This window comes from Winslowiella iniecta (assembly GCF_001267535.1).
In the GTDB taxonomy this organism is placed as follows: Bacteria; Pseudomonadota; Gammaproteobacteria; order Enterobacterales; family Enterobacteriaceae; genus Erwinia; species Erwinia iniecta.
In genome coordinates, this window is the sequence record NZ_JRXE01000011.1 from 28,785 (window position 1) to 86,455 (window position 57,671).

The 57,671-nt window shown below is 49.6% G+C and carries 52 protein-coding genes (1 of these 52 only partly in view); 24 read left to right on the forward strand and 28 right to left on the reverse strand.

Translation table 11 applies throughout. The features are described 5' to 3' along the window. The first annotated feature begins 42 nt into the window (after positions 1–42). Positions 43–1,437, forward strand: coding sequence for a glycoside hydrolase family 1 protein (locus NG42_RS09260; RefSeq protein WP_052899023.1), 1,395 nt, complete (start codon positions 43–45; stop codon positions 1,435–1,437). 75 nt (positions 1,438–1,512) lie between these two features. Then, complete coding sequence (locus NG42_RS09265; protein ID WP_082203864.1) at positions 1,513–2,502, forward strand: nucleoside hydrolase; 990 nt, start codon at positions 1,513–1,515, stop codon at positions 2,500–2,502. 38 nt (positions 2,503–2,540) lie between these two features. On the opposite strand, the gene licT is transcribed toward NG42_RS09265, so the two are convergent. Both licT and NG42_RS09275 read right to left on the reverse strand, forming a co-directional pair. Further along, complete coding sequence (licT, locus tag NG42_RS09270) at positions 2,541–3,404, reverse strand: BglG family transcription antiterminator LicT (protein ID WP_052899024.1); 864 nt, start codon at positions 3,402–3,404, stop codon at positions 2,541–2,543. A 472-nt stretch (positions 3,405–3,876) separates the two neighbouring features. After that, the gene (locus NG42_RS09275) at positions 3,877–5,496 is read right to left on the reverse strand and encodes a peptide ABC transporter substrate-binding protein (RefSeq protein ID WP_052899025.1); all 1,620 of its coding nucleotides are present in this window, start codon (positions 5,494–5,496) and stop codon (positions 3,877–3,879) included. A 159-nt stretch (positions 5,497–5,655) separates the two neighbouring features. Between NG42_RS09275 and mpaA the strand changes: the two genes are divergently transcribed. Next, a complete protein-coding gene (gene mpaA / locus NG42_RS09280) occupies positions 5,656–6,363 on the forward strand; it encodes a murein tripeptide amidase MpaA (RefSeq protein WP_052899026.1) in 708 nt (235 codons plus the stop codon). On the opposite strand, the gene ycjG is transcribed toward mpaA, so the two are convergent. After that, positions 6,347–7,324: an L-Ala-D/L-Glu epimerase gene (gene ycjG, locus NG42_RS09285; RefSeq protein ID WP_052899117.1), complete on the reverse strand. Its 978-nt coding sequence runs from the start codon at positions 7,322–7,324 to the stop codon at positions 6,347–6,349. The genes mpaA and ycjG overlap by 17 nt on opposite strands. Positions 7,325–7,535: 211 nt before the next feature. Between ycjG and tpx the strand changes: the two genes are divergently transcribed. After that, positions 7,536–8,039, forward strand: coding sequence for a thiol peroxidase (tpx, locus tag NG42_RS09290; RefSeq protein ID WP_052899027.1), 504 nt, complete (start codon positions 7,536–7,538; stop codon positions 8,037–8,039). 171 nt (positions 8,040–8,210) lie between these two features. On the opposite strand, the gene tyrR is transcribed toward tpx, so the two are convergent. The 8 genes from tyrR to pspA form a co-directional block, all read right to left on the reverse strand. Continuing rightward, entirely contained in the window at positions 8,211–9,770 is a 1,560-nt protein-coding gene (tyrR, locus tag NG42_RS09295) for a transcriptional regulator TyrR (RefSeq protein WP_052899028.1), read from the reverse strand. A 229-nt stretch (positions 9,771–9,999) separates the two neighbouring features. Then, complete coding sequence (locus NG42_RS09300; RefSeq protein ID WP_052899029.1) at positions 10,000–11,064, reverse strand: YcjF family protein; 1,065 nt, start codon at positions 11,062–11,064, stop codon at positions 10,000–10,002. Then, entirely contained in the window at positions 11,061–12,458 is a 1,398-nt protein-coding gene (locus tag NG42_RS09305) for a YcjX family GTP-binding protein (RefSeq protein ID WP_052899030.1), read from the reverse strand. The genes NG42_RS09300 and NG42_RS09305 overlap by 4 nt, the downstream gene beginning before the upstream one ends. Positions 12,459–12,510: 52 nt before the next feature. Then, a complete protein-coding gene (locus NG42_RS09310) occupies positions 12,511–12,996 on the reverse strand; it encodes a GNAT family N-acetyltransferase (protein WP_052899031.1) in 486 nt (161 codons plus the stop codon). A gap of 48 nt (positions 12,997–13,044) precedes the next feature. Further along, complete coding sequence (gene pspD, locus NG42_RS09315; protein ID WP_052899032.1) at positions 13,045–13,269, reverse strand: phage shock protein PspD; 225 nt, start codon at positions 13,267–13,269, stop codon at positions 13,045–13,047. A 57-nt stretch (positions 13,270–13,326) separates the two neighbouring features. Then, positions 13,327–13,689, reverse strand: a complete 363-nt coding sequence (pspC, locus tag NG42_RS09320) for an envelope stress response membrane protein PspC (protein WP_052899033.1) — start codon at positions 13,687–13,689, stop codon at positions 13,327–13,329. Continuing rightward, the gene (gene pspB / locus NG42_RS09325) at positions 13,686–13,913 is read right to left on the reverse strand and encodes an envelope stress response membrane protein PspB (RefSeq protein WP_052899034.1); all 228 of its coding nucleotides are present in this window, start codon (positions 13,911–13,913) and stop codon (positions 13,686–13,688) included. The genes pspC and pspB overlap by 4 nt, the downstream gene beginning before the upstream one ends. A gap of 81 nt (positions 13,914–13,994) precedes the next feature. Further along, a complete protein-coding gene (gene pspA, locus NG42_RS09330; protein ID WP_052899035.1) occupies positions 13,995–14,660 on the reverse strand; it encodes a phage shock protein PspA in 666 nt (221 codons plus the stop codon). 176 nt (positions 14,661–14,836) lie between these two features. On the opposite strand from pspA, the gene pspF reads away from it, so the two are divergent. Continuing rightward, positions 14,837–15,835 (forward strand): phage shock protein operon transcriptional activator, encoded by a 999-nt coding sequence (gene pspF / locus NG42_RS09335; RefSeq protein WP_052899036.1) that lies wholly within the window; start codon positions 14,837–14,839, stop codon positions 15,833–15,835. Between the two features lie 19 nt (positions 15,836–15,854). On the opposite strand, the gene NG42_RS09340 is transcribed toward pspF, so the two are convergent. Further along, positions 15,855–16,898, reverse strand: coding sequence for an acyltransferase family protein (locus tag NG42_RS09340; protein ID WP_052899118.1), 1,044 nt, complete (start codon positions 16,896–16,898; stop codon positions 15,855–15,857). A gap of 587 nt (positions 16,899–17,485) precedes the next feature. Here NG42_RS09340 and sapA point away from each other — a divergent pair. The 15 genes from sapA (at position 17,486) to NG42_RS09415 (ending at position 36,845) form a co-directional block, all read left to right on the forward strand. Next, on the forward strand, positions 17,486–19,114 hold the full coding sequence (sapA, locus tag NG42_RS09345; protein WP_052899119.1) for an ABC transporter substrate-binding protein SapA: 1,629 nt from the start codon (positions 17,486–17,488) through the stop codon (positions 19,112–19,114). Further along, on the forward strand, positions 19,111–20,076 hold the full coding sequence (sapB, locus tag NG42_RS09350; RefSeq protein WP_052899037.1) for a putrescine export ABC transporter permease SapB: 966 nt from the start codon (positions 19,111–19,113) through the stop codon (positions 20,074–20,076). Before sapA ends, sapB begins: the two co-directional genes overlap by 4 nt. Positions 20,077–21,371: 1,295 nt before the next feature. Continuing rightward, a complete protein-coding gene (locus tag NG42_RS09355) occupies positions 21,372–21,971 on the forward strand; it encodes an XdhC family protein (RefSeq protein ID WP_053115638.1) in 600 nt (199 codons plus the stop codon). Continuing rightward, positions 21,971–22,525, forward strand: a complete 555-nt coding sequence (locus NG42_RS09360) for a nucleotidyltransferase family protein (RefSeq protein WP_052899038.1) — start codon at positions 21,971–21,973, stop codon at positions 22,523–22,525. The genes NG42_RS09355 and NG42_RS09360 overlap by 1 nt, the downstream gene beginning before the upstream one ends. A gap of 1,030 nt (positions 22,526–23,555) precedes the next feature. Further along, positions 23,556–24,488 carry a fatty acid desaturase family protein gene (locus NG42_RS09365; protein ID WP_052899039.1) on the forward strand — a complete coding sequence of 311 codons (933 nt, stop codon included), beginning with the start codon at positions 23,556–23,558 and terminating at the stop codon, positions 24,486–24,488. Then, entirely contained in the window at positions 24,478–25,065 is a 588-nt protein-coding gene (locus NG42_RS09370; RefSeq protein ID WP_052899040.1) for a pyridoxamine 5'-phosphate oxidase family protein, read from the forward strand. Before NG42_RS09365 ends, NG42_RS09370 begins: the two co-directional genes overlap by 11 nt. 4 nt (positions 25,066–25,069) lie before the next feature. After that, positions 25,070–25,993: an iron-containing redox enzyme family protein gene (locus NG42_RS09375; protein ID WP_053115637.1), complete on the forward strand. Its 924-nt coding sequence runs from the start codon at positions 25,070–25,072 to the stop codon at positions 25,991–25,993. A 1-nt stretch (position 25,994) separates the two neighbouring features. After that, positions 25,995–26,720 (forward strand): 2OG-Fe dioxygenase family protein, encoded by a 726-nt coding sequence (locus NG42_RS09380; protein ID WP_052899041.1) that lies wholly within the window; start codon positions 25,995–25,997, stop codon positions 26,718–26,720. 19 nt (positions 26,721–26,739) lie between these two features. Continuing rightward, a complete protein-coding gene (locus NG42_RS09385; protein WP_052899042.1) occupies positions 26,740–27,201 on the forward strand; it encodes a GNAT family N-acetyltransferase in 462 nt (153 codons plus the stop codon). Between the two features lie 13 nt (positions 27,202–27,214). After that, a complete protein-coding gene (locus tag NG42_RS09390; protein WP_052899043.1) occupies positions 27,215–28,060 on the forward strand; it encodes a ThiF family adenylyltransferase in 846 nt (281 codons plus the stop codon). A 48-nt stretch (positions 28,061–28,108) separates the two neighbouring features. Next, the gene (gene argC, locus NG42_RS09395; protein ID WP_052899044.1) at positions 28,109–29,047 is read left to right on the forward strand and encodes an N-acetyl-gamma-glutamyl-phosphate reductase; all 939 of its coding nucleotides are present in this window, start codon (positions 28,109–28,111) and stop codon (positions 29,045–29,047) included. A 95-nt stretch (positions 29,048–29,142) separates the two neighbouring features. Further along, positions 29,143–30,495 (forward strand): condensation domain-containing protein, encoded by a 1,353-nt coding sequence (locus NG42_RS09400; RefSeq protein WP_052899045.1) that lies wholly within the window; start codon positions 29,143–29,145, stop codon positions 30,493–30,495. 120 nt (positions 30,496–30,615) lie between these two features. Beyond that, a complete protein-coding gene (locus NG42_RS09405; RefSeq protein ID WP_052899046.1) occupies positions 30,616–35,145 on the forward strand; it encodes a non-ribosomal peptide synthetase in 4,530 nt (1,509 codons plus the stop codon). Positions 35,146–35,188: 43 nt separating this feature from the next. After that, positions 35,189–35,425, forward strand: a complete 237-nt coding sequence (locus tag NG42_RS09410; protein WP_052899047.1) for an acyl carrier protein — start codon at positions 35,189–35,191, stop codon at positions 35,423–35,425. Positions 35,426–35,687: 262 nt separating this feature from the next. Then, on the forward strand, positions 35,688–36,845 hold the full coding sequence (locus NG42_RS09415) for an MFS transporter (RefSeq protein WP_156322009.1): 1,158 nt from the start codon (positions 35,688–35,690) through the stop codon (positions 36,843–36,845). A 158-nt stretch (positions 36,846–37,003) separates the two neighbouring features. Here NG42_RS09415 and NG42_RS09420 read toward each other — a convergent pair whose 3' ends face one another. From NG42_RS09420 to NG42_RS09445, 6 genes are all read right to left on the reverse strand, one after another. Next, the gene (locus NG42_RS09420) at positions 37,004–38,401 is read right to left on the reverse strand and encodes a purine-cytosine permease family protein (protein ID WP_052899049.1); all 1,398 of its coding nucleotides are present in this window, start codon (positions 38,399–38,401) and stop codon (positions 37,004–37,006) included. 198 nt (positions 38,402–38,599) lie between these two features. Further along, the gene (locus NG42_RS09425; RefSeq protein WP_052899050.1) at positions 38,600–40,066 is read right to left on the reverse strand and encodes an aldehyde dehydrogenase; all 1,467 of its coding nucleotides are present in this window, start codon (positions 40,064–40,066) and stop codon (positions 38,600–38,602) included. Between the two features lie 11 nt (positions 40,067–40,077). Continuing rightward, positions 40,078–41,109: an LLM class flavin-dependent oxidoreductase gene (locus tag NG42_RS09430; RefSeq protein WP_052899051.1), complete on the reverse strand. Its 1,032-nt coding sequence runs from the start codon at positions 41,107–41,109 to the stop codon at positions 40,078–40,080. After that, on the reverse strand, positions 41,106–42,053 hold the full coding sequence (locus NG42_RS22640) for a flavin reductase family protein (protein ID WP_052899052.1): 948 nt from the start codon (positions 42,051–42,053) through the stop codon (positions 41,106–41,108). Before NG42_RS22640 ends, NG42_RS09430 begins: the two co-directional genes overlap by 4 nt. 3 nt (positions 42,054–42,056) lie before the next feature. Further along, positions 42,057–42,884 (reverse strand): alpha/beta fold hydrolase, encoded by an 828-nt coding sequence (locus NG42_RS22645; protein WP_052899053.1) that lies wholly within the window; start codon positions 42,882–42,884, stop codon positions 42,057–42,059. Beyond that, entirely contained in the window at positions 42,856–43,458 is a 603-nt protein-coding gene (locus tag NG42_RS09445) for an amino acid synthesis family protein (protein WP_052899054.1), read from the reverse strand. The genes NG42_RS22645 and NG42_RS09445 overlap by 29 nt, the downstream gene beginning before the upstream one ends. Positions 43,459–43,983: 525 nt before the next feature. Here NG42_RS09445 and NG42_RS09450 point away from each other — a divergent pair. Then, positions 43,984–44,661: a GntR family transcriptional regulator gene (locus NG42_RS09450; RefSeq protein ID WP_052899055.1), complete on the forward strand. Its 678-nt coding sequence runs from the start codon at positions 43,984–43,986 to the stop codon at positions 44,659–44,661. Positions 44,662–44,663: 2 nt separating this feature from the next. Beyond that, on the forward strand, positions 44,664–44,954 hold the full coding sequence (locus NG42_RS09455; protein ID WP_052899056.1) for a DUF1330 domain-containing protein: 291 nt from the start codon (positions 44,664–44,666) through the stop codon (positions 44,952–44,954). A gap of 83 nt (positions 44,955–45,037) precedes the next feature. On the opposite strand, the gene NG42_RS09460 is transcribed toward NG42_RS09455, so the two are convergent. Further along, positions 45,038–46,294 carry an NAD(P)/FAD-dependent oxidoreductase gene (locus NG42_RS09460; protein ID WP_052899057.1) on the reverse strand — a complete coding sequence of 419 codons (1,257 nt, stop codon included), beginning with the start codon at positions 46,292–46,294 and terminating at the stop codon, positions 45,038–45,040. Between the two features lie 146 nt (positions 46,295–46,440). Continuing rightward, positions 46,441–47,358, reverse strand: coding sequence for a LysR family transcriptional regulator (locus tag NG42_RS09465; protein WP_053115635.1), 918 nt, complete (start codon positions 47,356–47,358; stop codon positions 46,441–46,443). A 225-nt stretch (positions 47,359–47,583) separates the two neighbouring features. Between NG42_RS09465 and NG42_RS09470 the strand changes: the two genes are divergently transcribed. Then, positions 47,584–47,961 (forward strand): RidA family protein, encoded by a 378-nt coding sequence (locus tag NG42_RS09470; protein WP_052899058.1) that lies wholly within the window; start codon positions 47,584–47,586, stop codon positions 47,959–47,961. Positions 47,962–48,075: 114 nt separating this feature from the next. Beyond that, the gene (locus NG42_RS09475; RefSeq protein ID WP_052899059.1) at positions 48,076–48,747 is read left to right on the forward strand and encodes an RraA family protein; all 672 of its coding nucleotides are present in this window, start codon (positions 48,076–48,078) and stop codon (positions 48,745–48,747) included. 223 nt (positions 48,748–48,970) lie between these two features. Here the strand turns inward: NG42_RS09475 and NG42_RS09480 are convergent, their stop codons facing one another. From NG42_RS09480 to NG42_RS09515, 8 genes are all read right to left on the reverse strand, one after another. Beyond that, positions 48,971–50,062, reverse strand: a complete 1,092-nt coding sequence (locus NG42_RS09480; RefSeq protein WP_053115634.1) for an alanine racemase — start codon at positions 50,060–50,062, stop codon at positions 48,971–48,973. 76 nt (positions 50,063–50,138) lie between these two features. Beyond that, positions 50,139–51,401 carry a cation:dicarboxylate symporter family transporter gene (locus tag NG42_RS09485; protein WP_052899060.1) on the reverse strand — a complete coding sequence of 421 codons (1,263 nt, stop codon included), beginning with the start codon at positions 51,399–51,401 and terminating at the stop codon, positions 50,139–50,141. A gap of 478 nt (positions 51,402–51,879) precedes the next feature. Then, entirely contained in the window at positions 51,880–52,770 is an 891-nt protein-coding gene (locus tag NG42_RS09490; RefSeq protein ID WP_052899061.1) for a LysR family transcriptional regulator, read from the reverse strand. Between the two features lie 285 nt (positions 52,771–53,055). Beyond that, complete coding sequence (dctA, locus tag NG42_RS09495) at positions 53,056–54,423, reverse strand: C4-dicarboxylate transporter DctA (RefSeq protein ID WP_082203866.1); 1,368 nt, start codon at positions 54,421–54,423, stop codon at positions 53,056–53,058. A gap of 69 nt (positions 54,424–54,492) precedes the next feature. Then, positions 54,493–55,434 carry a D-2-hydroxyacid dehydrogenase gene (locus NG42_RS09500; protein WP_052899062.1) on the reverse strand — a complete coding sequence of 314 codons (942 nt, stop codon included), beginning with the start codon at positions 55,432–55,434 and terminating at the stop codon, positions 54,493–54,495. Positions 55,435–55,449: 15 nt separating this feature from the next. Beyond that, entirely contained in the window at positions 55,450–55,833 is a 384-nt protein-coding gene (locus tag NG42_RS09505; RefSeq protein ID WP_052899063.1) for a VOC family protein, read from the reverse strand. Then, entirely contained in the window at positions 55,830–56,813 is a 984-nt protein-coding gene (locus NG42_RS09510) for a hydroxymethylglutaryl-CoA lyase (RefSeq protein WP_052899064.1), read from the reverse strand. Before NG42_RS09510 ends, NG42_RS09505 begins: the two co-directional genes overlap by 4 nt. Continuing rightward, positions 56,813–57,671: the 3' portion of a CaiB/BaiF CoA transferase family protein gene (locus tag NG42_RS09515; RefSeq protein ID WP_052899065.1), read on the reverse strand. The gene runs 329 nt beyond the window's last position; 859 of the gene's 1,188 nt are visible here — the last part of the coding sequence; the start codon falls outside the window, past its right edge; the stop codon is at positions 56,813–56,815. The genes NG42_RS09510 and NG42_RS09515 overlap by 1 nt, the downstream gene beginning before the upstream one ends.

Below are 57,671 nucleotides of genomic sequence, written 5' to 3' on the forward strand. Positions count from 1 at the left end.
CGCCGCTGCTGACTCTGATTAAATAACTCAGGAGAACTCACCATGACCACAGCTTTCCCACAACATTTTCTTTGGGGTGGCGCTGTAGCCGCCAATCAGGTTGAAGGCGCATGGCAGGAAGACGGCAAAGGCGTGTCGACCTCCGATTTGCAGCCACATGGCATTTTTGGAGAACGCGTCGAGCGTCAGGCCGGTGACTGTGGCATCAAGGATGTGGCGATTGATTTCTATCACCGCTATCCGGAAGATATCAAACTGTTCGCGGAAATGGGGTTTACCGTGCTGCGCACCTCCATTGCCTGGACGCGAATTTTCCCGCAGGGCGACGAAACTCAGCCGAATGAAGCCGGGCTGGCATTTTACGACCGCCTGTTTGATGAGATGGCGAAATACAATATTACGCCGCTGGTGACCCTCTCCCACTATGAAATGCCATTTGGTCTGGTGAAGAACCATGGCGGCTGGGGCAACCGTAAAACCATCGATTTCTTTGAGAATTATGCCCGCACGGTATTTACCCGCTATAAAGACAAAGTGAAGCACTGGCTGACGTTTAATGAGATCAATATGTCGCTGCATGCGCCATTTACCGGCGTCGGCCTGCCGGAAGAGAGCGACAAACAGGCGATTTATCAGGCGATTCATCATCAGCTGGTCGCCAGTGCGCGCGCGGTTAAAGCCTGCCATGAGATCGTGCCGGACGGAAAAGTCGGTAATATGCTGCTCGGCGCGATGCTCTATCCGTTAACTTGCCGCCCGGCTGACGTAATGGAGAGCCTGCAACAGAACCATGACTGGCTGTTCTTTGGCGATGTGCAGGTACGCGGCTATTACCCAGGCTATATGAACCGCTTCTTTAAGCAGCACGGCATCAGCATTACCATTGAGGAGCAGGACAAACGCGACCTGCAACACACCGTCGATTTTATCTCCTTCAGCTACTATATGACCGGCTGCGTCACCACCGATGAAGAGCTGAATCAGAAATCACGCGGTAACATCCTTGATATGGTGCCGAACCCGCACCTCGCCAGTTCAGAATGGGGCTGGCAGATTGACCCTGAAGGCCTGCGCTACCTGCTGAATGTGCTGTGGGAGCGCTATCAGAAACCGCTGTTTATCGTCGAGAACGGCCTCGGCGCGCGCGACCGCGTCGAAGCGGATGGATCGATTAACGATGATTACCGCATCGCCTATCTTAACGATCACCTGGTGCAGGTGCGTGAGGCGATTGAAGACGGCGTCGACGTCTGGGGCTATACCTGCTGGGGGCCAATCGACCTGGTCAGCGCCTCGAAAGCCGAGTTCTCCAAACGCTACGGCTTTATTCATGTCGACCGCGATGATAACGGCAACGGCACGCTGGTTCGCACCCGCAAGAAGAGTTTCTTCTGGTACCAGCAAGTGATCAGCAGCCGCGGTGCTTCGCTGAAGTAATCTCCTCGGCTCACCCGTCTTCCGGCGTTCAGACTGGCCGGGAGCCGGGTGTCCGGCTGATATAAGGGAAGTGAAATGTTTAAACCTCTGATTTATCTGACCAGTGCCCTGCTGCTGGTCAGCCATTTTGCGATTGCCACGCCGGGCAAAGCGCTGCCGTTCACCCCCGATCATGCTAAACAGCTGCGGGTGATGATCAGCAGTGATGCGAAAAATGAAGCGGATGACGATTTTGCCATCGCGCATGCACTGTTAACCCCCACCTTTGAGGTGCGTGGGCTGATCGCCAGCCATTACAGCCGTACCGCGGCGATGCTCGGAAATACACTGCCGACCATGGAGGAGAGCTACAAGGAGTTAGCGCGGCTGAAAAAGGTGATGGGCGACAGCCCGACACCGCTCTATCGCGGTGCGCGGCAACCGCTGGGAGCAGCCGACCAGCCGTTAAGTGAAGGCGCTAAAGCGATTATTACTGAGGCGCAGCGTGATGATAAACGTCCGCTGTATGTGCTGATTCTGGGCCCCGCCACCGATATTGCACTGGCGTTACAAGCCGCTCCGGATATTGCTGATAAGCTGACGGTGGTCTGGATTGGGGGGAATCCTTATCCACAAGGCGGCTGGGAGTATAATCTGTTTAACGACCCGCAGGCAGGCAATGTTCTGTTTCAGTCTGCGGTGCCACTCTGGCAGGTGCCACACAATGTGTATATGTCGATGCGGGTATCGCTGGCAGAACTTGCCGTTAAGGTGAAGCCGCAGGGCGAAACCGGTCACTATTTATGGCAGCAGATGATCGATTTTAATCGCCGGGCATCCGCAACCATTAAAGATATCCCGTGGCCGAAAAGTGAAGTCTGGGTGCTGGGCGATAACCCGGCGGTGGGCTTGCTGCTGGATGACCATCAATACCATTATCAGGAAATCAGCGCGCCGACGGTTAATGAAGATCTGACTTACGGTAAAGGCACCCAGCCGCGTAAAGTGCGGGTTTATCAGAGCATTGATGCTCATTTCGTGCTGGAAGATTTCTTTGCCAAACTGCAACTGGCTTACGGTCAGTAAGCGGTCAGAGCTGCCGTCGGCCGACGGCAGCCTGTTATTCAGGCTTCGTTATCACTTTCTTTAATCGCCAGCGTCTCCTTTCTTACCCGCTCAATATGGATAGTCAGAAACATCCGCTCTTCGCTGCCCAGCGCATAGGCATATTTTTTCATCACATGTCGGTCAATCTTCTGCACGCACTGATATGACTGCGGATAACGGTCGCGCACCACATCATGCAGTGATTCATCTTCACTGTAGACGCCACGTTTACCCAGCATTCGCTGCGAGAAAAATTTCAGGTGGGTAACAAAGCGGTTATAGCTAAGCGAATCGGTCTGATAGTCCAGTTGCAACTGGTATTTAACGATATGCAGAACTTCCTGCATAAAATGGGTGATATGCATCACTTCCGGCATTTCGCTGTTAAGCTGGGCATTGACCAGATGCAACGCGATAAAACCGGCCTCGTCTTCCGGCAGTGTCACCGATAAACGCTTTTCAATTATTGCCAGCGCCTCCAGCCCAAGTGCGTACTCACGCGGATAAAGGCTTCGTATTTCCCACTGCAACACATTGCGCATCGGCAAATTCTGCCGCTGGCGCTCGAGGGCAAAGTTGATATGATCGGTCAGCGCAATCGCCACACTGTCATGCAGACGGGTATTCAGGCGCTCTTTCGCCAGCGCGATAATACATTCACTGGCAATCACCACTTCCAACGGAATTTCAGACAACAGTTCGCTTAACCTGCCGGTCAGTTCGTGGCTTTGCAGAGCAAAAATCTTTTCGATTAAGCTACTGTCCAGCGCATCGCCGGCGCGTTTTTTAAATGCCAGACCCCGCCCCATCACCACCTGCTCATGGCCCTGTTCGTCATGCACGATGACCACATTATTATTGAGTATTTTTGCTATTATCATTTCCCGGCCTGAAAACAAAAAAACCTGACCGCCAGAGAGGTAGTACTCTCCAGTCAGTCAGGTTTTGCCTGCACAATGGCAGTAACAATCCAGTCCATCACCTTAATTCATTCTGTTGTGGCCTCAAGTCCCTTCCGATGGAACTGTGAACTGGCTCGCGAATTGCCAGCTCGTCGAAAGGCCACTCTCTCGCCGTTAGTTGCAGGTCTGACTGCTACCCTCGACAAAAGTTTGTGTCACGGTAAACCCGTCATCACCCGCTTGCGGTAACATGATACGGGCCAGGCGTCTGGTTTCATCACCCTGTGCGGCAATATTAAGCGGAGTTCGCCACCATAAGTGTATTGGCACAGGAAGCCAATCCCGCGCCAGCTGACGGCATCCCACATGCAAAAGATATCCATCTCAGCAACGCAGACAAATAAAAAAGCATCACGAAAATCATGATGCTTTTGCTGTCGCGAGGTGATGATCAGTGCGGTAAAATATACATCTCGCGGCTGTAGGCAACATCTTCCGGATTGGTAATCGGATATCCTTTTACATACGGCTTAATCAGGCGGCCATTGGTGTACTGATAAATCGGCGCAATCGGTGCCTGATCGGCCAGGATCTGCTCGGCCTGATTGTAATCATCATTACGCGCCGCATCGTTATTTTCATTGCTGGCTTTTTCCAGCACGCTGTCGTAACTGGCATCCTTAAAGCGCGCAATATTACCGCTATGGCTGGAAGTCAGCAGACTCAGGAAGCTGGAAGGCTCATTATAATCCCCGACCCACGAAGCGCGGATAACATCGAAATTACCGGTGTTACGGCTATCGATATAGGTCTTCCACTCCTGATTTTGCAGCTTCACGTTTACGCCGAGATTCTTCTTCCACATCGACGCCACCGCAATGGCAATTTTCTGGTGATTCTCTGAGGTGTTATACAACAAGGTCAGATTCAGCGGTTTTGCCGGACCGTAACCGGCCGAAGCCAGTAACGCTTTGGCCTGCGCATTCAGCTCTTCCTGTGAGTGCTGTTGCAGAATGCTGGCTTTCGGTTTGAAACCAGCAGTCACGTCCGGCGTAAAATGCCAGGCCGGTTTTTCACCGGTGCCCAACACTTTTTCGGCGATAATCTGGCGATCAATGCTCCAGGATAAGGCTTTTCGCACCCGCACGTCGGCGGTTGGCCCTTTCTCAGTATTAAACGCGTAATAATAGGTACCCAGCTGATCGGGGGTATATACCTCATTAGGTATCTGTTTTTTCAGCAGCTGATAGAGGTTTTTCGGGAAGGACTCGGTGATATCAATATCCCCGGCGCGGTAACGTTTGGTGGCGCTGGACTCTTCGTTAATCGGCACAAAAGTCACTTTGGTCAGCACCGAGTGGGCGTTATCCCAGTAGTTATCGTTGCGCACCAGCACAATTTTTTCGTTAACCACCCGCTGCTGCAGTTTGTAAGCGCCGTTGCCGACCAGGTTGCCCACTTTAGTCCAGTCATTGCCGAGCTTTTCAATCACCTTTTGCGGTGTCGGATAGAGACTGAAATTGGCGGTCAGACTGACAAAGTAAGGCACCGGTTTATCCAGCGTGACCTGCAAACGATAATCATCCAGCGCGGTGACGCCGAGCTTATCCGCTGCCATCTCTCCTTTACTGATAGCGCCCGCATTCTGGATCCCCGCCAGTTCAGCAAACCAGGCAAAAGAAGAGGTATTCGCGGGATCGACCAGCCGACGCCAGCTGTATACAAAATCGTGGGCCGTGACAGGGTCACCATTGGACCAGCGCGCATCTTTGCGCAGGGTAAAGGTCCAGGTTTTGTTATCGTTGCTTTGCCAGCTCTTCGCGACGCCCGGCACGATTTTGCCCTGAGCATCCTGATTGGTCAGCCCTTCAAACAGATCGCGAATCACCTGAATTTCCGGCAACCCGACCGCTTTTACCGGATCGAGCGAAGCAGGTTCATCCTTAATATGACGGACGATTTCCTGTTTTTTTGCCAGTTGCGTGCCGGGCGGAACCGTGGCAGCCAGTGCCGAAGAACATGCGCTGGCGATCAGCAGCGCGCCCAAAGTAAAGCGGAACGGTTTGATCATAACGTACCCTTAACCAGTCACAGTAAAAGTTGAAAGAGTGATTCGCGGCCGAAGATTCTGACTGGCACTTTAGCGCAAATTGTTGATCGATAAATAGCTATTTTCTCTGCCGCCATTTTACGCTAGCTTTATTGAGATCACCTTCACAGGAGCGACACCATGTCCTTGTTACACCCGCGAGCGCAACGCGGCACGCTGGATGCCGAAATGAAAATTTATGGCAGCTCGGTGCTGGGCGCACCGCTGTTATGGTTCCCGGCACCGGCTGCCGATGATGACAGCGGGCTGATTCTGGCAGGCACTCACGGCGATGAAACCGCAGCGGTGGTGACGCTCTCCTGCGCCATGCGCACGTTACAGGAGCCGCATCGTCGGCACCATGTGGTGCTGGCGGTCAATCCCGATGGCTGTCAGCTTGGCCTGCGCGCCAATTCCCGTGGCGTTGACCTGAACCGTAATTTCCCGGCCGCCAACTGGCAGCCCGGCGAGACGGTCTACCGCTGGAACAGCGCAGCCGATCACCGTGATGTGCGGCTGTCCACCGGCGATAAACCGGCCTCCGAGCCGGAAACCGCGGCGCTGTGTCAGTTAATTCATCATTTGCAGCCGCAGTGGATTGTGACGTTCCACGAACCCTTAGCCTGCATTGAAGATCCGCACAGCAGCGCGCTGGGGCACTGGCTGGCGAAAAAAATGGCGCTGCCGCTGGTGACCAGCGTCGGTTACGCCACGCCCGGCTCGTTCGGTAGCTGGTGCGCCGACCTCAGCCTGGCGTGCATCACGGCTGAACTGCCGCCGGTTTCCGCCGATGAATCGACCGAGAAATATTTACAGGCGATGATCGATCTGCTTAGCTGGCAGCCGTAAGGTCAATACGGCCGCTGGAAAAGCGCAAAGCCGGTTCAACATCTGCCGCCAGCCAGGTCGGCCCGTCGAGATCGACAAAGCGCGCCAGCGGTGCCAGCGGTAACGCCGCGTTGATGGCTCTTGAGGTACAAAGCATACAGCCGAGCATAATAGTAAAGCCCGCCGCGCTGGCTTCCGCCGCCAGCGCCAGCGCTTCGGTCAGGCCACCGGTTTTATCCAGCTTAATATTAACCATCTCATAACGATTAACCAGCGCACTCAGGCTGTCGCGGGTATGGCAACTTTCGTCGGCACAAATTGGTAACGGATGGATAAAGTTCTCCAGTGCCGCATCATCGTGCGCGGGAAGCGGTTGCTCCAGCATCGCCACACCAATATCGGCCAGTAACTGGCAGCGCGCCGCCAGCCCTTCACTTTTCCAGGACTCGTTGGCATCAACGATCAGTAACGCTTGCGGTACCGCGCTGCGAATCGCCATCAGTCGTTCAGTCAGCAGATGATCGTCAAGTTTGATTTTCAGCAGCCGCGCACCATTTTCCCACAGCGCCAGCGCGCTGGCGGCCATGGCTTCCGGGCCGTCAATGCTGACGGTCTGCGCCATCATCACCTCATCAGGCATCATGGTGGCGGTCAGTTGCCACAACGACTGGCCGTCACGCCGCGCCTGCCAGTCCCACATCGCGCTGTCGATGGCATTGCGCGCCGCCCCAGCGGGCAACAGGGTTTGTAACTCCGCGCGCGTTATGCCCCGCTCAAGCTGCGGTAACAGCGCGCTGATTTGCGCCAGTACTGAGGCTTCGCTTTCACCGTAGCGCGGATAAGGAGTACATTCTCCGACGCCTTTGATGCCTTCTTGTTCCAGCTCAACCACCACCACGCCCGCTTCGCTACGCGCACCACGCGCAATCACAAAGGGCGAGTGCAGCGGCCAGGCTTCCGGATAAACTTTTACCGCTCTCATCCACGCTTCCTTTTTCCAGGTAATACTCAGGTTGTAGCGCATCGCGCACTTCACCGCTATTCGCTCAGGCAAAAATTTACACCTGTGCCAGTCTTAGGGTTCAGCCGGTGTCACCGATATGTCATCTGTTGCCTGAATAATTTCTCTCTGTTTATTCAGCCAGATGTCCTACACTGGCCGACCAGTCAAACACATGTCAAAAGGAATCAATATGTCTCAGACAGTTCATTTTCAGGGCAACCCGGTCGCAGTTGCTGGTCAGATCCCAACGCCTGGTCAGGCAGCTCAGCCGTTCACCCTGGTCGCGAAAAATCTTTCTGACGCTTCACTGGCCGATTACGCGGGCAAGCGCAAAGTACTGAACATCTTCCCGAGCATTGATACCGGCGTTTGCGCGGCATCGGTACGCAAATTTAATCAGCTGGCGGGCGAGCTGGATAACACCGTGGTGCTGTGTATCTCCGCCGATCTGCCGTTTGCGCAGTCGCGCTTCTGCGGCTCTGACGGCCTGACCAACGTGGTGACGCTGTCAACGCTGCGCGGTGGCGAGTTTAAACAGAATTACGGTGTGGAAATTGTTGACGGTCCACTACAGGGTCTGACGGCCCGCGCGGTGGTGGTACTGGACGATAAAGATCAGGTGCTGTATAGCGAGCTGGTCAAAGAAATCACCACTGAACCGAATTATGATGCGGCTCTGGCGGCACTGAAATAATCGAAATAAGGGTACGCCGGCGTTTTTGCCGCCCGTATCGAGAGCTGGCATCCGTTTTCTCGTAGGGGCGACGTTCTCGCCGCCCGTGCTGAACATCTGCACCCGCATGCCATCAGGACGGGAGCCGAAAACGGCTCCTCTACATTTCCCGGAATACCGCCAGGGTCTGGATTACGACTCTTTCTTCTGCCCCAGGCCATATTCGCGCAGTTTATTGGCGATTGCGGTATGGGAAACCCCAAGGCGCTTAGCCAGTTTGCGCGTGCTCGGATAGGAGAGATACAGGCGCGTCAGCACCGAACGTTCAAAGCGGCTGGTGATCTCATCCAGCGAGCCTTCAATCGCATCATCCCCTGGCAAAACGTCCATGGCAAACTCCGGCAGCACAATATCCTGTGGACGTAGCTCATAGCCTTCCAGCTGGGTCAGCGCACGATACAGCGAATTTTTCAGCTGACGCACATTGCCCGGCCAGTTGTAGCGGGTTAAGAACGCATTCAGCTGTGGCGACAGCCGTGGCCGCGCCATACCCTGTTCGTCGGCAAAACGTGCAACAAACAGTTCGGTCAACGGCAGAATATCCTGTGGACGATCGCGCAATGGCGGCAGATTAATGGTCAGTACATTCAGCCGGTAGAACAGATCTTCACGGAACTCGCCGCGATTCACCATTTCGGTCAGATTCTTCTGCGTCGCGCAAATGACCCGCACATCCACATGCACTTCATGCTCTTCCCCTACCCGGCGGAAAGTACCGTCATTCAGGAAGCGCAACAGCTTAGTCTGCATACGCGGTGACATTTCACCAATTTCATCCAGCAGCACCGAGCCGCCGTTAGCCTGTTCGAAGAAGCCTTTTTTACCTTCCAGCGCATTGGGATAGGCTCCGGCTGCATGGCCGAACAGTTCACTTTCTGCCACATCATCCGGCAGTGATGCGCAGTTCAACGCCAGGAAAGGTTTTTTACCGCGTGTACTGCGCAGATGGCAGGCGCGCGCCAGCATATCCTTACCGGTGCCGGTATCGCCGACAATCAGCAGCGGCGCATCAAGCATCGCCAGCTTGCGAGCCTGCTCCACCACCTGACGCATTTTCGGGTTGACCGCCACGATATGGTCAAATTCAGAATCATCATTGACCGCCAGATTCTGCAACTGTTGCCCCATCCGTGCCGTCGATTTCAGCATGATTACCGCGCCCACCAGACTGGTTTGCGCCTCGTCATCACCGGCGGTATAGATTGGCCGCGCTTCCATCAGAAAATCGCGCCCCTGAATGACCACGTGCTGGGCGTGCGCCTCAACGCGCTCACTCTCCAGCCAGCGGCTAAAATTAAACCCGGAAATTAATGCGCTGACGTTGTGATTACGCATTTTCTGTTCATCGAGTTCAAACAGCGCCTGCGCCGCCGGATTCGCCAGTTCGACCTTACTTTTCAGGTCGACGGAGAAAACCGGCTCCGGCAGAGCCACCAGCAGCGCACTCAGGGCGCGATGTTCGCGTTCAGACGGCATAAAGGCCACGGTACGAACGTCGGTGACGCCGGGGATGCGACGAATCTCCGCCATCAGATTACTGAATTGCTCAAAGGCAATGGAGGAGAAGTTGAGATAGATACGGCCGATAGCGGCGATTTCGATACCGCGAAGATCGATGCTGCGTTCGACCAGTAAATCAAGCAGTTCACGAGTCAGACCAATTCGGTCCTGGCAAAAGACTTCCAAACGCATTGGGTTGGCCTTGTTCAAAATAGAAAAAAAGCGGTTACTGAAATAATACGCCAGGATGTGTCAGGTCAGAAGCGTTCTGTCATGAAAAGTTGACAGCTTGTGACATCCGGCCAAAAGAGAGTAGCTGAAAAGGTATCGATAATCATGCCTGAATGGATTTTTTTAGCGGGATATAGCAAAAACCGAGCATCAATTAGTGAATAGTGGCGAACTGTTCGCCACTAGCGGTCTACTTCTCTGATTTGTTGGTGCTGTTTTGCAGCGACTCTTTCAGCTGACTAATCAGCTCACGGCGGAAATCGCCCAGGCGCGGTTTATCTTCCTCCAGCCACGGCAGCGGGCGGCAGAGCTCCATCGCTTTAATGCCCAGCCGCGCAGTCAGTAAACCGGCGCCGATACCTTGCGCGGCGCGAGCCGAAAGGCGTGCGGCAATATCCTGTGACACCCAGTCCATGCCTACTTCCCGCACCAGTTCGGAGGCACCGGCAAACGCAATATTCAGCAATACCAGACGAAACAGACGGATACGGCTAAAGTAGCCAAGCTCAATGCCATACAGCGCGGCAATGCGGTTTACCAGCCGCAAGTTACGCCAGGCGATAAATGCCATATCCACCAGCGCCAGTGGGCTGACCGCAATCATCAGCGTTGATTCTGCGGCGGAACGGCTGATTTCGCGGCGTGCCTGACGATCCAGTACCGGTTGCACCAGCTGCGCATACAACGCAACGATCTCACGGTCATTATGAGTTTCATGCAACGAGGCCTGCCAGCGCTGAAGTGCCGGGTGCCCCTGATCCAGACCCGCCTGACGCGCCAGCTTTTCGCAAAACGCGCGACCCTTGCCCATGCCGTGACTGTTTAGCAGTTCCCGACCAATGTCGCGCTCTTCCGCGCGCTGGCGCAATTTGTACAGTCGTCGCCATTCGGTCGCCAGCGAACCCACACCGGCCACAACGATCAGCCCAGCGGCCACACCGCCGCCGAGCGCCGCCCAGTCCTGAGCCAGCCAGGCGTTATGGATCCACTGCACGCCCTGCGCCACCACGCTGACGCCAAACAGGCCCAGTCCGGCGGTCACCATTTTGCGCCACAGGCTGCGCTTCGGCCTTAGCGCGGCTTCCACCGCCCGTTCACCGGCGCTCTCTTCCAGCGGCCCGGCCTGATCATCCGGCAAGGCAATAAATTGTGCATCCTCCTGCGGTTCAAACGCCACCGCCGGTTTAATCAGCGGCGCCGGTTCCGCTTCCAGCGGTTTAGCGAAATCAATGCGCGGCTTAAGCGGTGCGTTCATCGCAGTTTATCTCCCAGTAAAAATTCCAGTGCCGCATCCATACGGATATGCGGCAGTGGCCGATCGACATCAAGATTTTGCGGCCGGAACTGTTCAAAGTGAAAACCCTGCTGCTGCCAGAAATTGTGTCCCGGCAGGCGTGGCGGCACTTCACCTGGATAAAAGGTTAACGCGGCATCATCCTGCAAGCGATGACCGCGCAGCGCCGGGATTTTCTCGCCGTTATGATCGACCAGGCCACTCTGCGTGGCCTGCACCGAAGCCAGCCCGACACAATCCATACTGATGCCTTCAAAGGCGGCATTTTGCCATGCATCCTGCACCAGCTGCTGTAACAGTGACACCAGGTTAGCGTGCTGATCGGCAGTAACATGATCCGATTTGGTGGCGGCAAACAGCAGTTTATCAATCACCGGTGAAAACATGCGGCGAAACAGCGTGCGCTGGCCGTAATGGAAACTCTGCATCAGTTGGGTTAGCGCCAGGCGCATATCGTTAAAGGCTTGTGGACCGCTGTTCAGCGGTTGCAGGCAGTCGACCAACACAATCTGGCGGTCAAAACGCAGGAAATAGTTTTTATAGAAGTCTTTTACCACATGATTGCAGTAATAATTAAAGCGTGCGCGCAACGTACCAATATTGCTGTGTTTATCGGCCTGCGCTAACTTTGATTCACCGGCAGCATCCACATCCGGCCACGGGAAAAACTGCAGTGCGGGCGCACCGGCCATATCGCCGGGCAAGACAAAACGCCCCGGCTGAATAAAGTGCAGCCCTTGCTGTTTGCAGTGCAGCAGATAGTCGGTCCACGCCTGCGCAATTTCTGCCAGACGGTTTTCATCGGCGGGAGCCAGCGGATCCAGTCCGGCGCACAGCTCACGCCACGGCTTCGCCCATTCGGCACGATCGCCCTGTAACAAGCCAGTCATCTGACGCGACCAGCTCAGATAATCCTGCGCCAGCATTGGCAGATCGAGTAACCATTCGCCCGGATAATCGACGATTTCGAGATAAAGCGTTGAGGTCTCTTTAAAGTGACGCAGCAGCGAATCGCGCGATCGATAACGCAGCGCCAGTCGCATCTCGCTGACGCCGCGGGTTGGCGTGGGCCAGGCGGGCGGCGTGGCGTACAGCTGCGATAAACCTTCATCGTAAGTAAAACGCTGAATGCCCATATCGCGTTGCGGCACCCGCTTCACGCCCAACAGCCGCTCTTCACGCACCGCTGAAAACATCGGCAGCCGTGCTCCGGCGTGCACATTCAGTAACTGGTTAACCATCGAAGTAATGAAAGCCGTTTTACCACTACGGCTGAGGCCGGTGACGGCAAGACGCAAATGGCGATCCACACCACGATTCACCAGCGACATCAATTCATTTTGCAGTCGTTTCATTGGGAAAGTTGACGCCTTAACAGAGTGATTATTTGCCGATTCAAGGGGCTTTTCAGGCCGTCATCACCACAAAACGCTGCTGTTCCAGCGTAAATTCGGCGACAACCGGCATGCCCAGTCGTTGATGGGCACGAATAGATCGCGGATTGTTTTCATTGATAAACAGTAAACCCTCGCGTCCATTCATGGCGGTCTTGAGTTCTTTTACCAGCGCAGAGAGCAGCTGCTTGCCGCGCTGGCTGGCATCAATGCAAACCGGGCCATAAATCCAGGCATCAGGCTGGCCCGGATAAGCCTGTAACATCGCGCGCACAGGCGCGGCGGAGACCGCGTCCCGACTGGCACTGAACAGTACCGCCACCACCTGACCTTCAACGATCGCCACTACGGTGGGTGAGGTGCGTTGCAGCCAGCCGCTGACCTTTGCTGTCGAATAGCTGCCATAAAGCGCCCCGCCTTTTGCGGCAGAGTTGGCGACCAGTAGTTGGGTGATCTGATCGACGTCATCAGTGGTGGCAAAGCGGATTGTCGCAGACATCATAGCCTCCTGATAATAGAATAGCATGACGAGGGGCGGCTGTTTGAATCAGCTTTTGTTCCAGCGGGCAGTGACACCGCGTAGCACCCGCTTTAACAACGGCTCCAGCGCCAGTGCCAGCAGAATTTTTAACGGCCGACGGGCGACCGATTTCACCGCCCAGCCCGCAACGCCTGCCGGGCCATAGTTCAGTGCATTAATAATGATAAATTTGCCAGCCGATTTCAACGCGGGCGCGGCGTTACGGCGTGCAGTCTGTTGCCAGTTGCGCATCAGGGATTCTCCCGGTAAAAAAATGTCGGGCCAGACAGCAGCCCGCGTTAGCAGAAATCACAGCTGGCTGAAGCGGCTACGCACGCTAAAGGTTTCTGAAGTCACATAACGTTCAACATCGCGTAACTGTGCTTCACCCGCCTGTAACTCACTGCTGAGGTCGTTAAGCAGTTGATGTGCCGTGACCGGCTGTTGTTCGCTATCTGCGCCATACGGCATCGGATCGAGCACCCAGCCGAGAATAAAGTAGGCGATGACGGTAAACATAAACAGGCCGAAAAACAGCGACAGCACCGCAATAATCCGCACTAATCGCACCGGAATATTGAGATACTGGGCAAGACCGGCGCATACGCCTTTAATCTTTCCTTGCTGCGGAATGCGCCACAGTTTATTGCCTCTGACGAATGATCCTGTCATGGCTGCCTCCAGTGCGGATGCTCAGCATCAAGAATCTCTTCCAGCGCCTGAATACGCTCGCGCATCCTTTTGGCATCCTGGGTTAACTGCTGCAGACGCTGCATCTCATTTTGTGATAGCTCAGCGCCGCTGTTCTGACGATTGCTGTAGTGCAGCCATAACCAAATAGGTGCGACAAACAGCACAAAAATTGTCAGCGGTATGGCAAGAAATAACGCGCTCATTCACTCTCCTTGATGTTATCTGGCCGTCAAGCGGGACGGTGATGACCGGGCGGACAGCGCAGCGGCTGCCCGCGGGCGAAGTTACTCGCTACGGTTCATTTTGGCTTTTAACGCATTCAGTTGCTCACTGATTTCATCATTGGCTTTCAGTTCAGCAAATTCCTGATCCAGCGTTTTCTTTTTGCCAAAGCTGACGCTCTCAGCTTCCGCTTCCATATGGTCAATACGACGTTCAAAGGATTCAAAACGTGCCATCGCTTCATCGATTTTTCCGCTGTCGAGCTGACGGCGCACATCACGTGATGAAGAAGCCGCCTGATGACGTAAGGTCAGCGCCTGCTGACGAGCGCGAGTCTCGCTCAGTTTCTTCTCCAGCTCACCAATTTCGCCTTTCATACGATCCAGCGTCTCTTCAACCTGCGTCACTTCCTGCGTCAGGGTAGCGATCAGATCGGTCAGTTTCTGTTTTTCAATCAGTGCTGCACGCGCCAGATCGTCTTTATCTTTACGCAGCGCCAGTTCGGCCTTCTCCTGCCACTCACTCTGCTGCGTCTCAGCCTGCTCAATACGGCGAATCAGCTGCTTCTTCTCAGCCAGCGCACGGGCAGAGGTAGAACGCACTTCAACCAGTGTGTCTTCCATTTCCTGAATCATCAGGCGCACCAGCTTCTGTGGATCTTCCGCTTTCTCCAGCAAAGAATTGATATTGGCGTTCACGATGTCGGCAAAACGAGAAAAAATACCCATAATCAAAATCCTCATTAATATTGTCTGTGTTACGCCATGCTCTGCACAGCTGCTGTTAATTAATTCAAGATGCGTGCCAACTTTTATGTTGTTGATTTTTAATGATTCACTCACTTTACTTTGCCGGGTGCGGCGCGTAATGTGGTTTTAATCACTAACACCTGGTGAAATTCATCATGAGCGAACATATTGAAAATCTGCTGGGCGAGTCGAATAACTTTCTTGAAGTGCTGGAACAGGTTTCCCGGCTGGCTCCGCTAAACAAACCGGTTCTGGTTATTGGCGAGCGCGGTACCGGTAAAGAGCTGATTGCCAGCCGCCTGCATTATCTTTCCGACCGCTGGCAGGGGCCATTTATCTCGCTTAACTGTGCGGCGCTAAACGAAAACCTGCTCGATTCCGAGCTGTTTGGTCATGAGGCTGGCGCGTTCACCGGCGCACAAAAGCGCCACCTCGGCCGCTTTGAGCGCGCTGATGGCGGCACGCTTTTTCTCGACGAGCTGGCTACGGCACCGATGCTGGTACAGGAAAAATTGCTCAGGGTGATTGAGTATGGCCAGCTGGAACGCGTCGGCGGCAGTCAGCCGCTACAGGTCAGCGTGCGGCTGGTGTGTGCGACCAATGATGATTTACCGGCGCTGGCGCTGGCGGGTAAATTCCGCGCCGATCTGCTGGACCGGCTGGCATTTGATGTGGTACAGCTGCCGCCGCTGCGCGAGCGTCGCAGCGATATTCTGGTGATGGCCGACCATTTCGCCATTCAGATGTGCCGCGAACTGGGCCTACCGCTGTTTCCGGGCTTTTCACCCTCGGCACAGCGTGTGCTGCTGGATTATCACTGGCCGGGCAATGTGCGTGAGCTGAAAAACGTGGTGGAGCGCTCGGTCTATCGCCACAGCGCCATCGATGAACAGCTGGATGCGATTATTATTAACCCGTTCAGCCGTTCGACAGCGCCAGAAGCTGCCAAAACCGATCACTCCCCTTTTCCCGATCTGCCGCTTGATCTGCGCCAGTGGCAAAACCAGCAGGAAAAAGCGTTACTGGAAAAGAGCCTGCATCAGGCGCGCTTTAATCAACGTCGCGCCGCAGAGTTACTTGGCGTGACCTACCACCAGCTACGCGCCATGTTGAAAAAACATGGAGTGCGGGTGGATGGGGAGGAAGAAAGCTAAGCCACGGATTAGATGTTGCTTAGCTTTTTGAGGGCGCACTACTGTCAATATTTAACCTGTGTATTTTACGACGTTTAAAGTAATTGTTGACAGGACGCTCGACAAACAAGAAAGCCATTATGCCCGCTACTATTGAACTCATAAGTAAGAATAGACTAAATAAGATACTAATTTGTTCCAGGTGCAATTTGCGCAAAATAATGGCACAGGCAGAGAGAGTAAAGGCATGAATTAAGTAAATAGAGTAGGAAGCATCACCTGAGAGCAGGAGTTCTCTTTTAAAGATAAAGTTAGCTGATGCTATATAACGCTCCATCCCAACTAAGCCAACGAATACCATAAACATAGGTATACCACCGCCAATCAAACGTCCGGCAAACCCATGCCAGGCACCATACTGGTTTTGTATAGCCAGAAGCGCAATACCGACAATCAAAATTGGTATTGCAAGGGTTAATGGCGGATTTTTATTGGTTAAAAGATAAAATGCTGCGATACCCAGTACAAACTCCAGCAATAAAACATTAGTTAAAAAACGCAGCGTGTGATTTTCTGGTGGGAAGTAGTGCCCTGTCAAACATAATGCAGTAATGATAATGGTACAAAGAATCGCGCTGTTCTTTTTGAATGCAATGCCTAAGCAACTCGCAAAAATCAGATAAAAGATGAACTCAAAACTTAGAGTCCAGCCATTTTGCACTAACAATTTGTCACCCAGAGGAATCAGGGTATATGACGAGAATATGCTGGTTTCGCCGCCGGATGAATTGACCATTGATGGCGCAATCAAATATACACCCAACGCGACCGTAGACATTATCCAGTAAAGAGGAATAATCCTTTTGATTCTGTCACGCATAAAGCCGCTGAAAGATACACTCCGGCGTGCGGTGGTATAGCACATGATAAAACCAGAGATAATAAAAAAAAGGTCCACGCCGTACTGACCGATATCAAACCAGCTAAGCGCATGATTAAAGTACTGTTCACCTTTAATCGAGATATGATACATCACTACCATTATCGCTGCGATTGCTCGCAATAGTTGAACAGTCACAATCATGATAATTCTCTCAAAAGATTTATCGAGAAATCGTATTAGCAAAATTGATGATTTTCCAGTTAGGATTTGTCTTAAAAATCTATCCCCCTACTCACCCGTTAAATTACACCATTAAAAACATAAAGTTACGCCCAAACAATAATTAAAGCCAACAATAAAATAACATTAGAGTGTTTTATATAATGACCGAAAGCCAAAGTATGCTGATTCAGTAACTCACCCTTCATGCACGTCAGCTAACAGCCCATTCCGGGTTAACAACAGCCTTAAGAGCAAAAAAAAAGCCCGCGCAAGGCGGGCATAAAATACTGGAAGCAATGTGAGCAATGTCGTGCTCTTCTTCGGTAGAGCCACCGTTGAAGTGCAGATGAATAGTAATCATTCTCACTATCATCTGTAAAGCACTTTGTTGAGAATTTTTCTCATTACCATAGCATTGTTGTGCGTATTATCATCAGCGCAGCCTTTCCGACAGGCGTAATAAAAAATAAAATCGCCTGGAAAAGAGCCAGTTACCCAGTCAAACTTTGGGGCAACGCCCAGAGTGCGATACACTCTGCACATTGCCCGTGAACCCAAAAAACCCGATGCCAAAAATATTCTCCACCCTGCTTCTCGGACTCAGCGTGTTAAGCACCGCTGCCTGGTCGGCAACGCCCGGCGATATTCGCCAGAGCGGCTTTGTCTATTGCGTCAGCGGCGTGATGAACACCTTTAATCCGCAACTGGCCAGTAGCGGGCTGGCGGTCGATACGCTGGCAGCGCAACTCTATGATCGCCTGCTGGATGTTGACCCTTATACCTATCGACTGATTCCGGAGCTGGCAGCCAGTTGGGAAGTCCTGGATAACGGTGCCACGTACCGTTTTCATTTACGTCATAACGTGCCCTTTCAAACCACAGGCTGGTTCAAACCGACGCGTATGATGAATGCCGATGATGTGGTGTTCAGCTTTGCGCGTATGTTCGACCGAAAGCATCCCTGGCATAATGTGGGCGGCGGTAACTATCCTTACTTTGACAGTCTGCAATTCTCCGATGCGGTTCAGAGCGTTAAAAAACTCGATAACGATACGGTGGAAATCCGCCTGAACAGCCCGGACGCCTCTTTTCTCTGGCATCTGGCCACCCACTATGCCCCGGTACTCTCAGCGGAATATGCCGATAATCTGGGTAAAATTAATCGTCAGGAATTAATGGATCGCCAGCCGGTCGGCACCGGGCCGTTTATGCTCAACGAGTACCGTACCGGGCAATTTATTCGTCTGGCGCGTAATCCTGAGTACTGGAAAGGCGTGCCGCGCATGCCGCAGGTGGTGGTCGATATGGGTGCCGGTGGCATGGGTCGATTGTCGAAATTGCTGACCGGGGAATGTGACGTGCTGGCCTATCCGGCGGCCAGTCAGTTATCGATTCTGCGCGACGACCCGCGTTTGCGTCTTACCTTACGCCCGGGCATGAATATCGCCTATCTGGCATTTAACACCCGCAAAGCGCCGCTGGACCGTGCAGAGGTGCGTCAGGCGCTGGCGCTGGCGATTAATAACGAGCGACTGATGGAGTCGATTTACTATGGCACTGCTGAAACCGCCGCCTCGATTTTGCCGCGCGCCTCCTGGGCTTATGATAATGATGCGCGCATCACGGAATATAATCCGCAAAAGGCGCGCGATGAGCTGAAACGGCTCGGGCTGGAAAATCTGCATCTGAAGCTGTGGGTGCCGTCTGCTTCCCAGTCGTGGAATCCCAGCCCGCTGAAAACCGCCGAGCTGATCCAGGCGGATATGGCACAAGTGGGCGTTCGCGTCACCATTGTGCAGGTTGAAGGCCGCTTCCAGGAGGCGCGTCTGATGGAAATGAATCATGACCTGACGCTGACCGGCTGGGCGACCGACAGTAACGATCCGGACAGCTTCTTCCGTCCGCTGTTAAGCTGCGCCGCGATTAATTCGCAGACCAACTTTGCCCACTGGTGCAATCCGGCGTTTGATGAAGTGCTGCATAAAGCGCTGTTGTCGCAACAGCTGGCGGCGCGTATTGACCGCTATGATGAGGCGCAGAATATTCTGGCGCAGGAGCTGCCGGTCTTGCCACTGGCTTCTTCGTTGCGGTTGCAAGCCTATCGCCATGATATCAAAGGGTTGGTGCTAAGCCCGTTTGGCAATGCCTCTTTTGCCGGTGTACATCGTGACGAAGTGAAGGATCTGAAGCGATGATTATCTATACGCTGCGCCGTCTGGTGCTGTTACTCACCACGCTGTTTATGCTGACACTGGTCGGCTTCAGCCTGAGCTATTTCACGCCCAATGCCCCTTTGCAGGGGGCATCGTTGCTGGACGCCTGGCTGTTCTGGTTTAAAGGCATCCTGCAACTGGATTTCGGCGTTTCCAGTATCAACGGCCAGTCAATCAATCAGCAACTTCGTGAAGTATTTCCCGCCACGCTGGAACTCTGTCTGATGGCATTCAGTCTGGCGCTGCTGGTGGGTATTCCGCTGGGGATTATGGCTGGCGTGATGCGCAATAAATGGCCGGATAAACTTATCAGCGCGCTGGCGTTACTGGGTTTTTCGATGCCGGTATTCTGGCTGGCGCTGCTGCTGACGTTGTTCTTTTCGCTCAACCTCGGCTGGTTGCCGGTTTCGGGGCGGTTTGACTTACTGTATCAGGTGAAAACTGTCACCGGTTTTGCGTTAATTGATGCCTGGCTTAGCGACTCGCCGTGGCGTGATGAAATGCTGTTCAGCGCTTTCATCCATATGATATTGCCGGTCACCGCGCTGGCGGTCGCCCCAACCACCGAGGTGATTCGTCTGCTGCGCATCAGCACCAGCGATGTGATCGACAAAAACTATATCAAAGCGGCGGCAACCCGTGGCTTATCGCGTTTTACCGTGATTCGCCGCCATGTGCTGCATAACGCCCTGCCGCCGGTGATCCCGCGCCTGGGCTTGCAATTCGCCACGATGCTGACGCTGGCGATGATCACCGAAGTGGTGTTCAGCTGGCCGGGATTAGGTCGCTGGCTGATTAATGCTATTCGTCAGCAGGATTACGCGGCCATTTCCGCCGGGGTTATGGTGGTGGGTGGCATGGTGATTACGGTCAACGTGCTGTCCGATATTTTAGGTGCCATGACCAATCCGCTGAAGCATAAGGAGTGGTATGCACTGCGATAGGACAAATGTCAAAACAACTCACGCCCCGTATTTAGTACTATAGAACGCTGGAAATAGCCTTTTTAACACTCATTTATATACATAATATGGTTGTGTTTTAAAGGCTGCTTTCACTTTGCAACGTCTACCGATTACCATTCCTGCATCGCTGGTAGTGCCGGTTCGTACAAATGCTTTGATCACAGACGCGGCTTGTACAGTCACTCTTGGGTAGCCATAGCTCTTAGCTGCACTAACAAATCATCAATCATCCAGCCCGTGCGTGATTAGCCCATCAATGATCAGTCAATAGGATTTATCCCACTTCAGGTGTATACTTTTGTCTCATTCTTCATGTGGAGAAAATGATGTTGAATGGAATTGGCAAAAACTTTGTAAGATTTGCTGGCGTTCTCTCTGCTTGTTCAATCATTTCCGGATATACCTCATTGGAGCTGGCACCTGTACGATTTTGGTTTTGCGTAATGATGGTGATCGCCTGGGCACATACAGAATGGGAAGTTTTCAGAAGTAGACGGAATGGGCAGGAAAAAGATTAAATGTGTTTGGGGCTGAAGCCCCAAATACAATGGTGCGGAACAGGACATTTTCACTGAAAATCAATAAATTAAGCCCATAACCATTCAATCCTGCATTGTTATGGAAACCAATTGCTCCTTCTGATGTTATTGATTTATTTGTGATGGAAAGAGCGACTAAACTCTGTAACCGCATAGTCAGTTTAGATTGACAACATATCATCAAAATTAGGCTCAAGGCGTTTATCGATAACACCTTCGATTGCCTGATCCCCCAAATACTGAGTCATAATAGCAATTCCTCCCACAAGATATCCCACAGCATTAATTTTCATCTCTGAAAAAGGTTACAGATAGCTATACAAGCCTCTTTTTATAACTAATTTGCGCCTTATGTGGAATACAGAACACTTTTTCGAAAGAATTGAAACAACCCCCGGCGTGGATCATATGCTGCGGGCGCGCGAAGGCGTCCTGAATGCAGGGATTTACATCAGACCACACATTTATCTTGAACATGAAATTATGTGGTTCCTGCAGGCGGAGGGGTTCATTTCAATCCCATGAAAAAAATAACGCTTTTGACAATATCATTAACTTCGTTGTGCATATAGAAAACGAAAAATCATTCAGTATTACTCTCCATGAGACCACGCCACATTGCAGGCTTTCACCCAACCACTTCTCCCGCACCTTTAAAAAATAATGCATATCAACGTTTAAGATTATCTGGTGCAAAAAATAGGGCAATCGGCTGATCTGCTAAGAAATAATAATATGAGCATTACAGATATAACCTATCAGTGCGAATTTACTGATAGCGCCTATTTTTGTTTAAAGTTCAGGCAGGCATTTCTGGCCGATGACAGCGAGACGATTCTCCGCTTCGCCGCAGAAGCGCTAACCGCTGGCATGGCTGCGGCCCTTGTTACGCTGGTGGCGATTCGCGGCGGCCCGCCGGGGGCGCAAATGGCGGTTCGCGAAGATGGCTTATATTGTGGATTTGTCTCCGGCGGCTGCGTGGAGGCCACCGCTGCTCACGAAGCCATGCAGGTGATTTTTTCCGGTACAGACCGCACGGTGATATACGGGGACGGCTCACCTTATTTTGATATCACCCTTCCCTGTGGAGGTGGCATTGCTCTGAGCATTCATAAATTGCGCGCAGCGCGGCCGTTTTACATCGGCGCGCTCGGTAGCCACCGAACTCATTGTCAGCGCGTCCAAAAGCTAAGCGAACCTGGCTGGAGTCGCGCAGAAACAGACCGAATCAACGCGCCAATAGGCATATTCCCTAAAGCGCGCGACGCGCACTCGCTGGCGCTTTCAGTATTAGCTGATGTCGCGGCGTGCCGCTCCGGCACAGGGGGAAAATAATGCCCTCGCCTGTCGTCATTATTCTTGCCGCCGGACGCGGAGAAAGATTCCTCGCGTCCGGCGCAACGACGCACAAACTTGATACGCTGCTCAATAACCAACCTGTATTGTGGCATATCATTCAGGTGGTAAAAGCCGCCGGTCTTGGCTGGCACCTTGTCAGGCCGGAGGGCGGTACTGGCGGAATGGGTGAGTCTATTGTGCCGGGCGTCAAGGCCACGTCAGAGGTCTCGGGCTGGCTTATTCTGCCTGCTGACTTACCCTTAATCCAACCGGCTTCGCTGCTACACGTCGCCGAGGGATTAAGGGTAAAACCGGTTGTGGTGCCGCATTATCAACAGCGCCGGGGGCATCCGGTGGGATTCTCACGGGAATATCTGCCGTCGCTGATTGCCCTCTCAGGTGATACGGGGGCAAAGCACATCGTGCGGGATTCACGGCGGGAAGGAAAAGTGATGGCGTTATCCCTCAATGATGCGGGCACCATTCACGATATTGATACGTGGTCCAATTTTCACCTTGCCGCGCGATTACTTCGCATTCGTGCGCGATAAGTTGACTCAGCCAAATTTTCTTCGCTCAAGCCGATTCTCTCACACACTCACCGGTATTTCGCGCTATTAAAAGTATACCCAGCGGATATCGATGACATTCCGTAGATTCAAACGCCAATTTCGTCGGTTGCAGAGCAGCGGGCCGGGAGTTGTCGCTGAATGACATTAGTTTAATTACCAAAATTAAGATTATAAAGAAATTTGCTTATGAAACAGATTGCTGAAATTTTGTGTATTAGCACAAAAGTAAAAAATGGACTGAGTACAGCCGGTAAAAAATAAGGAAGTCAAAAAGAAAAGTGTGATTCAGGATTATTTTTAGAGTTATAGCACGAAAAACACCGAAAGATGATATTGATAACCATTATCATTACATGGGTTAATTATTACCCTGAAATCGATCGATTATACTGCCCATTGATATCCTGAAATAAAAAACTCTTTTTCAGCAGCCAATCTCTGGACTAATAGTCCATAAAAAGACAATTTCACAACATAAAACTCCACACAACAAACAAAACCATTTCATAAGATTTAATGTTTGTTTGTTGTTTTATCCTGCAAATAGCGTGAATCACGAGACTTAAATCTCAACAATGCAAGTTAATACTTAAATATCAACGAGTTAATCGTGGTTTTGGTTCGAGGTCTTAATTTGTTTAAGATTTAAATCAACGAAAAAGTGAATTATTAACCATTATTAGTGCATAAATGATCACTTTTTGCTGCGCCACTAATGAGAAAAATTACCATCAAGATGAAAATTGCCTTTAAAAGGCAACAAACAAGGAGCGCTCTGCGTCAGAAGAAGCATATGCTCAGAACAAACCAGGCAGTGTATTAATCTGAGAAAAATTCAGGGATGCATAGCACCTGAGGAAGTGAAAATACCAATTGAATCATGTAATTAAAAAGTTCTGCTATATCGCAAAAAGCACCAATGGCGAAAAATACGTCTGACACTCACAGGCATTTTTACCCGTTTATTCAACATACAATTTAAGTCATTCAGAAAAATAAGGAGATAACTTTGAGTAATGTAGATTTTACCGTCGAGAAAATTAGTCTCACGAGTCTGCCCAGCAGATCAAGCGATGTCACGTTTATGCTGAAATTCTTTATCTATATCTCAGTTATTGGAACAGGGATATATTTCGCCATGAATGATTCATTATGGGTTAAGTCTGCTGGTGTATTTTTAATGGGTGCCATGTTTGCACATGGCGTTGAATTACAACATCAAGTTTTGCACGCACAGGGAATAAAGAACAGAAAAGGCAACGAACTAATTGGTATTATATTGGGTTTGCCAATGCTTGTCTCCTATGCTGATTATAAATATAGTCACCTGAATCATCATAAGTTTTTAGGGACGCCACAAAACAAAGAGTACTTTGATTACGGAGACCAGTACGGAACGCTGAGTTTCATGACGATCTGGGCTTTGTTTTCTCGTCTCTTTATGATTCCTCAATATTATGCGTTTATTAAAAAGGCCTTTATCGCCCTCACCTTTCAGGATTATGAGGACACCACGCCGAAAGTATCCAGACAGATTCGCAGAGACTATCTGGTGATGATTTTGGTGATTACAATTCTGACTCTACTGTCATACCTGTATGGATGGGAGATTATTGCTACATTTTGGCTGATCCCCTTTATGATAATTGCATCGCCTGTACATGCACTGATTGAAATGCCCGAACATTATCAATGTAATACCGAAAGCACACATCAATATTCAAATACACGAACGATTAAAAGCAACGCATTCATGACATGGTTTACTAATGGCAATAACTTTCATGTGGAGCATCATATGATGCCCGGCCTGCCGATAGATCGCCTGCACGATTTACATGCCAAAATTAGCGGCAAGTATGAACATTACAGCCCAACCTATCGCGCCTTCTATATGGGGATTCTGAAAGCAATGTTACGGAAAGAAAGTAATGAACAATGAATTCTACCTGCAAGAAGCCCGTTACTTTCAGGATAAATTTAACAGCAGAGGATTAGCTGACCAACTGGAAAAAACCAGAAGACATAATCAGCTTCTCGATTCAGACCGAGAAATAATTCAAAAATCGCCCATGTTTTTTTTAGCCACGTCATCTCCGGATGGTTACCCGGATTGCTCCGTAAAAGGAGGAAATCCAGGATTTGTAAAAATAGTAAATTCATCCACATTAATCTTTCCTGATTATGACGGAAATGGCATGTACAGAAGCTTAGGCAACATATCCTCTAATCCTAATATAGGAATGTTATTTCTTGAGTATGAAGGTGGACGAAGAAAGTTAAGAATCAATGGGCAGGCCGCTGTAAGTGAAGATCCGGATATTTTAATCAAATTACCTGGGGCAAAATTAGCGGTTATTGTGGAAGTCAGAGATATTTTCCCTAACTGCCCGAGATATGTCCCGCAACTGGAAGTAAAGCAAAGCTCGGCTTATAACCCAGATTATGGATATAACCCACCGGAACCCGAGTGGAAAAGTAAAGATGATCTCAAAGATTTTGTACCAAAAAAGGAGTGAGAATATGAATGCCAGACAACAGCTTGCCACAGGGATTGACGTTTTCGATACCACGCTTGAGGAACAAAAAACCCTGAATTCTTTTTACCTGCGGGAAATCGGGCAACCGGCCAACTACAGGGAAAGTCCAGGTTTGAGTGAGTATTTTTTCATCGAAGAAATCGAGGACAGATGGAATGCTTATGAAGCCTCCAGACTGGGAGAGCAAGAGTATCCTACAAATGCGGAAGATTTCCAGCGGTGGTACAACAAACTGCACAGGGCGCACAGAAAAATTGTGGCCCCCTTTTTTACTCGCCTGGCTGAGCGTTCAACTCTCGAAGAGTTATCGTTTTATATTGCGATGGAAAATGAGGTCGATGGACGCTTTGACGATGTGATTTCTCTTGCTCAACTGGGTATGACCGGCGATATGAAACTTGCTCTCGCCGAGAATTATTGGGATGAAATGGGGATGGGCAGCTTAGAGGAGATGCACACGGTTTTGTTTACCGCCTCGGCAGAAAAGTTGCGGAAGATTGCAGGTCTAACGTCAGAAAAAATTCAGGTCCCTGCCGCAGCACTAAAAAATGGCAACCTGTTGTTGATGTATGCTTTGCGCAGAAAATACCACCCACGATTGCTGGGGACACTGGCCATCCTCGAGCATACCGCGCCATATCGATTTGCCAAAACCGTGCACGCAATGCGCCGGTTAGGAATGCCTGAGGATGTCATCTATTACCATGATATGCATATTCAGGTCGATGCGAATCACGGCAAGCAACTTATCGAAAGGGTTTTAATGACGCTGGCTAAAGATAACCCGGAAATCATCCCGGAGTTATGCATCGGTTGCCTTGTCCGATATAACGTTGCTGTGGATTATTACCATAGCGTTGAAGCTGAAATGGATAAAATTATCTCACAAAAAGAAAAGGAATATTAAAATGAGCAGTACCACACTGGAAAAACAGTCTGTAGCAGCCATTTACAACCTTGAAAGTCAACGTTTTATTGCGGGTAGCGCATCTGAGGTTTTAGGTATTGATTTCCTCGCGCATCCGGACTGGAAAGCGTTTCAGGCATTTTTTGAAGAGCTTGAATTAGACAAATATATGATGGATGGAGGTATTTATCGCCAGCGTCGTTTTGGCCGGTTCAAATGGTTTGCTGATGGAAATCGTCTGGAACAGCAGCCCCAAACCCCCTATACGCAGCCGCTGTACTTTAACCCACTGAATGGTGGCATCGAACGGCATTTTGCACCGTTAACAGATGCCATTGTGAATAATCGGGTGGTAAGAGAAATTCTTCTTAAGCTGGCTACTGCTTATGGAGAGCTGGAAGATATCCAGACCTGGAAAATTAATGCTTATTTTAACCGCATCATTGCTACCAAAGATTTTTCTGGTCAGCCAGTGCCCGAAGGAAAACATCGTGACGGTGTTAAATTTAGCTGTTTATTTATGGCAAACCGTTTAAATGTTTCTGGCGGCTCAACCACACTGACTGACATCTTATATCAAAAAGAAGTGTTTACCGGAACGCTGGAAAATCCATCTGATGTGTTAATTTTCCGTGATGACACTGTCATTCATGATACCAGTGCAATTACTGTAAATGAAGGATTTAAAGAAGGCTACAGAGATGTGCTGGTCATCGAGTTCTACTAACTTATAAAGGACGTGAATTGTGACTATTCAGGTTGCAATACAACCAGACTTAACCACCAGACAACTGACTTCAAGAATAATCGATGAAAATGAAATATTTATTATCATCCCATTATTAGTACAACTTTATCCGAATCTGCCGACTGAGACGATTAAGTCTCGACTTGAAGAGATAAAAAATCTTAACTGGGCTTGCCTGGGGATATTTGATAAAGACAGCCTTGTCGGTATATCTGGTTACTGGCTAAACACCCGACTTTATTGCGGAAAGTATTTATACGTTGATCACTTTGTGGTTAATGACGCTTTCCGCGAAACAGGTGTAGGTGCACTGTTAATGCAGAAGATAAAAGAAATTGCTGACCAGAATCTGTGCAGTCATATTTGCCTGGATACCTTCACTGGCAACTTACAGGCACAGCACTACTGGTCAAAGCACCAATTTAATATCGTAGGTTTTCATTACGTATTACAGAATTGATGAGGAATTTACAATGGAACATAACTATTCCAGAGATGTCATTTACAGTCGTATGCTGGGAATTGTGAGTGAAGAAGAACTTGCCTTACTGGCGGATAAAACTATCGCCGTTCCTGGCTGCGGAGGTGTTGGCTACACCCATGCTGAAACGCTGGTAAGAATGGGTGTCGGTGGCGTGCACATCGCAGACTTTGACACCTTTGGCCCGGAGAATTTCAACCGACAGTTTGGCTCAAGTATTCATACTGTCGGACTAAAAAAGGCCGATGTCCTCAGGGAACGTTTGCTGTCCATCAATCCGGCATTAAGGATTTCTCAGTTCGAAGATGTTAACCCTGACAATGTAGACCAGTTTCTTGCGGGTGTTGATGTGCTGTGTGATGCACTTGACTACTTCGTGATTGAGCCACGAATCGTCATGTATCGCCGTGCCAGGGAGCTGGGCATTCCGGCAGTGATCTCATGCCCGATCGGGTTTGGCGGAACCTTGCATTTCTTCGATCCGCAATCGATGTCTTTTGAAGAGTATTTCGCTCTGTCATCCGATATGGATGAAACACAGAAGCTGATCAATTTTGGTATCGGTCTGGATCCCTTGCGCTTACACAGTAGCTACCTGGACTCACCGCGACTGGATTTTGAAAGCCGTAAAGTCGCCTCTTTAAGTTCTTCGTGCCTGCTGGCAACAACACTAACGTCAACATTTACATTAGCGAAACTGCTTGATCGTGATATGTTTTTTAAGCCGGTCCCTTATGTGCATCAGATCGACTACATGGCTGGGCGATTTGAACAAACGTATGTCAATGAGGGCGTTAACGGGCTTAAATCCGTCATGAAGCTTCAGGCAACCGGATAAGAAGCGACGTGCGGAACTGAATCTCACTATTACATTGGCACTAACATTATGAAACCACGCATTTTTATAGACGGTGAAGCGGGAACGACAGGTTTGCAGATACATTCTCAAATCAATGGTCGTGATGATATAGCGTTAATCGAGCTGGCGCGTTCAGATCGAAAAGATCCACAGAAACGTAGCCAGGCACTAAACGAATGTGACATTGCGATTCTGTGCCTGCCTGATGATGCAGCACGCGAAGCAGTATCATTTGTTGAAAATCCTCGGGTGCGTATTCTCGATGCAAGCTCGGCTCATCGTTCCACCACCGGCTGGGTTTACGGTCTGCCGGAACTGACTCCGGGTCAGGTACAGTTGATTGCTGAGGCCAAAAGAGTGACTAACCCTGGCTGTTATCCTACAGGGGCTATTACTCTGCTGCGTCCTCTGACTGAGGCGGGTTTAGTTCCGCGTGATTACCCTGTTAATGTCCATGCCATATCGGGTTATTCCGGTTCCGGACGTTCGTTGATTGAAGCCTATGAAGATCCACAGCATCCTCAGGCGACTGACGCCCCTTTCCGTGGCTATGGTTTAAGTCTGAAGCATAAGCATGTTCCTGAGATGCAGAAACAGGCACTGTTAACTTATCCACCGCTGTTCACGCCGTCCTATGGAAAATACCGGCAAGGGATCGTTCTGTATGTCCCATTACATTTAAGACTTCTGAAGCCTGGAGTCAGCGTCAAACAGATTCATGAATGTCTGTCTGTTTATTATTCTGATTCTGAATATATCAATGTCGTTCCCGTTGAGCAGGCGGCAACGATCACCCAGCTGGACCCAGAATATTTGAATGGAACAAACAATCTGGATATCTACGTCTTTGCCAATGAAGATTCCGGTCAAATTCTTTTAGCTGCGGTGTTCGATAACCTGGGCAAAGGCGCGTCGCGCGCTGCCATTCAGAACTTAAATATCATGTTAGCAAAGACATGTAGTTAAAAAGCTCGCCCCCCTCTCCAGTTACTGGAGAGGGCTTTTATTAAATTAATCAGCAAACTAACACTCATTATAATTCTGAGAGGATAAGTCTCGCCATGAATAACTGCAATGAAATTACATCTGCCCTGACCTATGAACAAATGAATATTTGGCAACTGCATATTGATAACCCAGGACTTCCGTTGTTTAATGCGAATTATCTGTTTCATGTTAAATCAGGATTCGAATGTGATTATTTTGTGCAAGCATTAAGAGTTGTCATATCTCGTCACGGAGGCTTATCCTCACGCTTCGGTGGAGATACCGAGCATGCCATGCAATATGGGCCGTCAGAAACCGAAGATAAAATTTCTGATTTTGTCTATTTATTTGAGCAAGCAGAAGACCTTAAGGAGGCCCATGACATTATTAAAATGCGTAGTGTCGTCCCCTTCCGACTAAACCTCGCTTCACCCATCCGTGCCGATATTGTCCCAATGGCCAACAGCGAGTTTCTGGTTAACATCACGGTGCATCAGATTGTTTGCGATTGCTGGTCTGCATCACTGTTCTTTGAAGAGCTGAGTTCATATTATAATTTATTGTCTGATAACCAACAGATCGTTATTGCTGACAACGCCGCCAGTTATCTGCGTTTTTCACTATGGCAAAAAGAACAGCAGCAGCAGGAGAAAGCCAAAACCAATAAGTTATATTGGTTAAATTACCTTCGGGGAGTTGATAGCCATTTAGAGCTTTCAGCCTATAAAGACTTATCAGACAACGCTCCATTTTCAGGCGGCGTAGCCATAAAAACCATCGCTGAAAACACTCATAGTCAGGTCTGCGCATTAGCTAAACATTATGCAGTAACACCTTATAGTCTTTACATGACATTATTCGCTGCTTTCTTACAGCGTTGCACGCGGCAGAACGATTTCTGCCTGTCCTATCCGAGCTCGAACAGAAACATGCCTGAATCAGATGAAATTCTGGGATTGTTTACACGCTTACTGCCCGTAAGATTTACATTCGGCGCTGAAAGCTCGTTGAAGGAGATGGCCCTTAAGGCATATGAGTCGCTGCTTGATAACAGCGAACACGACTTATGCTGCATGGCAGATATCGTCAGGGAAGCGGGTGCAGATGACGCAATGAGACCTTTTGGCTTATTTAAAGTAGTCTTTGGGCAAATTGGCAGGGTTAACCATGGACTGGCCCTCAAAAATACCAACATTGAACAATTACCCGTTCATACAGGCTATACCAAAACGGATCTGTTGGTCATGCTTGATCTGCACTCCATTCAACCTGCGGTGTTTATCGAATTTTCATCAAAAAACTTCTCTGATAAAACTATTACCACGTTATGGCAAGATTTCATGCATTTCCTGGAGTCAGTTTTAAACCATCATCGTCAGATAAGTAATAACGTGGAAGACACTGAGTCAGTCGCTTTTATAGTATAAATCCAGGATTTTAATTTAGGTTACCAGAAAAAATCATTCTGCATTTCGCAAATAACATAATGGCAATGCAATCCTAATCAGATTGTCGTGCTCCCTGTTGTTTTTTAACGGAGTTCACCTGTGAGCAAAGAACTTTACCACTCTGATGATGCCTGTGAATTATCATCGGAACAGAAAAAAATATGGTTTCAGTTTATTCAGCAGCCCAACCAGACAGCGTATAATATCTCCGAGGGATTTATATGCTCGGGTGAAATTAATGTGGCAGCATTAATTTCTGCTTTAAAGCACACCATTAGCAACACCCCCGCGCTTTCAGTTATCTTTAAAGAAAAGGATGATAAGACCTGGCAGTGTTCTGCACCAGATATTGTAGAAGGCACAAAGTATATTACTCAGGCTGAAGGTTTTTCTTCCTGTGATGAAGCCAAAAATTTCGTGTATGAAAAATGCAACACGCCTTTTGACCTGTATAACGAAATTCCGCTCAGGATGATTATTGCACGCTATGCACAGCACCACATTATCGTCGCGCTCTGTTTCCATCATATCGCTATTGATGGCTGGTCGGCACAACTTTTTTATAATGATTTAAACGCTAACTACAGTAAATATTGTCACCATACCAAACCCAGCAATGATCAAACCGCAGCAAGTTACATAAATTACCTGTCCTGGCAGCAAAGCGCAGAACAAAAGCTCGCTCGTCAACATAGCCATGAATACTGGTGCAACTATCTCAGTGATGTCTCACCGATTCTTGAGCTACCGATGAACAAAAAAAGAGGGGGGAGTTTTCAATCTGCTGGTTCATCAATGACTTTACCTATACCCGAGAAAATTTGTCAGTCAGTGAAACATTCATCCGTTCAGCATCATGTTACGGACTGGTGTTTCTATCTGACGGTTTTTTCCCTGTTGCTTCAGCGTTATTCAAATCAGACGCAATTTTGTATTGGCTACCCATCGGCTAATCGTGCCATGCCGGGCAGTGAAATGATCGGCGGGCTGTTTACCAATACACTGGTGCTGAAAGCCGAATTTAACCCGGACGATCGCTTCTCAACATTACTCAGCCGAAATTACGACACTCTGCTTGCGGGATATGAGTATGACAATGTTCAACTTGAAACCGTCATCAATGATTTAAATATACCTCGTAGCGCATCCTGTAACCCCCTCTGGCAGGTTCTTTTTGCACAGCAGGATCGTCGTGGGTATGGCCTTAATTTGCCTGGTGTGAGCACTTGCCAGTTCTTAATGCCGGCAACCGATGTCAAACTCGACTTAAGCGTGATGATTGACACTGACAGTAATGGTACGCAAGGCATCATTGAATACTCAGATCAGCTTTTTGAGAGCAAGGAAATTGAGGTTTTATGGCGTCATTATCTTCAGCTCCTGGCCAGTTTTGCTGCTGATGCCCATCAGCCACTCAATGCCCCTGCCCTGGCAGATGCTGAGCCGCAGCATGCAAAAAAAGTCTCTTCTGCCGGGAAATCACGCTATCACTCGCTGAATTGCTGGTTTGAGACCGTAGTCGCGAATTATCCTGAGCGCATTGCCGTTGAATGTGAACAAGAGTGTCTCACCTATGCTCAGCTAAACGACAAAGCTAACAGTCTCAGCAGAGAGCTTCTGAAGCAGGGAGCCAAACCCGGTGAACTTATTGGCCTGTCTTTAAAGCGAAATGAATATCTGATCATCGGAATTATCGCCATTCTGAAAACAGGATGTGGCTACTTGCCGCTGGATCCAACTTACCCCATTTCCCGCATCGATTATATCTTGCAGGACACTGAATGCAGGATAGTGGTTACGGATGTTGACACCGCGCCATTGTTATCCGGGAAAAATGTTCGCTTAGTTGATGTTTCAAACTGTACAAACGAGAGGAAAATCAGAACATTAGGTGAAGTAATCAATGATGGCTCATCGCTTGCCTACTGTATTTACACCTCGGGCTCTACTGGCAATCCAAAGGGAGTATTAATTTCTCATACCAATGTGATGCGCTTATTTGAGAATACACATCAATGGTTCTCGTTCGATCAACATGACGTGTGGACATTATTTCACTCTTATTCTTTTGATTTCTCAGTCTGGGAGATTTTTGGCGCATTACTGCATGGTGGCAAGTTAGTTGTCGTTCCCTATGACATTTCACGCAGCCCGGAAGACTTTCGTAATTTACTCAAAGAGAAAAAGGTGACGGTTTTAAATCAGACCCCATCAGCTTTTAACCCGCTAAGTCTGGTTGAAATGACGAATTTTGAAGAAAATGATCGGTTACAGAATTTACGATATGTGGTGTTTGGTGGTGAAGCATTAAATTTTGCCTCCCTCAGCGGCTGGGTATCCAAGTATGGTGATAGCAGTCCTGACCTCGTTAATATGTATGGCATTACCGAAACAACGGTACATGTCACTTACAGAAAAATTTCCTTAGCTGATATTATTAATAATACCGGGAGTTATATCGGGGATGCTATCCCTGACCTCGATATTGCACTGCTGGATTCCTTAGGCAGACCAGTACCAACAGGGATGGTTGGCGAAATGTATATATCAGGTGCCGGCCTGGCGATTGGCTATCATAATCGTGACAGTCTGAACAGTGAGCGATTTATTCATCTTACTCTGAAGGGTAGAAAGAAAAGATTCTATAAAACCGGTGATTTAGCTAAACGACGTTTTGATGGCGAGCTTGAATACTATGGCCGGGCTGATAAGCAGGTCAAAATCCGTGGACATCGCATAGAACTGGGTGAGATTGAGAACGCTCTGATAAAGCTGCCTGATGTGTCAGAAGCTGTGGTATTGGCGCGCCCGGACGCGCATGGAAAGGATAAACTTAAGGCATGGGTCAGTCTTTCTTCGAAAATGCATTGCAATCCTTTACTGATCAAATCGCAGTTAGCCGCGTCTTTGCCCTCTTATATGATTCCGCAAGAAATCATCATAATTGACAGTATTCCTCTGACAACAAACGGAAAAGTGAATACTTATGCTTTGCCGGAAAATTCCTCCTGCACCAGCCCGACAGATTTGCTGCCGGTTAAAGCCAATACCTTACTGGAAGCTAAACTGCACAGTATCTGGTGCAACATTCTGGGGCGAACGGATGTTGGCATTCATGATAACTTTTTTGCTCTGGGTGGCGACTCCCTGCTTGCCGTGATGTTTTCCCAGCAATGCCGAAAAAATAACATAACACTTAACGTGATTGATTTACTTAACCACCAGACCATTGCAGAACTTGCGATGAACGCAGGGGTTGAGGATATTGACACGTCCTTAAATCAGAATGCCGTCACCGAACCGGTGAATGTGGCAGGGAGACCATTAGTACAACAAGACGGCATCTACCCGATGTCTGGTATGCAGCAGGTGATGTTTGAAAATTATAATAAGGTTTCTGCCCGCTGTTCAGGCGCTTATCATGTGCAGCAAGCCTATCGTATCACGGATAAAAACCCGCAGCCTCAGGCGATGTTAAAAGCGATTAAGATGATGATGGAAGCTCATCCGGTGTTAAGGACTGTCGCTTTATATGATGATAATAATGGCTGGAGTCAAATGTTTGCTGATGAAATGCCTGTAGACTTTAAATTTCATGATTTAACCAGACTTAACTCTTCGGAAATTGACAATAAAATCTCGGCAATCAGGGAACAAGATCTTGAGATGCCTTTCACCTTCAACTTACCCACGAAGGCACTGTTCAGATGTAACTGGTTTCAGATTTCAGTTAACTGCTTTGAATTATTAATATCAACCCATCATGGCATCGCTGATGGATGGGGAAACCAGGTTTTACTGACGGAATTATTTGACCTTTATCGCGCCATCAGAGAGGGAGAAGATATCCAGCCAGATATCCGCCCTAATGGCTTTCTGGAATATTTATCTGTTGAGAAAAACAATGCAGCAGACAGAGCACACAAACACTACTGGTTACCTTTTAAAAAAATAAATCACGATGATCAAAGCAATGCTTCTTCATCCTGTGATGGCCTGGCGAACCCAGCGATTGATCGTTTCGTTGACAGAACACTTATGGCAAGACTGGAAAAAATAGCTCGTCATCATAACGTTACATTGAAATCTCTGATGCTTTTTGCACTCAACTCAGTTTTGTTAAAAGCACAATGCAATTACGATGGATTTATTGGCGTCGTCAGCAATGGACGGAAAGATAATCTAAGCGATCCGTTACACTCTTTGGGACTGTACTGGAACATGCTTCCTGTCCGTTTCAGACAGTTATCCTCCATGGCGTTACTGAAAAGTGTGCATGACGATCTTTTGGCCTGCGAACAATTTGGTGTGTTCCCGATAGCTTTTCATAAAAGTTATGTTAAGCCCTGTGTGACATTCAATTTTGTGAATTTTCACAACAAATTCGATTTTGGCACGCAATCAGGCATGGAACTTATCAGTGAATACTGGCATGACCGCTTCCACTATCCCCTTAATGTCTATGTGGCTGGCAGCAACAGCACAGATGGAAATCTTTTCAGGATGGAAAGCCTCAGCGGATATATAAGTTTTCAGCAAGCCAATGCTCTTATGAGTGATTTTATTTTATATCTGTCAGATATGTCAGTGAATCCTTTATGGAACACCGACCACGTATTGTCCAGCTAACATAGCCGATGGCGGAATTAGCGTCGTTATCAAGAGGAAAATCATGAAAGCTCCAGACACTTTTACTCTTCAGACCCGCATTTTATCTATCTGGAAACAGGTATTAAACAATGAGAACATCAGCCTGGATGATGATCTTATCGCCATTGGCGGTCAATCAATCGATGCGCTTAAAATTGCTAATGAATGTCAACGGCAACTGGGAAAACCCGTGAATATGGTCCGGGTGCTGCGGAGCCGAACGGTGTCAGGCCTGGCTAAAAGCTTAAGCCAGACGTAAGTTTTTCAGAATTTTACACCCTATTATTGGGGATGGATAATTCGCCTTTCCAGTGAAATTTGCTGTTTTTATTTCTATAAATGGTGAATTTCACTTTCTTTAATTCCCGGCATGGATGATTACGCATGTTTATTCAGACCCGTTAAATTTCCTTTGAGATTAATTTTACTTTATAATTTTTTGCGCCAATGTTTAAGGGATGCGAGTACAGCTCATGGGTATAATTGATTATAAAATCAGAGACTTCATCAAGTTTTACGGGATGTTAGCACTGCTTTATTTTAGTGATATGGTTTTACTGGTAGGACTGATCTGGAACACTTATAAAGTAACGAAAGCACCTTACTTCTTAGGTATCGTCCTCTCAGTCAGTGTCCTCATACCCTTTGTCATCAGGCGTTTTTTTCACGGAATAAATCTCTTACATTTAAATTTCCGAAAATTATTTATCCTTCGCCTGTGCTCCTATCTTTTCATCGCTTTGGTTTCCATGTTAAACCTCTCGGATAAATATATTGAAACCTCAATAATTATTATCCTTTATGGTGTTTTAACCTTATCGACATTAAGCACCTTTGAAGCCGGAAATATTAAGCTGGTCAAATCTGGCGCAGTATCATCACTTAATGCCTCCCGATTATTACAGACCGTCATTCAGACTGGTGCTTTTGTTGGAGCATTGATAAGTGGGTTGTTATTAGACAGATACAGCTTCCATAGCATAGTGCTGACTATTAGCCTTTATGATATTTTAATAAGTTTTATCGGCTTTTTTTGTCTTAAGGAGATCTCTTCCTCGCCAAAATCTGCACATCCTGTTGCGGCTAACGTAGCCATTACCACTACAACCCCTGCTCTGTTCACTTCACAGAAACTGCTGATTGTTTTAATCGGCCTTATCGGCCTCCATATTTCATCATTCAATTTACTCACGCCGGTTATCTATCAGAGTTTAAACCACTGGGGCAGTGAACAGTTCGGTATTGCGAGCGGAGCAGCGTGCTTTGGCGCTTTTTTATCCGCCATTTTAGCAACCAAAAAATGGAATTATGCCCTCGCCGCATTACTTTTGGTTATTAGTGATACGATTTTTTGCATCATTGAAATAAAATCAGTTAACGTCGTATCCTGCTTCTTTCTGGGGCTGTTTCTTAATTTAGTGCGTATTGGCCTGCGTTCAGAGTTTATTGATTCAATCGTCGAGGGGCAGTCAGAGGAGGATTTGGCTGCTAAAATCACCACGGTTTATTCTCTGTGTCAGGCCGTCGGCCCGATTATGATGGGGTTTGTGATTTCAGAACACTTTCTTGGGGTGGCATCAGCAAGATGGCTGCTGACGTTTGTTGCTGTCTGTCTCTTAATGGGAATAGTGGTTTTTAATTACGTTAAAAACATAGCTACAGAGGTAAAGTCCGCCTGACAACAGGCATCCCGCAGTAGTTAAAATAATCGCTACGCCATCTGTTTCAGCTATTGCATGGGTAGCAGATGTTTGGTGAGCCGGGATGTGCCGGCACGCTATATCCTTACGCCTGGCGCGCTCTGTTTCTGGAGCACGCCAGCGCGTAGGGAGCAGGCCTAAGCCTTGCTTTGCAAATTCTTCCGGTAGAAACAGCGTTGTCTGCTGTGTAAAAGTGGATAAGCAATGCAGGTTACTATCAGGCTTATAATCCAGGAGATATCCACTCCAGGAATGAGCTTCGCATAGGGCCCCGAGAAAAACGCATTTTCAACAAAAGGAATCTGCACAATAATGCCGACGAAATAGACCATCAGCGCCCGGCCATTCAATAATCCGTATTGCCCACCATCAGCGCTAAAGATTGAAGGAATATCATAATGCTGTTGATTAATGTAATAAAAATCGATCAAATTTATTACAATCCATGGAATAAGTACGGAGATTAACGCCAGAATTAAATTAATAAAGAAGGAGATAAAATTTTCAGATGCTGCTAATGCGACTATAACGCCTCCCACTAAAATCAACGTGGAAAATACTATCCGAACCGAAGCACCTGGTGTCCAGCCGGGACGGAAAGTTTGCATTGCCGTAATCAGCGACAGCACCACACCGTACAAATTCATCGAGTTGTGGCATATAATATTGACCAGAAAAAACACCATCAAAATCGGCCCGAGCCAGCCCGTTGCGTGACGAACCGACATCATGGCGTCGCTGGCAGGAGCAATGCTGACCGCCATCATACCAAACACAAATGCCAGGATGGTGCCGCCGCAGGCCCCCAGATAAGTCGCGAAGAACGGACGGGCAATACCGACGTCCGCAGGCAAGTAGCGCGAGTAATCGGAGGTGTAAGGCGAGAAACTGATTTGCCACACCGCGCCGATACAGAAGGTGCCGAACCAGCCGGCGGCACTAAAGCTGCCACGCTGCCAGAAATCGCCGGGTAATGGCTGTATCAGCATCAATACTAAACCGGTGATCAAGGCTGCGCCCATCACCCAGGCACCGACTTTATTAATTTTATGGATAAAATGGTAACCCACCATACCGATAAAAGTCGCTGCTATCGCACCGATAATGGTTGCGGCATAAACCGGAACGACGGGTATGACATTATTGATGACTTTTCCCGACAGCGATATATTCGAAATAAAGAAACCTAAATAGATAACCGTGGTAAAGCTGATAACCAGCAATGAACCATAGCGACCAAACTGCGCCCGGCTTTGCACCATCTGGGGAATGCCGACTTTCGGCCCCTGAGCGGAAGTGAGTGCCAGAAATATTCCGCCAAACAGATGGCCCGCAATAATAGCGGTTAATGCCGAAATAACATTAAGATGAAAAGTTTCTGTGGCGATGGCTCCAGTGACAATCGCCAGCGGTGCAATATTAGTACAAAACCATAATGTAAACAGGCTATGCGATTTACCGTGGCGCTCAGAATCCGGCACATAATCCACTGACTTATTCTCAATAAGATTATTTTGCAGTGTTTGAGTATTCACCTTACTCTCCCGTTATGAAATGATGTTTAAACTGACTGTCCAATAGCTTCCTTGCAAAAAAAAACGCATAGCCATCCCGACGAAATTAATTTCGTCATCTCATAACAAGGACTGGCGGTACAACTCCTGGTGCATAATGTGATGCTACCGGCTTGCCCGTTTCGCTTATTACCGGCAGGCGATCAACTTTATTTTGCATTAACGCATGATAAAAGGATCATCAATAGGTTCATCACAGGTGCGCAGCCACACCGTTTTGGTGGTGGTATATTCCAGTGCGGCATCAATCCCCCCTTCGCGGCCAAAACCGGATTTACCGTAGCCGCCAAACGGGGCCAGCGGAGAGACCACGCGCCAGGTGTTCAGCCACACCACGCCGCTGCGCAGTTTGCGGGTGACGCGGTGGGCGCGCGTCAGGTTCTGAGTAAATACCCCCGCCGCCAGACCGTATTCGGTATCGTTGGCTAAACGGATCGCTTCTGCTTCATCATTGAAGGTTAATACCGAAAGAACCGGCCCAAACAACTCCTGCGTCACACTTTCGGCGTGGGGAACCGCACTGCAATCCAGAATAGTAGGCGGATAATAGAATCCCGGTTGATCAATGTGCTGATGCCCGGTTACCAGGCGCGCACCCTGCTCAATACTGCGGCTGACAATCTGTTCAATATTGTGCTTCTGCCGTTCGGTGCACAGCGGGCCAAACTGCGTTTCCGGCTGCTGCGGGCAACCAATGACAATGCTGCTGACCTTACCGATCAGCTTTTCAATAAAGGCATCTTTGATCTGCGCATCCACCAGCAGTCGCGATCCTGCCACGCAGCTCTGGCCTGAGGCAGAAAAAATCGCCGCGACTTGCGCATTGGTGGCACTCTCAAGATCGGCATCCGCGAACACGATAAATGGCGATTTTCCACCCAGTTCAAGCGAGGTGCTGGCCAGATTTTCTGCACTATTACGGATAATATGTCGGGCGGTTTCTGCACCACCGGTAAAGGCGATATGATCGACCTGCGGATGCGCAGTCAACACCGTGCCGCACTGTTCCGCGAAACCGGTAATGATATTGCAGACGCCGGGCGGGAAACCCGCTTCGTGGATCAATTCCGCCAACGCCAGTAACGGTGTCGGCGCAGTTTCTGCCGCTTTTACCACCAGCGTGCAACCTGCCGCGATGGCCGGGCCAATTTTCACCGCAGAGAGAAACAGCTGGCTGTTCCAGGGGATAACCGCTGCGACCACGCCAATGGGCTCGCGTTTGATCCAGGTTTCCATATCGGCTTTATCAATGCTGAGCGTTGCGCCCTCCATTTTATCGGCCAGTCCGGCATAGAACCGATAATATTCGGCAACATAGGCGATCTGCGCCTCAGTTTCACGGATGATTTTTCCGGTATCCAGCGTTTCAAGACGCGCCAGCCGCCCCGCATGTGTCTCAATCAAATCCGCCAGGCGCAGCAGTAATTTGCCGCGCGCACCCGCAGTCATCGAACGCCAGGTATCGGATTCAAATGCGCGCGCCGCGGCTTCCACAGCCCGGTTGACCTCGGCGGTGCGTGCTTCGGCGATCTCAGCCCAGGGCTCAGCGGTAGCCGGATTCAGCGAAGTAAACTGCCCCGCGCCAGTTTCGAATTTGCCATCTATATAGAGTTTAAAGGTTTCCATTACGCCTCCACTTAGTGAAATTCCGGGACAACGTGTTGGATAAAGCGTTCCAGCGAGGCTTTTTTGCGCTCAAAGGTCATGCCACTGTCTATCCATAACGCGTACTCGTCATAGCCCATCGCTTCATAGTTCTTCAGTCGTGCCACGACCTGATCGACATTGCCAATCGTCAGGTTATTCCGCATCCCTTCCACGGTGTAATAGCTGTTATTGGCAATCTCTTCCTCGCTGAGTGGCTTGATTAAGCCCTGCTCCACCGGACGCTCATTTTTGAACCAGGCACCAAAATAGTTATAGAAGCGGTTAAGTTGTTCCGCTGCCAGCTGAGCGTCGGCTTCGTTCTCTGCGATATACCCATGCTGCAACAGCATAATTTTCAGAGGCTTCTCGGGCGAATATTCCTGACAGGCGGCCTTGAAGCAACTTATCAGCCGGGTAATCTCTTCTTCACCCTGATGCAACGGCGTCACCTGCACGTTGCAGCCATTTTTCACCGCAAACTCATGGCTGTTCGGATCGCGCGCGGCAACCCAAATCGGCGGCGGCTGTTTTGGCTGCGGCGCTGAGGTGGTTGACGGAAATGACCAGAACTCCCCCTGATGTGCATAATCCCCTTGCCATAATGCCTGTACCGCCGGAATCAGTTCACGCATACGCTGACCCGCTTCCCACGCGGTCATGCCCGGCATCAGCCGCTCATACTCATAGGAGTAAGCACCGCGAGCGATGCCCAGCTCCAGCCGCCCTTTTGTCACCAGGTCGGTCATCGCGGCTTCACCCGCGAGGCGAACCGGATGGGTAAAGGGGGCGATAATGGTGCCGGTACCCAGACGAACGTGCTGAGTACGGTTGGCGATATCGACCAGATTGATAAAGGGATTCGGCGCAATGGTGAAGTTCATACCGTGATGTTCACCGGTCCAGATGGTGTGCAGGCCACCTTTATCGGCGATTTCGCACAGCGTCATCATCTCTTCGTAAAGTTTCTCCTGCGAATCATCGGCAGAGACCCTTTCCATATGCAGGAACAGTGACAGTTTCATATTGCCTCCTCGCTGGCTTGCAGTGCGAAATGTTTGATTGAGCCCTGACAATCATCGCCGTAATAGAGAGCGTAATTTCCCACCGCGTTCTCGCGAACGAAGCGATTCATCAGCGATTTAAGTGCGGAGTCAGCAATCGGCAGTTCGGAGAGATTGTTGAGGTTGTACCATTGCGCCTGATGCACCGGCGGTGGTGACAAATCGCTGCCGGTCGGCTGTGCGCACAGAAACACAATATGCTGCTGATTCTTGTGACGATCTTCATAGATCGAATAGACAAATCCAGGGCTGGCTGCAATATGGAGGTCGTTAATCAACAGCGCGAGCGTCTCACTGACGCTGCTTTTACTGACGTGACGCGACGGCAAACTGTAACCACCGTCTTTGTTAACCATCAATGCCTGGCCATCAAACTCTATCAGCGCGCTGACCACCACATTCGGGCTGCTGATCAACGACTCGGCATTCTGATATGGTGTGAAATAGGCACCGCGGTAGTAACCCAGTCCCGCCGTTCCGCACGATTCAAACTCCCCGACCTGGCCGATAAGAATCGCATGATCCCCGGCATCAATAACCTGATGCATGGCGCAGTCAAACCACGCGGAGCTGTCATCGATTAGCGGAACGCCCGACGCTGCTTTGCGCCAGTTGATTAACGCGAAGCGGTCTTCAATTTTCTGGGCAAAAATATTCGACGTCTCTTTCTGCTGCTCCGCGAGAATATTGATAGCGAAATGTTTGCAGCCGGTGAAGTTGTCGAAATTAGCCGAACGCTTATCGATGCTAACCAGCAGCAGCGCCGGATCGAGCGAGACGGATGAGAAAGAGTTGGCCGTGAATCCAATCGGATTACCGTGCCGATCGTTAGTGGTCACTACCGTTACCCCGGTCATAAAGGCACCAAAGGCGTCGCGTAACTGTCTGCGTTTATCTGCGTCCATAAATCACTCCTGTACAGGCTCGTGTTGTGTAACATCCGCTGACACCGGGCTGAGGAACATTAAGATCTCTTCATTCACCCGCGCAGCATCGGTCAGGCTCAACATATGCTTTGCATTGGCGACCACGACGGCCTGACCGTAAGGTGCAGCACTCGCCATTTGTCGCGTCATTTCCGGGCTGGAATTGGCATCCAGCTCGCCGGTGATCGCCAGCACCGGACAGCGCATTTCATTCCAGCGGTCTGAGTAGATGCGGTCACCCGCGGCAAAGGCCTGATAAGCCCGCGAATAGCCCTCTAAATCAACCTGTTGCAACCAGTCGCCCACTTTGCGGCGCAGCGGTTGCTCATCCGCTGAGGCGCTAAACCAGCGATCCAGTGGCGCATCAAGGCGGACATTGCCGCTGGCCAGCTCTTCTGCACGTTTCGCAACGGCGTCACGTGCTGCATCGCTGCGTTTAAACACCCCACTCATCACAATCGCGTGGCTAATCAGCTCAGGATAATCAATGGCAATACCCGCGGTGATCAGTGCTCCCATCGAATGCCCGGCGACGGCAAAACGACTTTCCGGTTGCGTCCGCCAAAAACAGGCCAGCCACTGCACGTAATCTTTCAGCGTCGCCGCGTGACGAAATCCTTCACTGTCACCGTGCCCCGGCATATCGACGGCAATAACGCGGAAATACCGACTCAGTGAATCCATTTGAGGAAACCAGGCATCTGCGTTCATGCCAACACCGTGAATCAGAACCAGTGGCGTCCCCTTTCCCGCCTCCAGGTAGCTCACCTGAAGATTCAGATCAGACAGATGCTGGGTTTTTCTGGTCATGGCCTAACTCTTTCAGGTCAAGATATCGGTTGCCGATCCGATGATGCGGACGACCGCCCAAGGCCGCGCCAAGCGCGATAACAATTTCGTCGCTGAACGGTGCGTCGTTGATATTGAACTGCATGGTGAGGTAGTGCTCGCGCGTGCCTTCATCATTGGTACCCATCATTGGCACCAGAATCGGCGTATTTGCCGGGCCGCGCGTATTGTTGAACGCCAGATAGGTTTTGCCTTTAACCGCAGAACGGTAGTGATTACCGAAGTGCAGCGTATGAATCAGCGCGGAAGCGTGTTCCAGCTCACCGTTGAGCCCTACCACCGCACTTTTGCCATACGCCTGAACACGCTCGCCGCCGCCTGCTTCAGTCACAATCAGGCGGGTCAGCAGCTCACCCAGTACCGGTGCCATCTCGCGGATTTTTGGCTGTAAATCTTCGACGAAGCCTTCGCCCGCCCAGGGATTTTTCACTACGGCTGCCGCCGCAATCATCACCAGCGGCGTGGTTGCCGTTTTGCCACCGTCAGAGTAAATGGTCTCAGTGGTGACGAAAGTTTTACGAATATCGGGATGCATTTCAGGACCTCATTCAGGTTAAAAGTTTGTTAAACACGCTGACGAGGATCGATATAACACCGTGATTTATTGCCTGTCAAAAGTTGGTATACCATCATACGGTGTTCTTTCAGGAAGCTTTCAGATCCCCTGATTTGAGACCGGAAACCCAGTGGAATCAGCAGGTTTATTGACTCATTCACTGGCAAATCTGACTGGCCGGGCAACCAGGATATGAATGTGACAGAGGTCAAAAATATTGAACAAAAATTATGCCATGAAAGTTTAATAACCGAGTTTTTTCAGACAGTTATCGTTATCGCGATTACGACGCTGATGGCATCCGGATAGTGAGTGGCCTGCATAGCATGGAAGTGTGAGCAGACTCCGGTTTCTGACTTTGATCGGCGGGGATGCCTGAGAGTATCGCAGGATGGTTTTTTTAGCCGAGATTGCTAAACCGGCGTAAAAGATGCTAATAGTAAAAAGGATGATGGAATTTGTATTTCCTCGATCCTGAATTTTTATTTCAACGCAGAGAACAATATGGTTGCTAGCCACTCACTAAAAATTGAAAACGCCCCGGTGACATTACGCGAGTTGGCATTGGCAAAAATACGGCAAGCCATCATCTCCGGCTATTTTCAGGCCGGCGATCGCTTAGTGGAACGTAGTCTTTGCGACGAATTAGGCGTCAGCAGAACAGTAGTACGAGAAGTTATTCGCTATCTTGAAGCGGAAGGATTAATTGAGAATCTGCCGAAGAAAGGCCCGATTGTTGCCATATTGACCTGGCAGGTTGCAGAACAGATCTATGATATCCGCATGTTACTGGAGCAGGAAGCGGCAAAAGATTGCGCGATTGCAGCCACCAGCAAAGATAAAAAAGCGCTGCAACAAAAACTTATGCGCATCGCCAAAGCCTCACGCGATCAAGATGATATAGAACGTGTTGAAGCGTCTCAGGCCTTTTACGAAACGCTTTTTGCTATCGCCAGGCACACTATTGCCTGGGAAATCGTCCAGCGACTTAACAGCCGCATCAGCCGTTTACGTGCTCTGACGCTGCGCAGCCCCGAACGTCAGGTGGCAGGTTTAGAGCGCATGACGCGAATCTATGAAGCCATTGAACAAAATAACCCTGAGCATGCCAGAGAAGCGGTTAAACAGCATTTAACCGAAGCAGCCAATCTTGCAAAATCTATTCTTTCTGAACAGGAGTAATTATGTCAGCTTACTGGATTGCACACGTCACGGTGAAGGACGCCGAACAATATAAGAATTATATGACGCTCGCGCCACTGGCATTTAAAAAGTTCAATGCCAGATTTTTAGCGCGCGGTGAAAAAGCCGTATCACTTGAAGGTGATGCGTATATCAAACATGTGGTTATTGAATTCAGCGATTATGCTACAGCAGTAAATTGTTATCACTCCGACGAGTATCAAACAGCAAAAAAACAGCGAGAACATGTTGCCGATGCCATGATCACTATCATTGACGGAGTGACTACCTGACTGATTAAACATCCACCTGAATCGGGTAAATGCGAAAGAAGTTGCAGAACAGAGGCAATGACGCAGTGGCCTGCTGCAAATTTTTACGCAAAACGCTCCAGGGCGAAAGGGGTAATATCCACCGGCGGCGTTTTATTATCAACCAGCGCAGTAATACATTCGGCGGTAATCGCGGATGTCATTAATCCGTTATGCCCGTGACCGTAAGCATAATACAGGCCCGGCTGATCTTTTACTGCGCCTATAGCCGGTAAACCATCAGGCATGGTGGGACGAATACCCATCCACGGCTCGGCATGTTCCGCCCTGAGTGCGGGAAGATAACGTTTGGCCAAATCGCGAAGCATAAAAGCGCGTGACATACTGGGCGTGCGGTTCGGCTGGCAAAATTCTGCGGTGCCGGCCAGCCTGAGGCCGTGCTCCATTGGCGTGGCAGCAAAGTAGGGTTCACCAAAGACTACCGGTCGAGTGAGGGAAATCCCGGCGTTCGCCAACATCAAATGATATCCGCGCTCACTGGCAACTAAGGCTTTATAACCGAATTTTTTTAACAAGGAGGCTGAGTAGAAACCCGCGCAAAAAATCACTTTGCTGGCATTAAGCGACGAGTTAGTCGTGGTTATTCTCCAGCCTCCATTATCCGTTTGATTGACGTCCAGCACCTTTTCCTCAACAAATGTGACGCCCTGTTGTGTCAACCAGGCAAAATAACGCAGACCCAATCCTTGCGGGTTATTACACCTGCCAGAGTTTTTAAAAAACAGAGAACCGACGATATTCTCCGTGATACCAGGTTCCAGCTCCCGGGTCTGACTGCGGTTAAACACCTCGACATCGATTCCCTGCGCTTGCCACTGGGGAATATTTTTTTTCTTCGCCTCCAAAGATTCACGGGTCAGAAAACAGACCAGGCCGCCTTCGGTTGAAAGGTAATCTTGCGCACCAGCCTGACTTGCCAGCGAGTGAAGGGAAGACTGCGAACGGGTGATCAAACTCGAAAAGGCATTAACGATATCCTGAAAACGTTGCTTATTCAGAGTCGCGGCAGCTTTAATCGTCCAGGGAATCATCTTAGGCAGATATCCAGGCGCAATAAGCAGCGGCCCCTCTTTGGAAAACAGCAGTTTAGGAAGTTTAAGAATAATATCGGACGTGGCGGGCGGGAAGATATTGGCCTGCGAAAGAAAACCGGCATTACCGGCAGAGCACCCCTGCATCGGCTTATCGCCATCCACAAGCGTCACCTTATGCCCTTTTAAATGGAGTTGCAGTGCGGTCGACAAACCGATGATGCCGGCACCGATAACCACGACTTCTGAAATAACCTCAATATCGCTCATCCGTAATCCCGCCTTTGGGTATCATTAAGTATTGATACGTTACACAGGCCTGGACGGTCATTAAAGAGATATAAATGCGCGTAAAATCATTCCAAAATAGTATCATTCAGCATTAATACGGCAGCAGAATGCGCGAATACCGGTGATTAATCTGTCAGGGTATGCTGGTGCGTTGCTGCGCAAAAATAATCGCTATGACTCTTTTTTATCGTGGCGATCACCGCACGATGAAACGGGGATATTTCATCTATTTTTACCAATACCACATAGTTAAGTTTGACCGGCGCGCTATCTATATAGCACGGTTTAAGCTCACCCCGCCGGAGGGACGCTTGCGCTAAAACCGTTGGAACAGATGCCACTCCTGTTCCCTGGTTTGCCATCGTGATAAGCGATGACCAACTATTGCACTGGATTGCATCACGGATTTTGATCGATCTTGCCGATAACCAGGCACCAATCACGCTGCCGGCGCAACCCGCCAGGGGTTGCAGCAGCAGCGTGTTCTGTTCCAGATTCCTGAGGGAGGTACTCTCAGCGAGCGCACGCTCCGGCTTGCAATACCATCCGATCTCGACCTCGCCTGCCGGTATTCTGACCATGTCCTGGCTACGGATCGCCTCATTGACAACAACAATATCCAGCTTACCTGAACGAATCTGAGAGTAGAGTTCGGCAGATGTGCCTGATTCAATTTCAAGCTGCATATCCGGATACTTTTTTTTAAGTTGTCTGACACAGTGAGGTAACCAGGACAGACTTGCCAGTTGATTGACCCCCAGCCGCAGCAGCGGAGCCACTAAACTTTTGTCGACGAAACGCTCGGCCAGACGATTCCGCTCACGCAGAATCTCACGAGCAATGTGTAAAACTTCAACACCCGTCATGGTGATTTGCGAAGAACGCTTTTCACGGTCAAACAGCGGTAGATCAAATCCGGCTTCAAGCTCGCGAATCAGCCGGGAGATGGCCGATTGCGAAGTGTTTAGCGCCCGGGCCGCACCTTTAAACGACCCCATATCCACTACGGCAACAAAGGCTTCCAGTTCACGGAATGTGGTCATCGGGTCTCTCTCTTATTCTCGCGAAAACCCTAACCATACCAATTATTACTTAAAACAGAAATCTAATAAGTGGTGAAAGCATCTCATTTTGGAATACTAATATGGCCGAAAATCTCCCTTTACGGAATACCATTATGTTGCGAAAAATAGCGGTTGACCGGCCAGCCTGCTGCAATTGACAGCAGGCTGCTTACAGAGTGCAAAATAACGAAAGGATAAATTAAAATGACCTTGCCTGTACGCTACCCTTCCCCTCTGACTGCGCCACTGTCGAAATCCGTCCGCGCCGGTGGTTTTGTCTTTCTGTCGGGCCAGACACCGAAAAATAGCGATCTGAGCCCACTGCGTGGTGATATTCAGCAGCAAACTAAAAATGTGCTTGATGCGATCGAAGCGAGTCTGGCTGAACATGGCCTGACGCTGGCGCACGTGGTGCGTGCCACCTGCTGGCTGTCTGATATCTCATTAATGAAACCCTTTAATGAAGTGTATGCCAGTTACTTTAAAGACGCACTGCCGGTCCGCAGCACCGTTGAAGCTAAACTTTCGCAAGATGTTGATGTGGAGATTGAAATCACTGCATGGTCCGCGGATTTACTGTGACGCAGATGTAAAGCGGCAAGGGCTTCGCCGCTTTACTTCATCATCCTTTCAACCTGGCTATCGACGCAGATCGATAATTCACGCCGTCATCAACAGAATGATGCAGGACAGCATATGACCTATCAATCTATGGCAGAATTCCCACGCGTCAGCGACGAACAAATCGCACGTGCGCGAAAATATCAGGTGGCAATTCTCAGTGATGTCGCCGGGCGTCGCGGAACGATGAACTCCCGCATTCAGGCGCTGCATTCGGAAATGAGCATTTGCGGTCCGGCGTTTACCGTTGAAGTTCGGCCCGGCGACAACTTAATGTTTCATGTCGCATTAGCTATCGCTAAACCCGGCGATATTATTGTGGTGGATGGCAAAGCCGATGCCACCTGTGCCTTATTTGGTGATTTGATGGTGACTCAGGCTGAGGCGGCAAAGCTCGGTGGGTTTGTGGTTGATGCTGCATCACGGGATACCGCGTCACTGGCATCGGGCAATTTTCCGGTGTTTGCCGCAGGCACCAATCCTTGTGGGCCAACCAAAGGCCTGGCGGGCAGACTGAGTATTCCGGTCTCGGTTGGCGGCATTGCGGTTAACCCCGGCGATCTGGTGGTTGGCGATATTGACGGGGTGGTGGTCATTCCGCTGGCGGAAGTCGAAAACGTTCTCGCCGCGGCTCAGCAAAAAGTCGAGGCTGAAGAGCAACGTATTCGCGAAATCGAAGCAGGCTTACTGATTTCGCCGTGGTTAAACGATGCGCTGCGGCAGGCGGGTATGCCAGCTCTTGATTAATCTGCAACAGCCATAATCGCGTTTAATTTTTTCGACGACGTTGTAATTTATTTAAGTCAGCTGAGCAATTAGTGTTAATACACAATAAGCTCTGTCCGGTGGACAGAGCTTATTTGCAGGCTGAATTAATCAAAAGCATCCCGTGATGGCCATGAAAACAAAAACGCCGCTCTCCGTTGGCAAGAGAGTGGCGCTTTTTTATACGGAAATAATAAATCAGTCGCTATCGTTCACAGCCTAACTGGTCACGATAACTCCACTCGCCATCTTTACCCAACACCAACGCACGTCGGTAGAGATAGGTGGTGGTACAAGCATGACGAGGCACTAATGCCAGCTGGTCGCCAGGCTTCACATCGGCATCAATGATCACTGAGTGCTCTTCTTTCACATCCAGAATCAGATCTGCTCCGGTAAATCTCTTCGTCATTGGAATGTCAGGCGCGATAGCTTTGGAGCCGGCATCGAGGGTAACGGTGCCGGCACGGGTTGAAAGCGCGGTTGACAGCACGTAAGCGCCAACCTGCCATTCCTGATCCTTAAGGTCAGTATGATGCTGGCAGCTGGAGAATGTCCAGCTGCCGGGCGACACTCGCGCTTGGGTGTGCCGCGCCCAGAAGGGATAGGTGTAGCTTCCGCCGCCAATCACATCCAGACTCATTCCATGCTGACTGGCACGGGCAAACAGCGCATCCACCTCACGCTTCAGATTTAAGAACTGCTGCTCGCGGGTAGCAACATCCAGATCCTTCAGATGACCATCATAAATATGCCAGCCGGCAAATTTACCCTGTGCCTGCACACGTTCTGCCAGTTCAAGCGCGACATCCGTAATCGGCATTCCGGTTCTGCCGAGGCCAGGATCAAGGTCAACACGCAGAGTAATCGTCAGCCCGGGCTGCTCACTGAGCAACTTCAGCCAGATTTCCAGACTTTTATCACTGTCAACTAATCCGGTTACTTGCGCCTTTGGATAAGCAATTGCAGCCTTGATGACACGTGAAATGGCTGCGGTGTTGGTGGTTGGATAAGCCCAGATCACCTCCGGTGCACCGCTTTCCAGGACCATTTCAACTTCACGCGGAGTCGCTGCTTTAAACGCAGTCACGCCCTTCGCAACTAAAAACTGCGTGATCCAGGGTGAACGGTGGGTTTTAACATGTGGCACCAGGCGGTGAATACCGCCTGCCAGTGCAGCGGTTTTAACCAGGTTATGTTCAACTGCATTTTCAATAATCACAAAACATGGCGTTTCAACGTCAAAATCAGGCGCAGGAAGTTTAATACCCAGCGTTTTATCATGCAGATATTTCATAACGGATTTCTCTGAGATTTAAGTTTTAACGGATAAAAGTCACCAGCCTGTCGCGTTGCACAGGCTGGCATTAAATTCAGGCGAGTTCGGTGAGGTTTTCCGTTCTGCGGCTTTTCTGCTCCCACTTGGCGATAACAAGCGGGGCCAGTGCATTGCCAAAAACATTCATTGTGGAGTTGCACATATCAATAATTCGGTAGATGCCGGCAATAAAGGCGATGCCTTCCAGCGGCAGCCCGGCACTGGACAATGTTGCAGAGAGAATAACAAACATAAACCCCGGGACACCGGCAGCGCCTTTGGTGGTCACCACCATGGTGACCACCAGCATCACCTGCTCCGAAATAGATAAATCAATACCGTAGAGCTGAGTAATAAACAGGGTCGCAATACCTAAAAAGATGGAAGTGCCGTCAAGATTAAATGAGTAACCAATTGGAACGACAAAACCAGCGATCGATTTTGGTGCACCCAATTCTTCAACTTTCTGGATTATACGGGGGATCACCGCAGCAGATGCCGCGCTGGAATAGGTCAGAATAAGTTCATCTTTTATATACTTCGCCAGACTGAAGATATTAATACCAAAAAAGCGGGCAATGGTACCCAGTACGACGATGGCAAAGAAAAGAATCGCGCCGTAACCGACCAACACTAATTTTGCCAGCGGCAGCAGCGAAGAGAAGCCAAATGTTGAGATTGTCACCGCGATCATCGCACAGACTCCGATTGGAGAGTACGCCATAATGAAGTTGGTTAATTTAAACATGGCATCGACGATACCGGAAATTAAGTCAATGACCGGTTGTTTTTTTCGCTCGTCCATCACGTTAAGTGCCATACCAAACAGCACAGCAAAAAACAGTACCGATAATATTTTACCCTGAGCCATCGCCTCAATAATATTTTCAGGAATAATATTGGTGATAATACTGGCCAGCCCATGACTCTCTACCGCTGAGGTCTGAAGATGCACGGCTCCCGCACGTAATAACGTTAAATCCGCCCCCGCACCAGGTTTAAAGATATTGCCCACCAGCAGGCCAAAAATAATCGCTGTCGTGGTGATACAGAAGAAATAGATCATCGTTTTCAGACCTACTCGTCCTACCGACTTTTTGTTACCCTGCCCGGCAATGCCGAGAACCATGCAACAAAAAACCACCGGAATAACGATCATTTTCATCATTTTAAGGAATATATCACCGGCTGGCTGAAGAATATTTTTAATGATGCCGTCACGATGCTCGGGGTAATGATAGAGATAGGCACCAATCAGAATACCCAGTGCAAATCCTATCAGAATTTGCCAGACCAATGTCACTTTCATCTTTTTCATGTAAAACCTCAGCAAAAATCAAATGGTATGCTTCTTGTGTTTATTTACAGGCCAGCGCGGTGGTTTCTTCACTCCTTTTCGGGGGCAAAAAACTGACACTGCGGTTAAAAATGAAAGGTCGCAGCACAGTATTTTTCAAAAGGTCCGGGATATTCATTTCCTTCAACACCAAGTTACCCAGTCCACAGGGGGTGATAAAAGTGATTTAAACTGCAAAAAAAGTATTCCTAAATGGTATATTACAAAATATCTATATTTATCATAAAGATACTTAAAAAGCATGAACGGCAAGAGTGGGATTCAGGTCACAAAGACGCAGCATTTTTTGACATAAAATTTAACCAGCTTTAAATATTATGTTTTTAAACAAGAGGTTAAATTATGTCTGTCAGGAGATTGCAGAAGTTAGCTATGGATCACATTCGTGGCTGCTTTTAGCCTGCCTCAGGGTCATCAGGCTTAGGCCTTGCGGGAGGAGTCAGAGACGGTTTGCGTTATATGCCGACCTGGCGATCTCTGAAATGGTATAGCCCAGAGCAGAATGCAAATGGCGGTTAAAGAAACAGTGATAAGTCACCCCTGGCGCGGCGGGTTCAGTTTTAAGGTGCTGTATTTTTTTACTCTTTATCTCGGGTTGCAGCATGGCGATCGGGAGGCAACTGATGCCGATACCCGCTGAGATCAAGCCTGCCAGGGCATTAACGTTATTGCCACCATAAATTCTGACGGGTTGCTTTCCGGCGTTTTCCCATAACTGAGCACAGAGTTCAGTTATAATGGAGTTGGCATTCTGTTCAATAACCGTCATATCTGCCAGGGTTTTAAGATCGTGAACCTGGTCAGCGGCAAAGATTCCCGGCGCGGCGAACCAGCCAAAAGGAACAGAACCTATTGGAATTTTTGCCATTTCGGCGTCAGGGTGCATATCGGGCAGGAAAGCAAAATCAAGTCGACCGGCCGCAAGTTTGTTAAACAGCGATATCGAAGAATTCACATCTGGCCGGACAGTAATTGACGGATAACTCTCTTTAAGCAATTTAATAAAGTCAGGAAACCAGGTTAACGTCGTCAACTCAGTTAAGCCAACATGCAAGGTTTTTACCGGGAGTTTTGCCGACCCCTTCAGCATCTCAAGTTCATCAATTAACGAAAGCAGTTCCTCGCAATTCTTGACCAACTCCTTCCCCTTCGGCGTCAATCGATTTTTGCGACCTTCGGCTTCAAACAGCGGTAATCTGGCGAGTGTTTCCACCTCTTTTAATCGCTTGGTCGCAGCAGACTGCGTGATATGCAGTTTATCTGCCGCTTTACTTAAGGTTCCGAGTTTCGACACCCAATAAAATGCCTGGATCTGTTTTAAGGTCAGCAAATTTACTCTCCCTGGCCGGCAGCCACATCACGCTGATGCGCTCTATTCTGCGCAAGGTAGCATATCAGTAAAGAATATTTCTAATGATATAAATATCTCGTTACGGAATAAATATCCACCGTTAAGCATATTGCAGAAATAAGCCTGTTCCATGGCAAAAGCCCGGACCACGATTCTGCGCCGGGCGTTGAAATGGATGTGCGACCTCAACCGTCAGACGAACTTAAATCGCGGGTTTTGTCGGTCTACCCTTTGCTGGCCGAGGTTAACCCGGCACGAATATCGTCAAGTTCGATGCACCCTGATGTCCTCCGTCTTACTGTCTGCCTTCGCCAGCATGTCATTGTCCACCAGTGACTTTTTCTTTACGCCGCGATCCAGCTCCTGCTGAAGCTGCGCCATATTTAGCGAACCATTCCAGCGCGAAATAAACAGCGTTGCCACGCCATTACCAATCACATTGATCAGCGCGCCACCTTCGGAGATAAACCGATAGACTCCCAGCACAATCACCAGCCCGGCAGCCGGTACGCTGTTCATTGAGCCCAGCGTCGCGGCAAGCGTGATAAATGCCCCCCCGCTCACGCTGGCTGCGCCTTTTGACGTCAGCAGCAAAATCACCAGTAGCGAAAGCTGATGCTGCCAGCTCAGATCAATATCCAGCGCCTGGGCGATAAATACCACCAGTACGGTCATATTGATGCAGCTGCCATCCAGATTGAAACAGTAACCAGAAGGTACCACCAGACCGACCACGGGTTTATCACAGCCCAATGTTTCCAGTTTAGTCATTAAGCGCGGCAAGGCTGACTCAGATGAAGAGGTGCCGAGTACCAATGCCAGCTCTTCGCGGATATAGCGCAGAAAACGCCATAAACTAAAGCCCGTCATTCGGGCAACGATATTCAGTACGACAAACACAAAGAAAAAGCCGGTAATATAGTAGCAAATCAGCAGCGCCCCGTAGGCGGACAGCGACGCGACGCCATATTTGGCGATGGTGAACGCCATCGCGCCAAACGCCCCCAGCGGTGCCACATACATCACTATCTTCAGCATCTTAAAGAACGTTTTTGCAATCAGGTCGATGGTTGCCAGCAACGGCTTACCTGAATCGCCCAATAGTTGCAGGCCAAAAGCAAACAGGATCGAGATAAACAGCACTTGCAGGATATTCCCCTCGGCAAAGGCCCCAAATACCGTCTCAGGAATGATATGGGTCAGAAATCCGCTGATGCTTTGCTGCTCCGCAGCCTCGGTATATCCGGCAACCGCCCCACCATCCAGTGATGCCGGGTCGATATGCATCCCCTTACCTGGTGCCATCAGATTAACGGCCAGCAAGCCAATCACCAGCGCTACCGTGGTCAGCACTTCAAAATAGACCAGTGACTTCCAGCCAACCTGACCTACGCTTTTCAGGCTTTTCATACTGGCAATGCCACTGACAATGGTACAGAAAATAATGGGCGCGATTAACAGACGGATTAATTTAATAAAGGTGTCGCCAAACGGTTTAAAATTCTCGCCAACACCGGGAAAATAGTGTCCGACAATGACGCCGAGTATAATGGCGATAATCACCTGAATATAAAGATGCTTATACCATTTTCTGGATGTACGGGTATTCGAGGCAGCGATGTTCTGAGACATAAGTAATCCTCGGGTAATGAACCGATTTGTAGGTAAGATTTATTCAGGCGCGTCATCGCGCGCCCTTTATTAAATAACGCTATTTTTTACTGCGCCGCAAAAATAGCCGGCCAGATTATAATGAATGCCTTTTATCAGGTTGCTGACGCCAGTCTGGCTGGCCCAGGCAATATGCGGTGTAATAAGCAGATTAGGATGTTTGAGGGTTAATAACGGGTTGTGTGGATGCGGCGGCTCCTGCGTTAGCACATCCAGTGCGGCTCCGGAAATTTTCCCGCGCATCAGCGCATCAGCCAAAGCATCCTCATCAATCAGGCCGCCACGGGCGGTATTAATTAACAGGGAGGAGCTTTTCATCATGGCTAATACGCTATGGTCAATCAGCTGGCGGGTTTCCGGGCTTAACGGACAGTGCAGGGTTAATATATCGCTTTCTCTGACGACTTCATCAAAAGCCTGATAACCAGACCGCACGTTTTGCTGCCCTTTATGCTCGGCAAACAGCACCTTCATTCCCACACCTCTGGCCAGGCGCGCCACCGCCCCACCGATTTCACCACGGCCAATGATCCCCAGCGTCGCATCCTGAATATCGTTAATCGGCGCTTTATGCAGGCAAAAATGGTCTGAATGCAGCCATTCACGGCTGGAAGCGCTGGCATATTGCAGCAGGTTACGCCGCAGGGCAAAAATTGAGGCAATGACCCCTTCGGAGACGCTGCGTGATGAATATCCCGGAACATTGCTGACAGCAATGCCGCGCTGCCGACAGTAATCAATATCCACACAGTCAAAGCCCGTCGCCGCCACGCAGATAAAACGCAGCGCAGGCAGCTGTTTTAATATTTCGGCGCGTAACGGCACTTTGTTGGTAATAACCACTTCGGCATTATCGAGTACCGCCAGTAATTCCCGCTCATCCGTACTTTTGCGATATACCCAGCGATCGCAAAAGTCTGGTTTTTGTAATTCAACAGGTAAGGTATCCGCATCCAGGGTAACGATTTTCATTCTTCCCTCCTGTCATTATTGATTGTCATAGCGCGAAATTTCAATCAGGTTCAGATCGGGATCGCGCAAATAATAAGAGGTTATCGCACCGCGGGCACCGGTGCGGGAGACCGGGCCGTCAACAATCGTGACCTTCATGCTTTGCAGATGTGCGGCAATATCTGCCAGCGGTTGACTGGCGATAAAACAGAGATCGAGTGAACCCGGTACCGGTAAATGCGCTTTGGGCTCAATTTCTTTTCCATATTCATGGACATTTATTTTCTGCTGACCGAACAAAAAAGCCACACGGTTATTGCCAAATTTAACCAGTTCCATACCCAGTACTCGGGTATAAAAATCGATACATCCGTTGATATCGCGAGTGGTCAGCACCAGGTGGTCAAGATGGTCAATCATAATTGTACTCCGGCGGGCACGCAGCCCTTAAATTGTTGTTCCAGTGATGCCGGCATCGGGTGTAAATCGCTGCGCATACCGGCGCGAGCCAGGGAGCCTGGGACGTTGTGGCCAATTAAACGCGGAAGATCGCGTGAAATCTCCAACAGGGATTCGAGATTTACGCCGGTCTGGTAGCCCATCAGCGTCAGCATATGAACCATATCTTCCGTGCAGACGTTACCGCTGGCACCAGGGGCATAGGGGCAGCCGCCCAACCCACCGGTGGCGGCATCAAAACGGTTAATACCTTCACCCAGCGCCGCCAACGTGTTAGCCAGTGCCATACCACGCGTATCGTGAAAATGCAGCGTGATTTCCAGCTGCGGAAACTGCTGTTTAACCTGGCGGCATAGGCTGGCAACCTGAGAAGGATAGGCCATACCGGTGGTATCGCACAGGGTGATACCGCGCACCTCCCGTAGCGCAAAGTGCTCGATCAGGCGCAACACCGTCGCCTCCGCCACGTCGCCTTCGAACGGACAGCCAAAAGCCGCCGACAGTGAGAGATTAATCGCCGCAGAACTGCCTTTTAATGCGTTAATCACCAGACTGAGCTGCTCAACCGATGCTTCACGGCTCATCCGCAGATTGGTGAAGTTGTGACTGGCGCTGGCAGACATCACCAGATTGGCTTCGTCGATAAGACAGGCCATTGCGCGTTCCGCTCCACGCAGGTTTGGCACCAGTACGCTGTATTCCACTGCCGGATTGCGGCGAATATTTTTCATCACCTCTTCAGCATCTTTCAGTGCCGGGATCGCTTTCGGCGAAGTGAAGGAGGTCACTTCAATTTTGGCGAAGCCGCAGGCGCTCAGCTGGTTAATCAGGGCAATTTTATCCTCAGTGCTGACAAACACCGCTTCATTTTGCAGGCCATCGCGCGGACAAACCTCCTGTATAAAAATCTGGCGATCGCCGCCCGGGTTACGCTGCTGCATCACACCACCCCCCTGGTTTTTAACCCCTGCTGTGCAATCGGATCAAAGCCCATCTCAGTTAATATTTCTGCCGTGTGTTCACCGAGCAGCGGTGCCCTGCGGCGTATTTGTCCCGGCGTTAACAACAACTTTGGCACTATGCCAGGCAGCGTCACCGCGGTTCCGTCCGGCAACTGCTCGCTTAACAGCATGTCACGTGCTTTATAGTGGGGATCATGGGCGATATCGGCGGCATCATAAATTTTGCCGGCGGGTATCCCGGCTTCGGTTAAGGCCGCCAGCACTTGTTGCAGATTGCGTTGCGCCGCCCACTCACCAATTGCGGCATCCAGCAGCGCCACCTGACGCACGCGGCCATCGTTATGTTCCAGTTCAGGATTGGCCGCCAGATCCGGGCGATCGATAATTTGCATCAGCCGCTGAAAAATAGAGTCGCCGTTACCGGCAATCAGCGCGTATTTACCATCCTTGCAACGATAAGCATTAGTCGGGGCGATGCCGGGCAGGCTGCTGCCCGCTGGCTGACGGATATGGTCGAAGACGGAATACTCAGGGATCAGACTCTCCATCATATTGAACACCGATTCATACAGCGCAACATCAACCTGCTGACCCTGACCTCCTGACTCTTTATGACGCAGCGCCAGCAGTACGCCGATCACGCCGTGTAGCGCCGACAGCGAGTCTCCGATTGAGATGCCAGTGCGTACCGGCGTTCTGCCGGGTTCACCCGAAAGATGGCGCAGTCCGCCCATCGCTTCACCAATAACGCCAAAACCGGGACGATCGCGATACGGACCGCTCTGACCGTAACCTGACACGCTGAGCACAATCAGTCCGGGGTTAAGCTGATGCAGG

Excerpts from the sequence above, each read along its gene's own strand:
- ycjG (WP_052899117.1), bottom strand. The coding sequence starts at position 7,324 with ATGAGAGCGGTAAAAGTTTATCCGGAAGCCTGGCCGCTGCACTCGCCC.
- NG42_RS09485 (WP_052899060.1), bottom strand. The coding sequence starts at position 51,401 with ATGAAAAAGATGAAAGTGACATTGGTCTGGCAAATTCTGATAGGATTT.
- NG42_RS22645 (WP_052899053.1), bottom strand. The coding sequence starts at position 42,884 with ATGACCAGAAAAACCCAGCATCTGTCTGATCTGAATCTTCAGGTGAGC.
- pspA (WP_052899035.1), bottom strand. The coding sequence starts at position 14,660 with ATGGGTATTTTTTCTCGTTTTGCCGACATCGTGAACGCCAATATCAAT.
- NG42_RS09450 (WP_052899055.1), top strand. The coding sequence starts at position 43,984 with ATGGTTGCTAGCCACTCACTAAAAATTGAAAACGCCCCGGTGACATTA.
- sapA (WP_052899119.1), top strand. The coding sequence starts at position 17,486 with ATGCCAAAAATATTCTCCACCCTGCTTCTCGGACTCAGCGTGTTAAGC.
- NG42_RS09265 (WP_082203864.1), top strand. The coding sequence starts at position 1,513 with ATGTTTAAACCTCTGATTTATCTGACCAGTGCCCTGCTGCTGGTCAGC.
- NG42_RS09360 (WP_052899038.1), top strand. The coding sequence starts at position 21,971 with ATGCCCTCGCCTGTCGTCATTATTCTTGCCGCCGGACGCGGAGAAAGA.
- NG42_RS09375 (WP_053115637.1), top strand. The coding sequence starts at position 25,070 with ATGAATGCCAGACAACAGCTTGCCACAGGGATTGACGTTTTCGATACC.
- NG42_RS09275 (WP_052899025.1), bottom strand. The coding sequence starts at position 5,496 with ATGATCAAACCGTTCCGCTTTACTTTGGGCGCGCTGCTGATCGCCAGC.
- pspD (WP_052899032.1), bottom strand. The coding sequence starts at position 13,269 with ATGCGCAACTGGCAACAGACTGCACGCCGTAACGCCGCGCCCGCGTTG.
- NG42_RS09300 (WP_052899029.1), bottom strand. The coding sequence starts at position 11,064 with ATGAACGCACCGCTTAAGCCGCGCATTGATTTCGCTAAACCGCTGGAA.
- NG42_RS09340 (WP_052899118.1), bottom strand. The coding sequence starts at position 16,898 with ATGATTGTGACTGTTCAACTATTGCGAGCAATCGCAGCGATAATGGTA.
- tyrR (WP_052899028.1), bottom strand. The coding sequence starts at position 9,770 with ATGCGTTTGGAAGTCTTTTGCCAGGACCGAATTGGTCTGACTCGTGAA.
- NG42_RS09445 (WP_052899054.1), bottom strand. The coding sequence starts at position 43,458 with ATGCATCCCGATATTCGTAAAACTTTCGTCACCACTGAGACCATTTAC.
- NG42_RS09460 (WP_052899057.1), bottom strand. The coding sequence starts at position 46,294 with ATGAGCGATATTGAGGTTATTTCAGAAGTCGTGGTTATCGGTGCCGGC.
- NG42_RS09465 (WP_053115635.1), bottom strand. The coding sequence starts at position 47,358 with ATGACCACATTCCGTGAACTGGAAGCCTTTGTTGCCGTAGTGGATATG.
- NG42_RS09500 (WP_052899062.1), bottom strand. The coding sequence starts at position 55,434 with ATGAAAATCGTTACCCTGGATGCGGATACCTTACCTGTTGAATTACAA.
- tpx (WP_052899027.1), top strand. The coding sequence starts at position 7,536 with ATGTCTCAGACAGTTCATTTTCAGGGCAACCCGGTCGCAGTTGCTGGT.
- pspB (WP_052899034.1), bottom strand. The coding sequence starts at position 13,913 with ATGAGCGCGTTATTTCTTGCCATACCGCTGACAATTTTTGTGCTGTTT.
- NG42_RS09355 (WP_053115638.1), top strand. The coding sequence starts at position 21,372 with ATGAGCATTACAGATATAACCTATCAGTGCGAATTTACTGATAGCGCC.
- pspC (WP_052899033.1), bottom strand. The coding sequence starts at position 13,689 with ATGACAGGATCATTCGTCAGAGGCAATAAACTGTGGCGCATTCCGCAG.
- NG42_RS09305 (WP_052899030.1), bottom strand. The coding sequence starts at position 12,458 with ATGAAACGACTGCAAAATGAATTGATGTCGCTGGTGAATCGTGGTGTG.
- NG42_RS09380 (WP_052899041.1), top strand. The coding sequence starts at position 25,995 with ATGAGCAGTACCACACTGGAAAAACAGTCTGTAGCAGCCATTTACAAC.
- argC (WP_052899044.1), top strand. The coding sequence starts at position 28,109 with ATGAAACCACGCATTTTTATAGACGGTGAAGCGGGAACGACAGGTTTG.
- NG42_RS09415 (WP_156322009.1), top strand. The coding sequence starts at position 35,688 with ATGTTAGCACTGCTTTATTTTAGTGATATGGTTTTACTGGTAGGACTG.
- NG42_RS22640 (WP_052899052.1), bottom strand. The coding sequence starts at position 42,053 with ATGGACGCAGATAAACGCAGACAGTTACGCGACGCCTTTGGTGCCTTT.
- NG42_RS09260 (WP_052899023.1), top strand. The coding sequence starts at position 43 with ATGACCACAGCTTTCCCACAACATTTTCTTTGGGGTGGCGCTGTAGCC.
- NG42_RS09430 (WP_052899051.1), bottom strand. The coding sequence starts at position 41,109 with ATGAAACTGTCACTGTTCCTGCATATGGAAAGGGTCTCTGCCGATGAT.
- NG42_RS09310 (WP_052899031.1), bottom strand. The coding sequence starts at position 12,996 with ATGTCTGCGACAATCCGCTTTGCCACCACTGATGACGTCGATCAGATC.
- NG42_RS09370 (WP_052899040.1), top strand. The coding sequence starts at position 24,478 with ATGAACAATGAATTCTACCTGCAAGAAGCCCGTTACTTTCAGGATAAA.
- NG42_RS09410 (WP_052899047.1), top strand. The coding sequence starts at position 35,189 with ATGAAAGCTCCAGACACTTTTACTCTTCAGACCCGCATTTTATCTATC.
- NG42_RS09470 (WP_052899058.1), top strand. The coding sequence starts at position 47,584 with ATGACCTTGCCTGTACGCTACCCTTCCCCTCTGACTGCGCCACTGTCG.
- licT (WP_052899024.1), bottom strand. The coding sequence starts at position 3,404 with ATGATAATAGCAAAAATACTCAATAATAATGTGGTCATCGTGCATGAC.
- pspF (WP_052899036.1), top strand. The coding sequence starts at position 14,837 with ATGAGCGAACATATTGAAAATCTGCTGGGCGAGTCGAATAACTTTCTT.
- NG42_RS09455 (WP_052899056.1), top strand. The coding sequence starts at position 44,664 with ATGTCAGCTTACTGGATTGCACACGTCACGGTGAAGGACGCCGAACAA.
- NG42_RS09390 (WP_052899043.1), top strand. The coding sequence starts at position 27,215 with ATGGAACATAACTATTCCAGAGATGTCATTTACAGTCGTATGCTGGGA.
- mpaA (WP_052899026.1), top strand. The coding sequence starts at position 5,656 with ATGTCCTTGTTACACCCGCGAGCGCAACGCGGCACGCTGGATGCCGAA.
- NG42_RS09425 (WP_052899050.1), bottom strand. The coding sequence starts at position 40,066 with ATGGAAACCTTTAAACTCTATATAGATGGCAAATTCGAAACTGGCGCG.
- NG42_RS09480 (WP_053115634.1), bottom strand. The coding sequence starts at position 50,062 with ATGAAATATCTGCATGATAAAACGCTGGGTATTAAACTTCCTGCGCCT.
- NG42_RS09510 (WP_052899064.1), bottom strand. The coding sequence starts at position 56,813 with ATGCAGCAGCGTAACCCGGGCGGCGATCGCCAGATTTTTATACAGGAG.
- dctA (WP_082203866.1), bottom strand. The coding sequence starts at position 54,423 with ATGTCTCAGAACATCGCTGCCTCGAATACCCGTACATCCAGAAAATGG.
- sapB (WP_052899037.1), top strand. The coding sequence starts at position 19,111 with ATGATTATCTATACGCTGCGCCGTCTGGTGCTGTTACTCACCACGCTG.
- NG42_RS09505 (WP_052899063.1), bottom strand. The coding sequence starts at position 55,833 with ATGATTGACCATCTTGACCACCTGGTGCTGACCACTCGCGATATCAAC.
- NG42_RS09475 (WP_052899059.1), top strand. The coding sequence starts at position 48,076 with ATGACCTATCAATCTATGGCAGAATTCCCACGCGTCAGCGACGAACAA.
- NG42_RS09400 (WP_052899045.1), top strand. The coding sequence starts at position 29,143 with ATGAATAACTGCAATGAAATTACATCTGCCCTGACCTATGAACAAATG.